The organism is Pseudoxanthomonas putridarboris (genome assembly GCF_038321125.1).
Taxonomy (GTDB): domain Bacteria; phylum Pseudomonadota; class Gammaproteobacteria; order Xanthomonadales; family Xanthomonadaceae; genus Pseudoxanthomonas_A; species Pseudoxanthomonas_A putridarboris.
In genome coordinates this window covers 168,960-225,278 of the sequence record NZ_JBBWWT010000002.1, presented here as the reverse complement: position 1 = coordinate 225,278, position 56,319 = coordinate 168,960, and the positions used below count along the sequence as shown (strand labels likewise).

52 protein-coding genes (2 of these 52 running past the window's edge) are annotated in these 56,319 nt (G+C 67.5%); 19 read left to right on the top strand and 33 right to left on the bottom strand.

Annotated elements, in window-relative coordinates:
- From AAD027_RS05120 to grxD, 4 genes are all read right to left on the bottom strand, one after another.
- Positions 1-929 carry the beginning of an outer membrane beta-barrel protein gene (locus tag AAD027_RS05120; RefSeq protein WP_341724945.1) on the bottom strand. It extends 2,338 nt beyond the left edge of the window, so 929 of the gene's 3,267 nt are visible here — the first part of the coding sequence; its start codon is at positions 927-929; the stop codon falls past the left edge of the window.
- A gap of 303 nt (positions 930-1,232) precedes the next feature.
- Positions 1,233-1,835 (bottom strand): YhgN family NAAT transporter, encoded by a 603-nt coding sequence (locus AAD027_RS05115; protein WP_341724944.1) that lies wholly within the window; start codon positions 1,833-1,835, stop codon positions 1,233-1,235.
- Positions 1,832-2,578 carry an SDR family NAD(P)-dependent oxidoreductase gene (locus AAD027_RS05110; protein WP_341724943.1) on the bottom strand — a complete coding sequence of 249 codons (747 nt, stop codon included), beginning with the start codon at positions 2,576-2,578 and terminating at the stop codon, positions 1,832-1,834. The genes AAD027_RS05115 and AAD027_RS05110 overlap by 4 nt, the downstream gene beginning before the upstream one ends.
- The gene (gene grxD, locus AAD027_RS05105) at positions 2,575-2,895 is read right to left on the bottom strand and encodes a Grx4 family monothiol glutaredoxin (protein WP_341724942.1); all 321 of its coding nucleotides are present in this window, start codon (positions 2,893-2,895) and stop codon (positions 2,575-2,577) included. Before grxD ends, AAD027_RS05110 begins: the two co-directional genes overlap by 4 nt.
- 160 nt (positions 2,896-3,055) lie before the next feature.
- On the opposite strand from grxD, the gene AAD027_RS05100 reads away from it, so the two are divergent.
- On the top strand, positions 3,056-3,634 hold the full coding sequence (locus tag AAD027_RS05100) for a superoxide dismutase (protein WP_341724941.1): 579 nt from the start codon (positions 3,056-3,058) through the stop codon (positions 3,632-3,634).
- A 248-nt stretch (positions 3,635-3,882) separates the two neighbouring features.
- Here the strand turns inward: AAD027_RS05100 and AAD027_RS05095 are convergent, their stop codons facing one another.
- On the bottom strand, positions 3,883-5,025 hold the full coding sequence (locus AAD027_RS05095; RefSeq protein ID WP_341724940.1) for a 5-(carboxyamino)imidazole ribonucleotide synthase: 1,143 nt from the start codon (positions 5,023-5,025) through the stop codon (positions 3,883-3,885).
- Complete coding sequence (gene purE / locus AAD027_RS05090) at positions 5,022-5,525, bottom strand: 5-(carboxyamino)imidazole ribonucleotide mutase (protein ID WP_341724939.1); 504 nt, start codon at positions 5,523-5,525, stop codon at positions 5,022-5,024. Before purE ends, AAD027_RS05095 begins: the two co-directional genes overlap by 4 nt.
- Before the next feature lie 128 nt (positions 5,526-5,653).
- Between purE and AAD027_RS05085 the strand changes: the two genes are divergently transcribed.
- From AAD027_RS05085 to AAD027_RS05075, 3 genes are read left to right on the top strand one after another with little or no spacing between them, the layout of a single operon-like run.
- Positions 5,654-5,923 carry a Trm112 family protein gene (locus AAD027_RS05085; protein ID WP_341724938.1) on the top strand — a complete coding sequence of 90 codons (270 nt, stop codon included), beginning with the start codon at positions 5,654-5,656 and terminating at the stop codon, positions 5,921-5,923.
- Complete coding sequence (gene nadC / locus AAD027_RS05080) at positions 5,920-6,786, top strand: carboxylating nicotinate-nucleotide diphosphorylase (RefSeq protein WP_341724937.1); 867 nt, start codon at positions 5,920-5,922, stop codon at positions 6,784-6,786. Before AAD027_RS05085 ends, nadC begins: the two co-directional genes overlap by 4 nt.
- Positions 6,787-6,796: 10 nt before the next feature.
- Positions 6,797-7,132, top strand: a complete 336-nt coding sequence (locus tag AAD027_RS05075) for a DUF3301 domain-containing protein (protein ID WP_341724936.1) — start codon at positions 6,797-6,799, stop codon at positions 7,130-7,132.
- 178 nt (positions 7,133-7,310) lie between these two features.
- Here AAD027_RS05075 and AAD027_RS05070 read toward each other — a convergent pair whose 3' ends face one another.
- The 6 genes from AAD027_RS05070 to AAD027_RS05045 all read right to left on the bottom strand — a co-directional run bounded on the left by AAD027_RS05070 (position 7,311) and on the right by AAD027_RS05045 (position 12,383).
- The gene (locus AAD027_RS05070) at positions 7,311-7,754 is read right to left on the bottom strand and encodes a ClpXP protease specificity-enhancing factor (RefSeq protein ID WP_341724935.1); all 444 of its coding nucleotides are present in this window, start codon (positions 7,752-7,754) and stop codon (positions 7,311-7,313) included.
- Between the two features lie 112 nt (positions 7,755-7,866).
- Complete coding sequence (locus AAD027_RS05065) at positions 7,867-8,502, bottom strand: glutathione S-transferase N-terminal domain-containing protein (protein ID WP_341724934.1); 636 nt, start codon at positions 8,500-8,502, stop codon at positions 7,867-7,869.
- A 183-nt stretch (positions 8,503-8,685) separates the two neighbouring features.
- Positions 8,686-9,432 carry a cytochrome c1 gene (locus AAD027_RS05060; protein WP_341724933.1) on the bottom strand — a complete coding sequence of 249 codons (747 nt, stop codon included), beginning with the start codon at positions 9,430-9,432 and terminating at the stop codon, positions 8,686-8,688.
- Complete coding sequence (locus tag AAD027_RS05055; protein ID WP_341724932.1) at positions 9,425-10,684, bottom strand: cytochrome b; 1,260 nt, start codon at positions 10,682-10,684, stop codon at positions 9,425-9,427. The genes AAD027_RS05060 and AAD027_RS05055 overlap by 8 nt, the downstream gene beginning before the upstream one ends.
- A 3-nt stretch (positions 10,685-10,687) precedes the next feature.
- Positions 10,688-11,299 (bottom strand): ubiquinol-cytochrome c reductase iron-sulfur subunit, encoded by a 612-nt coding sequence (petA, locus tag AAD027_RS05050; protein ID WP_341724931.1) that lies wholly within the window; start codon positions 11,297-11,299, stop codon positions 10,688-10,690.
- Positions 11,300-11,468: 169 nt separating this feature from the next.
- The gene (locus tag AAD027_RS05045) at positions 11,469-12,383 is read right to left on the bottom strand and encodes a lytic transglycosylase domain-containing protein (protein ID WP_341724930.1); all 915 of its coding nucleotides are present in this window, start codon (positions 12,381-12,383) and stop codon (positions 11,469-11,471) included.
- Positions 12,384-12,610: 227 nt separating this feature from the next.
- Here AAD027_RS05045 and miaB point away from each other — a divergent pair, with 227 nt between their 5' ends.
- Complete coding sequence (gene miaB / locus AAD027_RS05040; protein ID WP_341724929.1) at positions 12,611-14,050, top strand: tRNA (N6-isopentenyl adenosine(37)-C2)-methylthiotransferase MiaB; 1,440 nt, start codon at positions 12,611-12,613, stop codon at positions 14,048-14,050.
- A gap of 85 nt (positions 14,051-14,135) precedes the next feature.
- Here the strand turns inward: miaB and AAD027_RS05035 are convergent, their stop codons facing one another.
- From AAD027_RS05035 to AAD027_RS05020, 4 genes are all read right to left on the bottom strand, one after another.
- Positions 14,136-15,224 carry an ABC transporter permease gene (locus AAD027_RS05035; RefSeq protein WP_341724928.1) on the bottom strand — a complete coding sequence of 363 codons (1,089 nt, stop codon included), beginning with the start codon at positions 15,222-15,224 and terminating at the stop codon, positions 14,136-14,138.
- Positions 15,221-16,147: an ABC transporter ATP-binding protein gene (locus AAD027_RS05030; RefSeq protein WP_341725396.1), complete on the bottom strand. Its 927-nt coding sequence runs from the start codon at positions 16,145-16,147 to the stop codon at positions 15,221-15,223. Before AAD027_RS05030 ends, AAD027_RS05035 begins: the two co-directional genes overlap by 4 nt.
- A 103-nt stretch (positions 16,148-16,250) precedes the next feature.
- Complete coding sequence (locus AAD027_RS05025; protein ID WP_341724927.1) at positions 16,251-17,210, bottom strand: HlyD family secretion protein; 960 nt, start codon at positions 17,208-17,210, stop codon at positions 16,251-16,253.
- Positions 17,200-17,832 carry a TetR/AcrR family transcriptional regulator gene (locus AAD027_RS05020; protein ID WP_341724926.1) on the bottom strand — a complete coding sequence of 211 codons (633 nt, stop codon included), beginning with the start codon at positions 17,830-17,832 and terminating at the stop codon, positions 17,200-17,202. Before AAD027_RS05020 ends, AAD027_RS05025 begins: the two co-directional genes overlap by 11 nt.
- 251 nt (positions 17,833-18,083) lie before the next feature.
- On the opposite strand from AAD027_RS05020, the gene AAD027_RS05015 reads away from it, so the two are divergent.
- From AAD027_RS05015 to AAD027_RS04970, 10 genes are all read left to right on the top strand, one after another.
- Positions 18,084-18,377 (top strand): hypothetical protein, encoded by a 294-nt coding sequence (locus tag AAD027_RS05015; RefSeq protein ID WP_341724925.1) that lies wholly within the window; start codon positions 18,084-18,086, stop codon positions 18,375-18,377.
- Positions 18,378-18,459: 82 nt separating this feature from the next.
- Entirely contained in the window at positions 18,460-19,443 is a 984-nt protein-coding gene (locus AAD027_RS05010; RefSeq protein ID WP_341724924.1) for a PhoH family protein, read from the top strand.
- A gap of 204 nt (positions 19,444-19,647) precedes the next feature.
- A complete protein-coding gene (gene ybeY / locus AAD027_RS05005) occupies positions 19,648-20,136 on the top strand; it encodes an rRNA maturation RNase YbeY (protein WP_341724923.1) in 489 nt (162 codons plus the stop codon).
- A 4-nt stretch (positions 20,137-20,140) separates the two neighbouring features.
- Positions 20,141-20,737: a hypothetical protein gene (locus AAD027_RS05000; RefSeq protein WP_341724922.1), complete on the top strand. Its 597-nt coding sequence runs from the start codon at positions 20,141-20,143 to the stop codon at positions 20,735-20,737.
- Between the two features lie 104 nt (positions 20,738-20,841).
- On the top strand, positions 20,842-21,717 hold the full coding sequence (locus AAD027_RS04995) for a CorC family transporter (protein ID WP_341724921.1): 876 nt from the start codon (positions 20,842-20,844) through the stop codon (positions 21,715-21,717).
- Complete coding sequence (locus AAD027_RS04990; protein ID WP_341724920.1) at positions 21,710-22,891, top strand: lipoprotein N-acyltransferase Lnb domain-containing protein; 1,182 nt, start codon at positions 21,710-21,712, stop codon at positions 22,889-22,891. Before AAD027_RS04995 ends, AAD027_RS04990 begins: the two co-directional genes overlap by 8 nt.
- 45 nt (positions 22,892-22,936) lie before the next feature.
- On the top strand, positions 22,937-24,967 hold the full coding sequence (locus AAD027_RS04985) for a glycoside hydrolase family 97 protein (RefSeq protein WP_341724919.1): 2,031 nt from the start codon (positions 22,937-22,939) through the stop codon (positions 24,965-24,967).
- A 129-nt stretch (positions 24,968-25,096) separates the two neighbouring features.
- Positions 25,097-26,113, top strand: coding sequence for a magnesium/cobalt transporter CorA (corA, locus tag AAD027_RS04980; RefSeq protein ID WP_341724918.1), 1,017 nt, complete (start codon positions 25,097-25,099; stop codon positions 26,111-26,113).
- A 112-nt stretch (positions 26,114-26,225) separates the two neighbouring features.
- Complete coding sequence (locus AAD027_RS04975; RefSeq protein WP_341724917.1) at positions 26,226-28,313, top strand: carbon starvation CstA family protein; 2,088 nt, start codon at positions 26,226-26,228, stop codon at positions 28,311-28,313.
- Between the two features lie 12 nt (positions 28,314-28,325).
- Positions 28,326-28,550: a YbdD/YjiX family protein gene (locus AAD027_RS04970; RefSeq protein ID WP_341724916.1), complete on the top strand. Its 225-nt coding sequence runs from the start codon at positions 28,326-28,328 to the stop codon at positions 28,548-28,550.
- A 108-nt stretch (positions 28,551-28,658) separates the two neighbouring features.
- On the opposite strand, the gene AAD027_RS04965 is transcribed toward AAD027_RS04970, so the two are convergent.
- The 6 genes from AAD027_RS04965 to AAD027_RS04940 form a co-directional block, all read right to left on the bottom strand.
- On the bottom strand, positions 28,659-30,146 hold the full coding sequence (locus tag AAD027_RS04965) for a CehA/McbA family metallohydrolase (protein ID WP_341724915.1): 1,488 nt from the start codon (positions 30,144-30,146) through the stop codon (positions 28,659-28,661).
- 5 nt (positions 30,147-30,151) lie between these two features.
- Positions 30,152-31,312 (bottom strand): Ca2+-dependent phosphoinositide-specific phospholipase C, encoded by a 1,161-nt coding sequence (locus AAD027_RS04960; protein WP_341724914.1) that lies wholly within the window; start codon positions 31,310-31,312, stop codon positions 30,152-30,154.
- Positions 31,313-31,355: 43 nt separating this feature from the next.
- Positions 31,356-33,800, bottom strand: a complete 2,445-nt coding sequence (locus AAD027_RS04955) for a TonB-dependent receptor (protein ID WP_341724913.1) — start codon at positions 33,798-33,800, stop codon at positions 31,356-31,358.
- Positions 33,801-34,178: 378 nt separating this feature from the next.
- A complete protein-coding gene (locus AAD027_RS04950; RefSeq protein ID WP_341724912.1) occupies positions 34,179-35,441 on the bottom strand; it encodes a DUF819 family protein in 1,263 nt (420 codons plus the stop codon).
- Positions 35,442-35,505: 64 nt separating this feature from the next.
- Positions 35,506-37,587 carry a S9 family peptidase gene (locus AAD027_RS04945; protein ID WP_341724911.1) on the bottom strand — a complete coding sequence of 694 codons (2,082 nt, stop codon included), beginning with the start codon at positions 37,585-37,587 and terminating at the stop codon, positions 35,506-35,508.
- Between the two features lie 108 nt (positions 37,588-37,695).
- The gene (locus AAD027_RS04940; RefSeq protein ID WP_341724910.1) at positions 37,696-39,645 is read right to left on the bottom strand and encodes an OPT family oligopeptide transporter; all 1,950 of its coding nucleotides are present in this window, start codon (positions 39,643-39,645) and stop codon (positions 37,696-37,698) included.
- Between the two features lie 123 nt (positions 39,646-39,768).
- Here AAD027_RS04940 and AAD027_RS04935 point away from each other — a divergent pair, with 123 nt between their 5' ends.
- Positions 39,769-41,580 carry a peptide MFS transporter gene (locus tag AAD027_RS04935; protein WP_341724909.1) on the top strand — a complete coding sequence of 604 codons (1,812 nt, stop codon included), beginning with the start codon at positions 39,769-39,771 and terminating at the stop codon, positions 41,578-41,580.
- Positions 41,581-41,641: 61 nt separating this feature from the next.
- Here AAD027_RS04935 and AAD027_RS04930 read toward each other — a convergent pair whose 3' ends face one another.
- The 6 genes from AAD027_RS04930 to AAD027_RS04905 form a co-directional block, all read right to left on the bottom strand.
- Positions 41,642-43,600: an alpha/beta hydrolase family protein gene (locus AAD027_RS04930; protein ID WP_341724908.1), complete on the bottom strand. Its 1,959-nt coding sequence runs from the start codon at positions 43,598-43,600 to the stop codon at positions 41,642-41,644.
- Between the two features lie 111 nt (positions 43,601-43,711).
- The gene (rfbD, locus tag AAD027_RS04925) at positions 43,712-44,608 is read right to left on the bottom strand and encodes a dTDP-4-dehydrorhamnose reductase (protein ID WP_341724907.1); all 897 of its coding nucleotides are present in this window, start codon (positions 44,606-44,608) and stop codon (positions 43,712-43,714) included.
- The gene (rfbC, locus tag AAD027_RS04920; protein WP_341724906.1) at positions 44,605-45,162 is read right to left on the bottom strand and encodes a dTDP-4-dehydrorhamnose 3,5-epimerase; all 558 of its coding nucleotides are present in this window, start codon (positions 45,160-45,162) and stop codon (positions 44,605-44,607) included. Before rfbC ends, rfbD begins: the two co-directional genes overlap by 4 nt.
- Entirely contained in the window at positions 45,159-46,046 is an 888-nt protein-coding gene (rfbA, locus tag AAD027_RS04915; RefSeq protein ID WP_341724905.1) for a glucose-1-phosphate thymidylyltransferase RfbA, read from the bottom strand. Before rfbA ends, rfbC begins: the two co-directional genes overlap by 4 nt.
- Before the next feature lie 19 nt (positions 46,047-46,065).
- A complete protein-coding gene (rfbB, locus tag AAD027_RS04910) occupies positions 46,066-47,121 on the bottom strand; it encodes a dTDP-glucose 4,6-dehydratase (protein ID WP_341724904.1) in 1,056 nt (351 codons plus the stop codon).
- A 45-nt stretch (positions 47,122-47,166) separates the two neighbouring features.
- Positions 47,167-47,649, bottom strand: coding sequence for a single-stranded DNA-binding protein (locus AAD027_RS04905; protein ID WP_341724903.1), 483 nt, complete (start codon positions 47,647-47,649; stop codon positions 47,167-47,169).
- A 152-nt stretch (positions 47,650-47,801) separates the two neighbouring features.
- Here AAD027_RS04905 and AAD027_RS04900 point away from each other — a divergent pair, with 152 nt between their 5' ends.
- Entirely contained in the window at positions 47,802-48,800 is a 999-nt protein-coding gene (locus AAD027_RS04900) for a polyprenyl synthetase family protein (RefSeq protein ID WP_341724902.1), read from the top strand.
- A 184-nt stretch (positions 48,801-48,984) separates the two neighbouring features.
- On the opposite strand, the gene AAD027_RS04895 is transcribed toward AAD027_RS04900, so the two are convergent.
- The 5 genes from AAD027_RS04895 to AAD027_RS04875 form a co-directional block, all read right to left on the bottom strand.
- Positions 48,985-49,767: a dienelactone hydrolase family protein gene (locus tag AAD027_RS04895; protein WP_341724901.1), complete on the bottom strand. Its 783-nt coding sequence runs from the start codon at positions 49,765-49,767 to the stop codon at positions 48,985-48,987.
- A 174-nt stretch (positions 49,768-49,941) separates the two neighbouring features.
- Positions 49,942-51,345: a UDP-N-acetylmuramoyl-L-alanine--D-glutamate ligase gene (murD, locus tag AAD027_RS04890; protein ID WP_341724900.1), complete on the bottom strand. Its 1,404-nt coding sequence runs from the start codon at positions 51,343-51,345 to the stop codon at positions 49,942-49,944.
- Positions 51,326-52,756 carry a UDP-N-acetyl-alpha-D-muramoyl-L-alanyl-L-glutamate epimerase gene (gene murL / locus AAD027_RS04885; protein WP_341724899.1) on the bottom strand — a complete coding sequence of 477 codons (1,431 nt, stop codon included), beginning with the start codon at positions 52,754-52,756 and terminating at the stop codon, positions 51,326-51,328. The genes murD and murL overlap by 20 nt, the downstream gene beginning before the upstream one ends.
- Positions 52,753-53,250, bottom strand: coding sequence for a hypothetical protein (locus AAD027_RS04880; RefSeq protein WP_341724898.1), 498 nt, complete (start codon positions 53,248-53,250; stop codon positions 52,753-52,755). Before AAD027_RS04880 ends, murL begins: the two co-directional genes overlap by 4 nt.
- On the bottom strand, positions 53,234-55,864 hold the full coding sequence (locus AAD027_RS04875; protein WP_341724897.1) for a bifunctional aspartate kinase/diaminopimelate decarboxylase: 2,631 nt from the start codon (positions 55,862-55,864) through the stop codon (positions 53,234-53,236). The genes AAD027_RS04880 and AAD027_RS04875 overlap by 17 nt, the downstream gene beginning before the upstream one ends.
- Before the next feature lie 102 nt (positions 55,865-55,966).
- Between AAD027_RS04875 and AAD027_RS04870 the strand changes: the two genes are divergently transcribed.
- On the top strand, positions 55,967-56,167 hold the full coding sequence (locus AAD027_RS04870) for a PhzF family phenazine biosynthesis protein (protein ID WP_425605394.1): 201 nt from the start codon (positions 55,967-55,969) through the stop codon (positions 56,165-56,167).
- Between the two features lie 29 nt (positions 56,168-56,196).
- Positions 56,197-56,319, top strand: the beginning of a protein-coding gene (locus AAD027_RS04865) for a PhzF family phenazine biosynthesis protein (protein ID WP_341724896.1). The gene runs 756 nt beyond the window's last position; only the first 123 of its 879 coding nucleotides appear in the window; it begins with the start codon at positions 56,197-56,199; its stop codon lies beyond the right edge, outside the window.

Below are 56,319 nucleotides of genomic sequence, written 5' to 3'. Positions count from 1 at the left end.
TTCTCGTAGTTGGCGAAGAAGAACAGGCGGTCCTTCAGGATCGGACCACCGAAGGTCGCGCCGAAGGTTTCCTCGTCGATGAAGCCGTCGAACGGCGTGCCGTTGGCGTTGTCGCGGACCCAGTCCTGGTCGCGGTAGGCGTAATAGGCCGAACCCGAGAATTCGTTCGTACCCGACTTGGTCACCGCATTGACCACCGCGCCGGTAGCGCCGGAAATGGTGGTGTCGTAGTCGGCCAGCGCGACGTTGATTTCCTCGATGGCGTCGATGGAAACCGGCTGGCGCATCGTGGGCGAATTGTTGGATTCCAGGCCGAACGTGTCCGAAGCGGCCACGCCATCCACGCGGATCGCGTTGAAGCGCGAGTTCTGGCCGCCGGCCGAGATCTCGCCACGGCCCTTGCTGGTCTGCGCGATGCGCGGATCCAGACGGATGTAATCCTGGATATTGCGGCCCACCGACGGCAGCGCTTCGATCGACTCGCGGGTCACGTTGGTGCCGGTACCCATCTTGTTGGCGCTGAAAATCTCCGAACCACCCGCGAAACCAACTGCCGTGACCGTCTCCAGCGTGGTCAGGTCGCCCGTCAGCGCGGCATTCACCGTGTTGACCTGGTTCAGGTTCAGGTAGACGTTGTCCTCCGTTTTCGTGCCGGCACCGGACTTGGTCACGGTGATCTGGTACGGACCACCCACGCGCAGGCCGCGGGCGTTGTAGCGGCCGCTGCCGTCGGTGGTGGCGCGGCTGACGGTGCCGGATTCGACGTGGGTGATGGTCACTTCAGCGCCAGCGACGGGCTGGCCGCCATTGTCGGTGACCAGGCCGCCGACACCGGCGGAGGTGCTCTGCGCGAAGGCGGGGGCCGCGGCGAGCGCGACGACAAGGCCAAGGCTGAGCTTGGAGATCCGGAGACGACGGGATTGGTTCATTTGGACAAACCTCGGTACGGGAGTTGTGTGGCGAATCTGGCTGGCAAGACGAGGAAATGCGCGAAAGAGACCGGCAAGGGTCTCTTCTGAAGGGGCGTGCTGGGGTTCCCATCGCCCACGCGATGTCCGCGGAGGTTAACAACAGATTAACACGATAGGATCATTTTGTGACCGCGGCATGACAATTTTCCGCGCCGCAACATGACAGCCTCCGGCACCCTGGCAGCGATCCTGGCGACAGGGGAGGAGGAACCGGGGGGAGCCTTGGACAGCGCCTGGATGGACCGGCCTAACGGGCCTGGATCAGATGTTGGGCGGGGTCAGCTTCAGGTAGGTGCCGATGCCGTCCAGCACCATTTGCACGGAGATCGCCACCAGAAGCATGCCCATCAGGCGCTCGAGGGCGGTCAGGACGCGGCGGCCCAGCCACTTGTAAAGGACCGTGGCCGAGAACAGGATCGCGGCCGTGGCGCCCCAGGCCAGCATCAGGGCCAGGCTCCAATCGGCCAGCCGCGAAGGGTCGTTGCTGCCCATCAGCATCACCGCGGCCATGCCGGAGGGGCCGGCCACCAGCGGGATGGCCAGCGGCACGATGAAAGGCTCGCCGCCCGGGATCTCGCCCATCAGCCCCTCGGGCCGGGGGAAGATCATCCGGATGCCGATCAGGAACAGCACGATGCCGCCGGCGATGGCTACCGATTCCTGCCGCAGGTGCATCATGTCCAGCGCGTACTTGCCGGCCCACAGAAAGCCCATCAGCACGGCCAGCGCGATCAGCAGCTCGCGCGCCAGCACGATGCGCTGGCGTTGCGGGGTGAGCGGCTTCAGCACGCTCAGGAACACCGGGATGTTGCCCAGCGGGTCCAGGATCAGGAACAGCAGCAACGCCGCCGAGAGGATGGTCATGCCCGCACCTTCCACACCCGCCCCCTGTGCTCGGCGCCCGCGGATGACAGCAGGGTGACACAGGCCGCGGCGTAGTCGGCGGCGTCGCGAGCCTGCGCATCGCCGTCGTCGGCATAGGCGCGCGAGCGCAGGCCGGTGCGCATCGGGCCGGGTTGCAGGCCAGAGACGCGCACGCCGGTCGAAACCAGTTCGGCATGCAGCATGCCCACCAGCGCGGTCAGCCCATGCTGGGCCACGCCATAGGCGCCCCAATATGCCTGCGCCACGCGCTCGAGGTCGTCCAGCACGAACACCAGCGCGGCGTCATCGGACTGTTTCAGCAGCGGCAGGCAGGCCTGCGACAGCCACCACGGCGCGGTCAGGTTGACGTGCACGACCCGCGCGAACGCGGCCGGGTCGGTGTGCTCCAGAGGGGTCAGGCCCTTGAATTCGGCCGCGCAGTGCAGCACGCCGTCCAGCCGGCCCAGTTCCGCATGGATGCGATCCGCCAGTTCCGCATAGTCGTCGGGCGTGGCGCCTTCCAGGTCGAGCGGGTACAGCAGCGGTTCGGCCCCCGCCTGCGCCACGGCATCGTAGACGCGGTTCAACTTGGGCACCTTGCGTCCCAGCAGCACCAGCGTCGCACCCGCCGCCGCGCAGGCGCTGGCCGCGGCGGCGCCCAGCCCGCCGTGCGCGCCGGCGATCAGCACCACGCGTTGTTCGAGCGGGCGTTCGGCGCGGGTCGGCAATCCGATCAGGCTCACTGCGACAGCGCCTCGCTGACGATGCGCTGCAGCTCGCCGGATTCGTGCAGTTCCAGGGTGATGTCGCAACCGCCGATCAGTTCGCCCTGGATGAAGAGTTGCGGGAACGTCGGCCAGTTGGAGAAGCGCGGCAGGTTGGCGCGGATCTCCGGCTCTTCCAGCACGTTGATGGTGTACGGCTGTTCGGCGCCGGCGTCGCGCAGGGCCTGCACGGCACGGCTGGAGAAACCGCACATCGGGAACTGCGGCGTGCCCTTCATGAAAAGGACGATCGGGTGGCCTCCCACTTCGGCCTGGATGCGTTCCATCACCGGCATGCTGATTTCTCCTTCCTTGACGGTACGACAACCGCCGTCGGGTACACTTTCGGTCCGTTCCGCCGGCCCTGGCCCGCGGAGAGCCCATTGTAAGCCCTCGCGTCGCCCCGCCGACGCAAATTCCAACTGCTTTGACCCGCCTAGCGTAAGGAACCGAGCCATGGCCATCGAACTGCCCCCCCTGCCCTACGACCGCACCGCCCTGGAACCGCACATCTCCGGCGAGACCATCGACTACCACTACGGCAAGCACCACAAGACCTACGTGGACAACCTCAACAAGCTGATCGAGGGCACCGAGTTCGCCGATCTACCGCTGGAGGAGATCATCCGCAAGTCGCAGGGCGGCGTGTTCAACAACGCCGCGCAGATCTGGAACCACACCTTCTACTGGAACGGCCTGAAGCCCAATGGCGGCGGCGAGCCGACCGGCAAGCTGGCCGAACTGATCAACAAGGCGTTCGGCGACTTCGCCAAGTTCAAGGAAGAGTTCACCAAGACCGCCATCGGCACCTTCGGTTCCGGCTGGGGCTGGCTGGTGCAGCGCCCGGACGGTTCGCTGGCGCTGGCCAGCACGTCGAACGCCGCCACGCCGCTGACCGGCGAGGACACGCCTCTGCTGACCATCGACGTGTGGGAACACGCCTACTACATCGACTACCGCAACGCGCGCCCGAAGTACGTGGAATCGTTCTGGGCGCTGGTCAACTGGGACTTCGTGGCCGGCAACCTGCGCTGAGCCGCCACTATCCGCATGCAGCACATGCAAACGGCCGGGGAAACCCGGCCGTTTTCGTTTCCGCGTCCCGTAGGAGCGGCTTCAGCCGCGACCGGAAAACACAAAACGCCATTCGCCACGGATCACGCGGATTAATGCGGATCAAGGATGATGTAGTTTCATCCGCATTAATCCGCGTGATCCGTGGCCTGCGTTTGCTTTGTTCTTCCCATCGCGACTGACGTCGCTCCCACAGAGGAACAGTCGGGTCACCCGGACAAGCGTTCGATCACCGGCGCCACCTGCGCTTCGCGGCCCAGCGCCGAACCGGCGCGGCGCAGCGCTTCGGCCAGGGCCACGGCATTATCCGCACGCAGCGTCGCGTGCCCCACCTTGCGCCCGGCGCGCGGCTCCTTGCCGTAGTCGTGCCAATGGCCACCGGGTTCCCGCAGGATGGGTGCGGCGGCCGGCATCTCGCCGATCCAGTTCAGCATGCAGGCATGGCCCAGCACGCGCGTGTCGCCCAGCGGCAGGCCGAGCACGGCACGCAGGTGGTTCTGGAACTGCGAGGTCTCGGCGCCCTCGATGGTCCAGTGCCCGGAGTTGTGCACGCGCGGCGCCATCTCGTTGGCCAGCCATTGGCCATCGCGATGAAACAACTCCAGCGCGAACACGCCGACGTAGTCCAGCGCTTCGGCCAGCGTGCGCGCATGCGCATACGCCGCTTCGGCCAACGCCGCGTCGATGGCGGCGGGCGCCAGGCTGGCCGACAGCACGCCGTCGACGTGCCAGTTCTCGGTCAGCGGCCAGGTGCGGAACTCGCCGTCGCGGCCGCGCACCGCCACCACCGACAGCTCGCGTTCGAACGGGATGAAGGCCTCGACGATCAGCCCGACCGTCTTCGCCTGCGCGCCCAGCGCATCCCACGCGCCCTGCACGTCCGCGGGCGTCCTGATCCGGAACTGGCCCTTGCCGTCGTAGCCCAGCCGGCGCGTCTTGAGGATGCACGCCCCGCCGATGCGCGCGACCTCGGCCTCCAGTTCGCTGCGCGCGGCCACGGCGGCGAAATCGCCGACCGGGATGCCCAGCCGGCGGAACAGGTTCTTCTCCACCAGCCGGTCCTGCGCCACGGCCAGCGCGCGCGGACTGGGGAATACCGGGATGCGTTCGGCCAGCCACTCGGCGCTTTCCGCCGGCACGTTCTCGAAATCGAACGTGGCCACGTCCACCCTGGATGCGAACTCCGCCAGCGCGGCCTCGTCGCGATAATCGCCGGCCAGCAGCGGCGCGAACTGGCCCGCGCACGCATCGGTCGCCGCATCCATCACCAGGAAGCGCAGTCCCAGCGGCGCGCCGGAAAGCGCCAGCATGCGGGCCAACTGCCCGCCGCCCAATATACCGACCGTGGTCATCGGCGCGGGTCGTCGTGGGCCATCACGTCATCGGTCTGGCGTGCGCGGAATGCGTTGAGCGCCGAACCGATGGCGGGGTATTCCGGCGCCAGCAACGCGGCGGAGAACAAGGCCGCATTCGCCGCGCCCGCATTGCCGATCGCGAACGTGGCCACCGGGATGCCGGCCGGCATCTGCACGATGGACAGCAGCGAATCCATGCCGTTGAGCGCCTTGGACTGCACCGGCACGCCCAGCACCGGCACCGCGGTCTTGGCGGCCAGCATGCCCGGCAGGTGCGCGGCGCCGCCGGCACCGGCGATGATCGCGCGCAGCCCGCGTCCGCCCGCCGATTCGGCATAGGCGAACAGCACGTCGGGCGTGCGGTGCGCGGACACCACCTTCACTTCGTAGGGAACGCCCAGCGCGTCGAGTTTCTGCGCGGCATGCTGCATGGTCTCCCAGTCGGAGCGGGAACCCATCACGATGCCCACGACGGGGCTGGAAACGGTGGCGGTCATGGCCGTCCTCGGTCACTAAAGGCGCATTCTAGATGAACAGGATCGGGGATTGGCAATGCGGCCGGCCTTGCGGCCGAGGTGGTACGCTTTCCACGAATCCCCCATCACGAATCCCGAATCCTCGCTCCATGGACCGCAAACTGCTGGACCTCCTGTGCTGCCCCACCACCCGCCAGCCGCTGGCGCTGCTCGACGCGCGCGGCCTGGACGCCTTGAACCGCGCCATCGCCGCGGGCGGCGTGAAGCGTGCCGACGACAGCGTCCAGGCCGACGCCCTGCGCGAAGCGCTGCTGACGCGCGACGGCAAGACCGTCTACCGCGTCGAGGACGGCATCCCGGTGTTGCTGGCCGAGGAAGCCATCGCCACCGCCCAGGTCGGCGACTTCCCCGCACGATGAGCGCGCGCCCGGTTCCGCCGCCGGCGGAGGCCATCGCGCAGGATGTCGCCCGCGCGCTGGCCGAGGACGTCGGCAGCGGCGACGTCACCGCCGCCCTGCTGCCGGACATCGCCGACATCGCCTACCTGCTGTGCAAGGAGGACGCCGTGGTCGCGGGGCAGCCGTGGTTCGATGCCTGCCACCGCGCGCTGGACCCGGACGTGGAAATCGATTGGCGCGTGCGGGACGGCGACCGGGTCGCCGCCGGCACGGTGCTGGCGACGCTGTCGGGCCGCGCCCGCGCGCTGGTCACCGCCGAGCGTTCGGCGCTGAACTTCATGCAGACCCTTTCCGGCACCGCCACCACGACGGCCGGGTACGTGGACATCGTGCGCGACACCGGCTGCACCATCCTCGACACGCGCAAGACCCTGCCGGGCCTGCGCCTGGCGCAGAAGTACGCCGTGCGCTGCGGGGGCGGACAGAACCACCGCATCGGCCTGTTCGATGCGGTGATGCTGAAAGAGAACCACATCCATGCGGCGGGCTCGCTGCCGGCCGCCATTCGGGCCGCGCGCGCCGCACAGCCTTCGCTGCCGCTGATCGTGGAAGTCGAGACGCTCGAACAACTGGACGAAGCGCTGGCGGCGGGTTGCGAGCGCATCCTGATCGACGACTTCGATGCGGGCGCCCGGCGCGAAGCCGTGAAACGGGCCAGGGCGGCACCATTCAATGGACGCATCCCGCTGGAAGTCTCAGGTGGCGTGGACCTGTCCACGCTGCGCGGCATCGCCGAGGACGGCGTGGATTTCGTCTCCATCGGCGGCCTGACCAAGCACGTGCGCGCCATCGACCTGTCGATGAAACTGGGCCCGGCCCCATGAGGCGGTCCGCATGTCGCCCTTGACCGCCCTGCTGACGCTGATCGCCGCTGGCCTGGCCTTCGCCTACTGGAATACCGCGCGCGCGGCCGCCGAGCGCGCCGGCATGCTGGGCCGCGACGCCTGCCGGGCCGCGGGAGTGATCTGGCTGGACCAGAGCGTGCACGCCAACGGCCTGCGGCTGCGCCGCGGCGAGGATGGCTGGCTGGGTTTCGAGCGCAGCTTCCGCTTCGAGTACTCGTACGACGGCATTGATCGCCACATCGGCAAGATCGTGCTGAGGAAGGGCGAACTGGTGTCGTTCGTGGGCCCGGTGATGCCCTCGGCGACGCCCCTGGACCTGCATTGATCCGGCTTGCGGGCACGGGCCGCGCCCGCGATGCCATCGATTCCCGATTCCCGTGCATGGATGGGAAAGGCGTCACGCCCGTGGGGCGCTCCTACAGGACGATGGGTTTGTAGGAGCGGGCCATGCCCGCGATGCTCTTGCGCGGATCGGACCAGAAGCATCGCGCCCGAGGGCGCTCCTACTTCACCACGCGCAGGAACGGCGGGCGCTTGCCGGTGGCGGGCGCATCGTCGGACGGCGGCGTATCGGGCGATGGCGGTTCGTCGTCGCCGTCGGGTTCCGGTGCCGGCCCCACGTCGTCCGGCAGCGCCATGCCCTGTCCGGTTTCGCGCGAATAGATCGCCAGCACCGCGCTGATCGGTACGTGCACCGGGTAGCTGACGCCGCCGAAACGCGCGGTGAAACTCACCGCCTCGTTGTCGATCACCAACCTCACGACCGCGCGCTCGGCGATGTTCAGCACCACCTTGCCTTCCTTGACCGCGCTGGAGGGCACCTGCACGCCGGGCTGCGTGGCATCCACCAGCAGGTGCGGAGTCATGCCGTTGTCGGCGATCCACTCGTTCAGCGCCCGCAGCAGGTACGGGCGGTGGCTGGTCATCGGGGGTGTGGAGTCGGTCATGGAGCGGCGATTCGTAATCCGGAATGGGTGATTCGATGAAAGCGTATCACCGCGAACCGGGACCGGCGCCCGCTTCTGCGAATCCCGAATCCCGTATCCCGAATCATCGCACCTACGCCGGAATCTCGCGCAGCTTCTTCTCCGCATCCGTCAGGCTGCGCACGAAGCCCGGGTTGCGGAAGATGCGGTTGCCGTAATCCTCGATGGCCTTGCCGTCCTTGGGCAGCGGCACGTCCAGCGCGGGCAGACGCCAGATGATCGGCGCCATGGCGCAGTCGGCCAGGCTCATCTCGGGGTTGAGGAAGAACTTGCTGGCCTTGAACAGCGGCACCGAGGCGGTCAGCAGTTCCTTCAGGCGCTTGCGGCCGGCATCGGCCTGCGCCTTGTTGCCCAGCTGGATGGCCTGCACCTGCGGCACCCAGTCGTGCTCGATGCGCAGCATGGCCAGGCGCAGGCGCGCGCGCGACAGCGGGTCCACCGGCATCAACGGCGGATGCGGGTAGCGTTCGTCCAGGTATTCGCTGACCACCGAGGCGGCGTACAGCACCAGATCGCGTTCCACCAGCGTGGGAACGGAATGGTAGGGATTCAGGTCGATGAGGTCTTCGGGCGGGTTCTGCGGGTCCACCGGCACCAGGTCGTAGCTGACGCCCTTGGCGGCCAGCACCAGCCGCACGCGGTGGCAGAGCACGTCATCGGTGGAAGAAAACAAAGTCAGTGTATTGCGCATACGTGGACTCGCAGCCATCAACGGCTCTCCGACGACCGGAATCCGCCGATCGCACCGACGCCGCCAGCCCCTTGCCGACGGTCGCCACGGTCCCTGAGTGTGCAATCCCCGCCGGGAAAAGCCAAGCAACCCCCTGCCCGGCGATCCCGTCTACGGCGCGGCGTGCTGGCCTGCGCCGTGGCGGAAGACGCGCGCGACGCCTTAGTGGACGTCCTTCCAGTACTCCTGCTTCAGCAGGTAGGCCAGGAAGGTCAGCGCCGCCAGGAACAGGATCACCCACACGCCCATGCTCTGGCGCTTAAGGGCCGCCGGCTCGCCGACATACTCCAGGAAGTTGGTGATGTCGCGCGCGGTCTGGTCGAACTGCTGCGCGGTCTGGCGGCCCGGCTGGGTCACCTTCAGGCCCACCACGTGGCGCTCGCCGGTGGCTTCGTCGGCCTTGCCGTACTCCGCGTGCTGCAGGCCCTGCAGTTCCCACAGCGGATTGGGCATGGAAGCGTTGGGGAACAGCTTGTTGTTCCAGCCCAGCGGACGCGACTCGTCCAGATAGAACGACTTGAGGTAGGTGTAGATCCAGTCGCTGCCGCGCACCCGCGAGATGACGCTCAGGTCCGGCGGCATCTTGCCGAACCACTTCTCGCCGCTGGCGACGGGCATGGACACCTGGATCTGTTCGCCGAACTTGGCGCCGGTGAAGTTGAGGTTATTCATCACCTCGTCCTCGGTCAGCCCCAGGTCTTCGGCCATGCGCGAGTAGCGCATGTACTTGAGCGAGTGGCAGCCGGAGCAGTTGTTCATGTACAGCTGCGCGCCGCGCTGCAGCGAGGCGCGGTCGCCCAGGTCGTTGCCGGCCTGCAGCGTGGCGCCGCCGCCGGCCGCGGACACGGAGAACGAGATCAGCAACCCGCTGGCGAAAACAGCTAGGCGAGAGGCGAAAGTCTTAGTCATGCGTCGTCACCCGCTCGGGCACTGGCTTGGTCTTGTCGATCTTGGTCCAGATCGGCATGGTCAGGAAGAACAGGAAATAGAAGGCGGTCAGGAAGCGGCCGATGATGGTCTCGACCGGATCGGTGCCGGGACCGGCGCCGATCTTGCCCAGCCAGATGAAGCACAGCGCGAACACGCCCAGCAGCACCTTGGACAGCACGCCGCGGTAGCGGTAGGACTTGACCTTGGCACGGTCCAGCCACGGCACCAGGAACAGGATCGCGATGGCGCCGAACATCACCAGCACGCCGCTCAGCTTGTGCGGCACCACGCGCAACATGGCGTAGTACGGGGTGTAGTACCACACCGGCTTGATGTGCTCCGGCGTCACCAGGCGGTTGGCCTCGGTGAAGTTGTCGTGCTCCAGGAACCAGCCGCCCATGGCCGGCGCGAAGAAGATGATGAACGCGGCCAGGATCAGGAAGCCGCCGACGTAGAAGCCGTCCTTGACCGTGTAGTACGGGTGGAACGGCACGCCGTCGGCCGGCGCGGTCGGCGACCAGCGGTTGCCCTTCGGGCCCTTCTTGATCTCCACGCCATCGGGGTTGTTCGAACCGACCTCGTGCAGCGCGAAGATGTGCAGCACCACCAGCAGCAGCAGCACCAGCGGCAGCGCGATCACGTGCAGGGCGAAGAAGCGGTTGAGCGTGGCGTCGCCGGGCAGGTAGTCGCCCATGATCCACTCGGTCAGGCCGTTGCCGATCACCGGGATGGCGCCGAACAGCGAGATGATGACCTTGGCGCCCCAGAACGACATCTGGCCCCACGGCAGCACGTAGCCCAGGAACGCCTCGGCCATCAGCACCAGGTAGATCAGCATGCCCAGGATCCACACCAGCTCGCGCGGCTTCTGGTAGCTGCCGTACATCAGGCCGCGGAACATGTGGATGTAGATCACGATGAAGAACAGCGAGGCGCCGGTGCTGTGCATGTAGCGGATCAGCCAGCCCCACTCCACGTCGCGCATGATGTACTCGACCGACGCGAAGGCCTCCGCGGCGCTCGGCTTGAAGTGCATCGTCAGGAAGATGCCGGTCAGGATCTGGTTGACCAGCACCACGATCGACAGCACGCCGAAGATGTACCAGATGTTGAAGTTCTTCGGCGCGTAGTACTCGGTCATGTGCTTGCGGTACGCGGGCATCATGCCCGGCGCGCGCGCGTTGACCCAGTCCATCACGCCGGTGGCGGTACGGGTGAAGATGTTCGCCATGGCTTACGCGCCCCCCTGCGGATCGACACCGATGATGATGGTGTTGTCGTCCTGGTAGTAATGCGGCGGCACCACCAGGTTGGTGGGAGCCGGGACGCCCTGGAACACACGGCCGGCCATGTCGAAGCGCGACTTGTGGCAGGGACAGAAGTAGCCGCCCTTCCAGTTGGGGTCGTACGGCTCGGGCTTGATCTCGGCGGCCATTTCCGGCGAGCAGCCCAGGTGCGTGCACAGGCCCACCAGCACGGAGATCTCCGGCTTCAGCGAGCGCAGTTCGCCCGTGATGTAGGACGGCTGCTGCTCGGTGTTCTTCGACTCCGGGTCGCGCAGGTTGGCGTCCAGCGTGGGCAGCGCGTCCAGCACGGCCTTGGAACGCTTGACGATCCAGATCGGCTGGCCGCGCCACTCCAGGATCAGCCGCTGGCCTTCCTGCAGGCCGGTGATGTCGGCGGTCACCGGGGCGCCGGCCAGCTTGGCCCGCGCGCTCGGATTCCACGACTTGATAAACGGTACAGCTGCAATGCCCGCTCCTACCGCGCCCACTACAGCCGTGGTCGCAGTCAGGAACCGGCGTCGGCCCGTATTCACAGGCCCATTGACCCCATCGATGGCCATCCGGCACTCCGCAAAACAATTAGGTAGCTGAAAAGGCTGCCAAGGCCGCACCCTTGGTACCGGTGCGGACCGCAAAAGACGGCAAAGTGTAACGGATGGCTTAATCGACCGACAACGGGCGCCGTGAAATCAAGGGCTTGCGTCGCTCGGCGCGCAGCGCCAGGGTGCCTCAGCGCGTGGAGACGGCCTGGCGGTAACGGTCGGCCAGCACGGCCACGCGTTCGACGTAGCGCTGGGTTTCCCTGTAGGGCGGCACACCGCCGTGGCGATCCACCGCACCCTCGCCGGCGTTGTAGCCGGCGGCGGCCAGGGTCAGGTTGCCGTTGAAGCGCTTCAGCAGCCAGGCCAGGTACTGCGCGCCGCCGCGGATGTTCTGGCTGGCATCGTACGAATCGGTGACCCCGAACCGGCGCGCGGTGGCCGGCATCAGCTGCATCAGCCCCTGGGCGCCGGCATGGGAAAGCGCCATCGGGTTGTAGGACGACTCGGCGTGCATGATGGCGCGCAAGATGGCTTCCTCCACCCCGAACTCGCGCGAGGCCGCCGCGATCTCGGCCTGGTAGGCGGACGTGTTCAGCCGCAGCCGACCGAAATCGACGCCCGGGTTGCCGCAGGCGAAGCAGGTCTCGATGTAGCTGTACTTGATGGTGCGCAGGCTGGCCACCTGCGTGCCCCCCTGCGGGCGGGTGCTGGTGTAGTGGCGCACGCCGTCCTTGATGTACGAATACACCTGCCCGCTGACCACGCGGCGGGTGTTGGCGGCCGGTGCGGCCGGTACGGTGGTGGCGGGCACCACCGCGCTGGCCGAATCGGTCAACGACGGCGCCGACACGGCACCCGTCGCCGCGGGAACGGCGGAAGGCGCGGCCGAGGTCACGGCGGGGCGGGAAACCGAGGACACCTGCGCCGGACGGCTGCGGTCGGGCGTGTAGCGGCTGACCACCTGGCAGGTGGCCCCGTTGACGCGCTTGCTGACGTAGTTGGGCACGCCGTCCTCGCCGGTGCACTTGTACAGCGTGCCCGCGCTGGCCGGCAGTACGGTCAACGCAACCAGTGCGGCCAGAAGCGTCAGAGTCCCCCTCATGGCGCGCAGTGTCCCCAATTCGCCGATGGTTGCCAAGTCCTTGTCCAACAAAGGTTTCCTCCAATCTGTGCGGCCGGTCGGAGTTCCAGGAACCCGGCCGCCCGACGCCCACCCCCGGGTGAGCCGGGCTGTCATCAGGCTATCAACGCCAAGCGGGGCGGCTACCGGCCGCAATCCCAGCGCGTAAACTACGCGCCCTGCCCGCCCACCCGACTGGAATAAGCGCCATGACCGGGACGCAAGCCACTGCGACCGCCCTTCCGGGTTCCGAACCCGTTGCCGAAATCCGCCCCGCCGGCCTGCCCGCGCGCGGGCAGCCGAGCGATGGCTCGCCTTCGCGGGGAAAGCTCTATATCAAGACCCACGGTTGCCAGATGAACGAGTACGACTCGGCCAAGATGGCCGACGTGCTGGCCGAGGCCGAGGGCCTGGAGCTGACCGACGACCCCGAGGAAGCCGACGTGGTGCTGGTCAACACCTGCTCCATCCGCGAGAAGGCGCAGGAGAAGGTCTTCAGCCAGCTCGGCCGCTGGAAGTCGCTGAAAAAGGACGGCAAGCCCGTGCTGATCGGCGTGGGCGGCTGCGTCGCCTCCCAGGAAGGCGAGGCCATCGTCAAGCGCGCGCCGTACGTGGACCTCGTGTTCGGCCCGCAGACCCTGCACCGCCTGCCGGAACTGATCCGCGAGCGCCGCCAGTCCGGCCTGCCGCAGGTGGACATCAGCTTCCCCGAAATCGAGAAGTTCGACCGCCTGCCCGAGCCGCGCGCCGACGGCCCCAGCGCGTTCGTCTCGATCATGGAAGGCTGCTCCAAGTACTGCTCGTTCTGCGTGGTGCCCTACACCCGCGGCACCGAGGTCAGCCGCCCGTTCGAGGACGTGCTGGTGGAAGTGGCGCAGCTCGCCGCGCAGGGCGTGCGCGAGATCAACCTGCTGGGCCAGAACGTCAATGCCTACCGCGGCCCGTACGGCGACGGCGAGTTCGCCGACCTGGGCCTGCTGATCCGCGCCATCGCCGGAATCGACGGCGTCGGCCGCATCCGCTTCACCACCTCGCACCCGCTGGAGTTCTCCGACTCGCTGGTGGACGCCTACCGCGACGTGCCGCAGCTGGCCAACTTCCTGCACCTGCCGGTGCAGGCCGGCAGCGACCGCATCCTGTCGGCGATGAAGCGCGGCTACACCGCGCTGGAATTCAAGCAGAAGATCCGCAAGCTGCGCGCGGTGCGCCCGGACATCTCGATCAGCTCGGATTTCATCGTCGGCTTCCCCGGCGAGACCGACGCCGATTTCGAGAAAACCATGAAGCTGATCGAGGACGTAGGTTTCGACCAGTCGTTCTCCTTCATCTACTCGCGCCGCCCGGGCACGCCGGCCGCGGACCTGGAAGACGACACGCCGGACAGCGTCAAGCACGCACGGCTGGAACGGCTGCAGGCGCGCATCAACGCCCATGCCGCGACCATCTCGCAGGCGATGGTCGGCAGCGTGCAGACCGTGCTGGTGGAAGGCCCGTCGAAGAAGAACCCGAACGAGCTGACCGGCAAGACCGAGAACATGCGCTCGGTGAACTTCCCCGGCCACCCGCGCCTGGTCGGCCAGTTCGTCGACGTGACGATCACCGAGGCGTTGACCAACTCGCTGCGCGGGCGGATCGCCGGCCACCTGTAGGAGCGGCCCATGGCCGCGATGCTTTTGCGGTTTGCTTCTCGTGACGAAGAGCATCGCGCCCATGGGGCGCTCCTACGAGCGTTGGTCAATCCAGCCGCTTGCGGAAACGCAGGATCGCCGCCGCCATCATCACCGTGGTGAAGGCCAGCAGCGCCAGCACGTCGGGCCACAGTTCCCACAGGCTGGCGCCGCGCAGCATCACGCCGCGGATCAGGCGCAGGAAGTGCGTCAGCGGCAGCACCTCGGCGATCCACTGCACGGCCTTGGGCATGCCGGCGAACGGGAACATGAATCCCGACAGCAGGATCGACGGCAGGAACACGAAGAACGTCATCTGCATGGCCTGGAACTGCGACTGCGCACGCGTCGAGATCAGCAGACCCAGGGTCAGATTGGCGACGATCAGCAGGCACGCGGCCAGGTAGACGTGCAGCAGGCTGCCGCCCAGCGGCACGTCGAACAGCCACAGGCCCAGCGCCAGCACCACCGTGGTCTGCACCAGGCCGATGACCACGTAGGGCAGCACCTTGCCGATCATCAGCTCCGCGCTGCTCACCGGCGTGGCGATCAGCAGTTCCATGTTGCCGCGCTCGCGTTCGCGCACGATGGCCACGCCGGTGAACAGCACCATCGTCATGGTCAGGATCACGCCGATCAGGCCGGGCACGATGTTTACCGCCGAGCGGCGCTGCGGATTGTAGAAACTCACCACGCTGATCGGCCGGCTGGCCATCGGGTTGATCGACGACCCGTCCACCGGCATCTGCGCCAACTGCGCGGCCGCGCTCTGCACGGCGTTGTCGCTGCCGTCCACCAGGATCTGCACCGCCTCGCGGCCCTCGCCGCGGCGGCGCTCGAAATCCGGCGGGATCACCACGCCGATGCTGATCTCGCCACGACGCATGGCTTCCACCAGTTCCTGCGGCGTCCGCACCTCGCGCACGGGCTTGACCACGCCGGTGGCGACGATGTCCATCGCCAGCGCGCGCGAGGCCGACGTGCGCGCCTGGTCGGCGAAGCCGGCCGACAGGTCGCGCAGGTTGGTGTTGATGGCGTAGCCGAACAGCAGCAACTGCATCACCGGGATGCCGACGATCATCGCCAGGGTGATCCGGTCGCGGCGCATCTGCCGCAGTTCCTTGACCATCACGGCCATCAGGCGGCGCCCTTTCATGCGGCTTCTTCCCGGCTGGGTCGCCCGCGCGTGGCGGAAACGAACACATCCTCGAGGCTCGCCGTGGAGGCGGAAACGGCCGCATCGATGCCGGCGTTCTTCAGGCCGCCGGCGACGCGATCCGCCGCGCTGTCGTTCCCGGCCATCAGCACGCGCAGGCTGTTGCCGATCTGCGCCACGCTGATCACGCCCGGCATCGCCACCAGCACCTTCTGCGCCTGACGCGGCTGGGCCGCCTCGACCACCAGCGTGCGGCCCGCCAGTTCGCCGGTCAGCACGTCGGGCGTGCCGTCGGCCACCAGCACGCCACGGTCGAGGATGGCGATGCGATGGCAGCGCTCGGCTTCGTCCATGTAGTGCGTGGACACCAGCAGCGTGGTGCCGGCATCGGCCAGTTCGAACAGCTTCTCCCAGAAATCGCGGCGCGACTCCGGGTCCACCGCGCTGGTCGGCTCGTCGAGGAACAGCAGTTCCGGCGCGTGGATCACCGCACCGGCCAGCGCCAACCGCTGCTTCTGTCCGCCGCTCAGGGTGCCGGCCAGTTGCTTCTGCCGGTCCTGGAAGCGGTACTGCTCGACCAGCTCGTCGATGCGTTGCCTGGCCGCGCGGCGCGGGATGTCCTGCACCGCGGCCAGGAATTCCAGGTTCTCGCGCACGGTCAGGTCCTCGAACAGCGAGAACTTCTGGGTCATGTAGCCGATGCGCTTACGCAGTTGCTCGGCCTGTTCGGGAATGCGCAGGCCCAGCACGTCGATGTCGCCGGCATCGGGCGTCAGCAGCCCGCACAGCATGCGGATGGTAGTGGACTTGCCGGAACCGTTCGGGCCGAGGAAGCCGTAGACGTTCCTGCGCGGCACGTCCAGGTCGACGTTGTCGACGGCGACCAGCGCGCCGAAGCGCTTGGTCAGTCCGCGCACGCGGATGGCGAGATCGTCCTGTAGGAGGGGCTGACCAGCCATTCGGCTGTCGAAAACCAGCCCCGACGATCCAGGAGTCGGGGCTGAAGCCCCTCCTACAATGCCGCGATCAGTGGGCGTCATCGAACTGCACCTGCAACGGCGCGCCGACGGGAAGCGCTGCCGCTTCCTTGCCCAGGCTGACTTCCGCCAGATAGCTCAGGCGCGCCGCGTCCTGCCCGGTCAATGCGAAGTAAGGCGTAAAGCTGGGCTCACTACGGATCATGCGGATGCGCCCGGGATAAGTTGTCTCCTGCCCTTCCAGCCGCACCCGTGCGGCATCGCCCACCCGCACCCGCGCACGCATCGCCTGCGGCACGTAGACGCGCGCATACGGCGCCTCGCCCACCAGCAGCACCGCGAGCGATGCGCCCACCGGCGCCTGGTCGCCGAGTTTGTACGGCAGGCTGTCCACGCGGCCGGCGCGCGGGGCGACCACGTTCAACTTCTCCAGCGACACGGACTGCACGGTGGCCTGCGCCTCGGCCGCGGCCAGTGCGGCTTCGCCCTGCGCGATCTGCTCGGCGCGCGTGCCGCGCTCCAGTTCCAGCAATGCGGCCTGCGCCACGCGCACCTGCGCGATGGCGTTTTCGGAAGCGGCGCGGGCGCGATCCACGTCCGACGCGGCCACCAGTCGCTGCCGTCCCAGCGGCTGCAGGCGCGCGTAGTACGCCTGCGCGTCGCGGGCCTGCGCCTGCGCGGCGGCCAGGCTGGCGCGTGCCTGGGCGATGTCCTCCTGGCGCGGACCCGTGCGCAGTTCGTCCAGGGCGTCGCGGCTCTGCCGGGCCTGCGCCTGCAATGCGGCCAATTGCGATTGCGTCCGCGTCAATTCCAACTGCATCAGCGGTGCGCCGGCGGCGACCTGCTGGCCCTCGCGCACGTCGATGCGGACGATCTTCTCGGCCACCGGCGAAGGCAGCGTCACCCGGTCCCACTCCAGCGTGCCCAGCGCGCGCGGGGCGTCCTGCGTGCAGGCGGGCAGCACGATGACGGCGATGACCAGCGCCGCCCATGTCCGCTTATTCCGCATGTTCCAGCTCCAGTCCGCGGTCCAGCAGCACCAGGGTGTGCCGGCGCAGTTCGTCGAAATCGATGTCGTCGGCGCCGAACAACAGGCGCCAGATCGGCGCACTGGCCAGCGGGAACAGCGTCAGCCCCACCAGCGACACCATCAGCAGGCGCGGGTCCAGGTCCGGATTGAGCTTGCCCTGCTGCTGTGCGGCGGCGAAGCGGCCCGCCATCATCTTCGGCAGCAGCGGCCCCACTTGGCCGATCATCGCGTCGCGCAATGCGCCGCCCTCGCAGAGGATCTCGCGCACCCACAGCGTCGGCAGCCACGGATGTCGCGCCACCACGTTGCCCACGCCATGGACGAAGCCCGCCACCAGCGCCGCGACATCGTCGCCGGCCTGCGCCACCGGTTCGCGCATCTGCGCCACCACCGGCATCAGCCGCTCAGCCACCACGGCCTGCTGCAGTTGCGCCTTGTCGCCGAAGTAGTAGTGCACCAGCGCGGGCGTGACGCCGGCTTCGCTGGCGATGTCGCGCAGCGACGTGGCCGCGATGCCCTGGCGCACGAAACATGCCAGCGCGGCGTCCAGCAATTGAGTGCGCAGATCCGCGCCATCGGCGGTGGAGCGGCGTCCAGGCATGCGCTTGCGCGATGTCTTGGGCACCGGGGCCGGAGGTGGGGCCTTGGCGTTCGCGGCGGCTTTCGGGCGGCCTGCGCGGGAGGGATGCCGGGTCGTCATGGTCTTATTTAATTATTCGATTAATTAAATTTCAAGACGCTCCCGACGAACGGCCGCGGCTGGCCCCGGCCGGGGCGTCGCGCTACCCTGCATGGCCTTCCCCCGGCACCGCCAAGGACCCCGCCATCTCCCAGGACAACCCTCGCCTGTGGGTGTTCGTGCTCGACGCCCGGCCGCTGCCCGGCACGCCGGAGTTCGAGCAGTTCGGGGGAGCGTATGTCCTGTGCTACCAGATGCCCGGCCTGGCCGCGGACCCGATCCGCCGCGCGAGCGAATTCCTGCGCGAGAACGGCTGGCAGGTCACCGGGGTGGAGGAAGAGCCCGAACAACTCGGCCGCGAGGACGCGCCGGACGAAGAACCCTTCGACCAGGCGCTGATCGACGACGAGGCCTATGTCTTCCACCAGTGGCCGGTGGAAGACATGGACCACGAAACGCGGCACTAGGGCCTGCTGACGCTATTGGGACAGGTCACGCCCCAATAGCGTCAACAGGCCCTAGACCGCCCCGACACCGAAGCCCTGCCCCATGACCGCCCCAAGCAAGCGCGAATTCACCCTGCAACCCGAGAACACCGAATGGCTGGCCAACCTGGCCGGCCCGTTCGACGCCCACCTGCGCCAGATCGAGCTGCGCCTGGGCGTGGAGATCGCCAACCGCGGTGCGGTCTTCCGCATCACCGGCCCGGAGAAGCCGGTCGTCGCCGCCGAGAAACTGTTGCGCGCGCTGTACGCCGAGGCCGGCGGCGAAGCCTTCGACAGCGAAGCCATCCACCTGCGACTGAACGCCGCCAACGTCGATCGCCTGGCCGACGACGGCTACCAGCCGCAGGACGTGGCGATCAAGGTCAAGCGCGGCACCGTGCGCGGCCGCGGCGCCAACCAGGCGCAGTACCTGCACGCCATCGCCACCCACGACATCAATTTCGGCATCGGCCCGGCCGGCACCGGCAAGACCTTCCTGGCCGTGGCCAGCGCGGTGGAAGCGCTGAACGAATCGCGCGTGCAGCGGCTGGTGCTGGTGCGCCCGGCGGTGGAAGCCGGCGAGAAGCTGGGCTTCCTGCCCGGCGACCTGACCCAGAAGGTCGATCCCTACCTGCGCCCCCTGTACGACGCGCTGTACGAGATGCTGGGCGTGGAAAAAGTGGTCAAGCTGCTGGAGAAGAACGTCATCGAGATCGCGCCGCTGGCGTACATGCGCGGACGCACGCTTAACGACGCGTTTGTCATCCTCGATGAAGCACAGAACACCTCGATCGAACAGATGAAGATGTTCCTGACCCGCATCGGTTACGGCAGCACCGCCGTCGTCACCGGCGACCTGACCCAGATCGACCTGCCCAAGCACCAGAAGTCCGGTTTGAAGGACGCGCTGGACGTGCTCCGCAGCGTGGACGGCATATCCTTCACCTTCTTCACCAGCCGCGACGTGGTGCGCCATCCGCTGGTCGCGCGCATCGTGCAGGCTTACGATGCACGGGACGGCAAGGATGCGGAGACGGGGCCGGCGTGAAGCCTCCCGATTCCCTGCCCGATTCTCTGCAGGAGGGGCTTTAGCCCGCGCCGCGATGGCTTTGCCGCCGACATTGATGATGAACGCGCCGCAGCGCGGCCACCTGGAGAACGGCCGGGCTTTGGCGTGCCTCACCAGGAACCTGGTCGGGGCTGAAGCCCCTCCTGCAGAATCCCCTCCTACAAAGGTTTCCGTGATCGCACCATGACCCAAGGCCCCGTCCGTCTCGAAGTCTCCGTCAGCTACGCCCTGCCCCGCGCCGGCCTGCCGTCGTCGGTGAGCTTCCGGCGCTGGGTCGCCGCCGCGCTGAAGGGCCGCATCCGCGAGGCCGACCTGGCCATCCGCATCGTCGACAACAAGGAAGGCCGCGCGCTCAACCGCCATTATCGCGGCAAGGACTACGCCACCAACGTGCTCAGCTTCCCGGCCGAAATGGCCGAAGGCGTCAAGCTGCCGAAGGGCGTGAAGATGCCGCTGCTGGGCGACCTGGTGATCTGCGCTCCGGTGGTGGCGCGCGAAGCGAAGGAACAGAAGAAGACGCTGGCCGCGCACTACGCGCACCTGACCGTGCACGGCACCCTGCACCTGCTGGGCTGGGACCACGAGGACGACACCGAAGCCGAGTGCATGGAGCAACTCGAACGCGAGATACTGGCCGAACTCGGCATCGCCGACCCCTACGCGGAAGACTGACTGCATGTTGCGAATCCTGCTGATCGCGCCTCTGCTGGCGCTGGTCCCGGTACCGTCCCTGCATGCCCAGGGAAACACCTCGCCGGCGAAGCCCGACCTGCCCGCGCTGATCGAGTGCCGCGGGCAGTTGCCGGAATTCGTGGCGCTGGCGCCCGCGTTGCAGGATCCCCTGCAGGCCGTGGCGCTGGGCTGGCAGCCGCTGCCGCAGGCCAACATGTTCATGACCGAGTTCAGGCTGGCCGCGCCCATCCGCGTGTTCGGCCACGACACCGACCACATCGCGTTCGCGGGCGAGAGCGTGATGGCGGTGCTGGACCTGCCCGATCCGCGCCCGCTGGCCAGGCAGCTGGAACTGGAAACCGCCATCGACACGCCGGACAAGGCGATGTTCGGCAAGGAAGTGCACAGCGAGGAGACGCACGACGCCGAATCCGGCCTGACGCTGATCGAGTCCATCGTGCTCAACGTCAGCAACGTGTCCTCGCACCCGGGCAAGACGCTGGTCGGTTGCAGCTACAGCCTGGACATGCCGGAAGACGAGGACGAGACGCCGGAAAGCCTCCCCGAGCTCCCGGTGACCCCGTCCGCCGCCCCGGACTGAGCGCGGCCGGGCCACCCGACTGCGAACCCGGCCCTACTTCCGGCCCGCCCAACCGGGTTAGACTGGAGTCCACGCCCGCGCCCGCGGGCGCCTGCTTCCAAGAGATGTCTGAAGACGACAGTACGCTTGCGCCGGAGACCTCCGAGAAGACCCCGGAGAAACGGCGCTCCTGGCTGGACCGCCTGAGCTCGGCGTTCTCCGGCGAACCCAGCACACGCGACGACCTGGTCGCCATCCTGCGCGACGCGCAGTCCGACGGACTGATCGCCAGCGACACCCTGCGGATGATGGAAGGCGCCATCGCGGTGGCCGACCTGACCGTGGGCGACGTGATGGTGCCGCGCGCGCAGATGGTGTCCCTGCCCGCCGAGGCGCGCTTCCTCGACCTGATGAAGGACGTCGTGGAATCCGGCCACTCGCGCTTCCCGGTGCACGGCGACAACAAGGACGAGATCCTCGGCGTGCTGTTGGCCAAGGACCTGCTGCGCGGCGTGGTGGCCGACAACGGCCCCGGCAGCATCCACGAACTGCTGCGCCCGGCGGTGCTGATCCCCGAGTCCAAGAAGCTCAATCTGCTGCTGAAGGAATTCCGCCTGTCGCGCAACCACATGGCGATCGTGGTGGACGAATACGGCGGCGTGGCCGGCCTGGTCACCATCGAGGATGTGCTGGAACAGATCGTCGGCGAGATCGACGACGAGCACGACGACGCCGAGGACGGCTCCAGGCTGATCGCCGCGCAGGCCGACGGCCAGTACGTGGTGGATGCGCTGACCCCCATCGCCGACTTCAACGACCGCTTCGGCGCGGAATTCCCCGACGACGAATACGACACCGTCGGCGGCCTGGTCACCGCGGCCATCGGCCATCTGCCGGAAACCGGCGAGGAACTGACGCTGGGCCGCTTCGCCTTCCGCGTGGCCAACGCGGACGCGCGCCGCGTGCATGCCTTCCATGTCGGGGTGCTTTCCGATGGCTAAGCCATGGGCGCGCCTGGCGCTGCTGGGCGTGTTGTGGCTGCTGTCGCTCAGCGCATGGGCGACACCCCGCATCGGCGTGGCGACGATGCAGCCGGGCGAAGTGTTCTTCGAACGCTTCGGCCACAACGCCATCGTCGTGGTGGACCCGGCCACCGGCCAGGCCACCTCGTACAACTTCGGCTTCTTCGACCCGGGCGAGTCCGACTTCGTCGGCAATTTCGCCAAGGGCTACATGCAGTACTACCTGGTGGCGCTGCCGTTCGAGCAGGACCTGGTGCACTACCGCGACACCGGCCGCGGCGTGTCGCTGCAATGGCTGGACCTGACGCCGGAACAGGCGCAGTCGCTGGCCGATACGCTGGCCGAACGGGCGAAGCCGGAGAACGCGCGCTACCGCTACGACTACTTCACCTCCAACTGCTCCACCCAGGTGCGCGATGCGCTGGATGCGGCCCTGGGCGGCGCGCTGAAATCGCAACTGGCCGGCCGCTCGCGCGGCAACACCTTCCGCAGCGAAGCGGTGCGGCTGGCCTCGCCGGCCACGTGGATGTGGCTGGGCTTCGACATCGGCCTGGGGCCGTCCGCCGACAAGCCGATGTCGCGCTGGGAAGAGGCCTACGTGCCGATGCGCCTGGCCGACAGCCTGCGCGAAGCGAAGAACAGCGCGGGCCGGCCGCTGGTGCAATCGCAGATGGAATTGCTGCCGCACCGCATCGCGGCCGAACCGGCCGAAGCGCCGCGCCGCTGGCTGCCCTGGCTGGGCGCGGGCATCGCCGTGGCGCTGGTCATCGCGCTGGCCGGCCGCCGCTGGCCGCGCGGTGCCGCGCTGGTGGCGCTGCCGTTCTGGCTGCTGTGCTTCGTGGCTGGCGCGTTGCTGGCCTACCTGTGGGGCTTCACCGAGCACTGGGCGGCCTGGGCCAACCGCAACCTGCTGCTGTTCAACCCGCTGTGCCTGCTGCTGATTCCCGGCGCAATCGCCGTGCTGCGCCGCCGCACGCCGCCCGCCTGGTTCGGCTGGCTGGCGATGGCGATCGCGGTGGGCGCATCGATCGCATGGTTCCTGCACTGGCTGCCGTTGCGGCTGCAATACAACCAGTCGTGGATCGCGCTGCTGCTGCCCGTGCACCTGGCGTTCGCATACGTATTCATGCCCCGTCGCTTGTCGCACCGGTAGCGCTGCCGCAGGATGCGGGCCTCTCCATTCCACGCGAAGGCCCGCATGTCCCGCACCGTACTTTCGCTGATCGCCCTGCTGTCCTCCCTGCTCGCCGCCGCGGCGCATGCGGCTCCCGCCGCGCGCGTCGCCTCGCCCGACGGCAGCATCGTGGTGGAACTGTCCACCGACAACGACGGCCGCCCGGCCTACGCGGTCTCGCGCAAGGGCCGGCCGGTCATCGCGCCCTCGCGGCTCGGTTTCCTGCTGCTGGACGCGCCCAAGTTCGAACGCAACATCGAGATCGTCCAGCCGCGCACACGCGGGTTCGATGAAACCTGGGAACAACCCTGGGGCGAGCGCCGCTTCGTCCGCAACCATTACAACGAACTGCAGGTGACGCTGAAGGAAAAGGCGAAGCCGTTCCGCAGCTTCGACGTCGTCTTCCGCGTGTTCGACGACGGGTTGGGTTTCCGCTACGTCTTCCCCGACCAGCCGGAACTGAAGGAAGTACGCATCGGCGAGGAGCTCACCGAGTTCACCCTGGCCAGCAACGCCACCGCGTGGTGGATCCCCGCCGGCGAGTGGAACCGCGAGGAATACCTGTACCACCGAACGCCGGTGCAGCAGGTGGGCGACGCACAGACGCCAATCACCTTCAAGCTGGCCGATGGCACCCACCTGTCGATCCACGAGGCCGCGCTGGTCGACTACAGCGGCATGAACCTGACCCGCGTGGAGGACCGCAGGCTGAAGGCCGACCTGACGCCCGGCATCGGCGAAGGCAAGGTGATCCGCGCCGCCCCGTTCGCCACGCCGTGGCGAACGCTCCAACTCAGCGACGATGCCGCAGGGCTGGCGATGTCCAACCTGATCCTCAACCTCAACGAGCCCAACGCGCTGGGCGACGTGTCGTGGGTCAAGCCGATGAAATACGTCGGCGTCTGGTGGGAAATGCACCTGGATCTGAAGAGCTGGGCCTCCGGTCCCAAGCACGGCGCCACCAACGAGAACGTGCGCAAGCACATCGATTTCGCCGCGAAACACGGCTTCGGCGGCGTGCTGGTCGAAGGCTGGAACGTCGGCTGGGACGGCGACTGGTTCGGCAACGGCGAAGACTTCAGCTTCACCCAGTCGTATCCGGACTTCGACCTGGAAGCGCTCAGCGACTACGCCCGCTCCAAGGGCGTGGTGCTGATCGGCCACCACGAGACCTCCGGCAATGCCGCCCACTACGAGGCGCAGATGGGCGATGCGTTCGACCTGTACCAGCGCGTCGGGGTGCCGGCGGTGAAGACCGGCTACGTGGCCGATGCCAGCCAGGCCAAGGTCACCGGCATCGACGGCAAGCGGCACTATGCTTGGCACGAAGGCCAGGACATGGCGCGCCATCATTTGAAAGTCGTCACCGAGGCGGCCAAGCGCCACATCTCGGTGAATCCGCACGAGCCGATCAAGGACAGCGGCCTGCGCCGCACCTATCCCAACTGGATCACCCGCGAAGGCGCGCGCGGCATGGAGTTCAGCGCCTGGGGCCAGCCGGGCAACCCGCCCGAGCACGAGGCCAACCTGGTGTTCACCCGCCTGCTGGCCGGCCCGATGGACTACACGCCCGGCATCTTCGGCATGAAGACACGCTCCACCGACGGCATCGCCACCACCTGGGCCAAGCAACTGGCGCTGTACGTGGTGATCTACAGCCCGCTGCAGATGGCCGCCGACCTGCTGGAGAACTACGAGAAGAACCCGGCGCCGTTCCAGTTCATCAAGGACGTGCCGGTGGACTGGGAGGACACCCGCGTGCTGAACGGCGAAGTCGGCGACTACGTGACCATCGCGCGCAAGGAACGCGGCGGCGATAACTGGTACCTGGGCGCGCTGACGGACGAAGACGGCCGCACGTTGACCGTGCCGCTGTCGTTCCTGGACGAGGGCCGCCGCTACACCGCGCAGGTTTACCGCGACGGCGACAAGGCGAACTGGAAGACCGCCCCGCAGGACATCGTGATCGAGGAACGCGAGCTGACCCGTGCGGACACGCTGACGCTGAAGCTGGCGCCAGGCGGCGGCCAGGCCATCCGCTTCGTCGCCCACTGACTCTGCTCTTGTAGGAGCGCCCCATGGGCGCGATGCTTTTCCCGGAATGGCCAACAGCATCGCGCCCATGGGGCGCTCCTACGGGATGACGGCTTGTCCGGCGCTGCCTTCTGGCGCAGGATGCGCGCCATGGACGATATCGCGCCGGTCCGATCCGACAAAACCACAGTGCCCAGCTGCGTGATCAACTGCGTGGTGTACGACCACGCCGGCATGCGCCGCGACATCGCCCTGGACGACATCAGCGACGTGCTGGCGGTGGACGACGGCAGTTTCATCTGGGTGGGCCTGTACGAACCGGACGACGAGATCCTGGAGAAGCTGCAGGAGGAATTCTGCCTGCACGACCTGGCCGTGGAGGACGCGCAAAACGCGCACCAGCGCCCCAAGCTGGAAGCCTACGGCAACTCCTACTTCCTGGCCGTGCACACCGCGCAGGTGGTGGACGACCACATCCGCTACGGCGAGACCCATGCCTTCCTGGGCCCGCGCTACCTGGTCACCGTGCGCCACGGCGCATCGCTGTCGTACGCCCCTGTGCGCGAGCGCGTGCAACGCGAACCCGACCTGCTGCCGCTGGGGCCGGCCTACGCGCTGTACGCGGTGCTCGACTTCATCGTGGACAACTACCGCCCGATCGTGGACGAATTCCGGCGGACGCTGGAGGCGCTGGAGAAGGACATCTTCTCCGACGCCTACCGCCGCGTCACCGTGGTCAAGCTGTACGAACTCAAGCGCGAGCTGACCCAGATGCGGCTGGCGGTGGCGCCGCTGCAGGACGTGCTGGCGCAGCTCAGCCGCTCGCAGAGCGCGCTGATCCCGGAAGAAGTGCGCCTGTACTTCCGCGACGTGCACGACCACTCGCTGCGCGTCAACGAATCCACCGACACCCTGCGCGAGATGCTGACCACCGCGCTGAGCGTGAACCTGTCGCTGGTGACGCTGGCGCAGGGCGAGACGGTGAAGCGGCTCGGCGCATGGGCCGCCCTGCTGGCCGCGCCGACACTGATCACCAGTTGGTACGGCATGAACTTCGACCACATGCCGGAACTGCATGGCAGGTACGCCTACCCGATCCTGATCGGCGTGGTGGCGCTGGCCTGCTTCGGCCTGTACCGGCTGTTCAAGCGCGTCCGCTGGCTCTGACGGGCGCCATGCGCCCCACTTCGACCAAAGTCGAAGACCGAACCGGGGGTTACGCATTGACCCCACCGATCCATGGGAGGAACCTTGCGGGCATCCTCCGGAGGGTTCCCGAATGAAAGGATTTTCCAAGATCGCCTGGGCGGCGCTGGCGTTGCTGGGCGCGTTCTGCCTGGGCACGGTGGCCTTGCGCCAGGGCGAGCAGATCAGCGCGCTGTGGATCGTGGTCGCCGCGGTATCGATCTACCTGGTGGCCTACCGCTACTACAGCCTGTACATCGCCAAGAACGTGATGGGGCTGGACCCGCGCCGGGCCACGCCCGCGCACATCCACAACGATGGCCTGGACTACGTACCGACCAACAAGCACGTCCTGTTCGGCCACCACTTCGCCGCCATCGCCGGCGCCGGCCCCCTGGTCGGCCCGGTGCTGGCCGCGCAGATGGGCTACCTGCCCGGCATGCTGTGGCTGATCGCCGGCGTGGTGCTGGCCGGTGCGGTGCAGGACTTCATGGTCCTGTTCATCTCCAGCCGCCGCGACGGCCGCTCGCTGGGCGACCTGGTCCGCGAGGAAATGGGCCAGGTGGCCGGCACCATCGCGCTGTTCGGCGCCTTCCTGATCATGATCATCATCCTGGCGGTGCTGGCGATGATCGTGGTGAAGGCGCTGGCGGAAAGCCCCTGGGGCATGTTCACCGTGATCGCCACGATGCCCATCGCGATCCTGATGGGCATCTACATGCGCTACATCCGCCCCGGCAAGATCGGCGAGATCTCGGTGGTCGGCATCGCCCTGCTGCTGCTGGCCATCTGGTTCGGCGGCAAGGTCGGCGCGCATCCCACCTGGGGCCCGGCCTTCACCTTCACCGGCACCCAGATCACCTGGATGCTGATCGGCTACGGCTTCGTCGCCGCGGTGCTGCCGGTGTGGCTGCTGCTGGCGCCGCGCGACTACCTGTCGACGTTCCTGAAGATCGGCGTGATCGTGGCGCTGGCGATCGGCATCGTCATCGCCAGCCCGGAGGTCACCTCGCTGAAGATGCCGGCGCTGACCCAGTTCGCCAGCACCGGCGACGGCCCGGTCTGGAAGGGCGGCCTGTTCCCCTTCCTCTTCATCACCATCGCCTGCGGCGCGGTCTCCGGCTTCCACGCCCTGATCTCCTCGGGCACCACGCCGAAACTGCTGGCCAACGAGACCCACGCCCGCTACATCGGCTACGGCGGCATGCTGATGGAATCCTTCGTCGCCATCATGGCGCTGGTGGCCGCCTCGATCATCGAGCCGGGCGTGTACTTCGCGATGAACAGCCCGGCCGCCGCGATCGGCACCGGCGCGGTGGAAGTCGCCGAGAAGGTCAGCAGCTGGGGCTTCGTGATCACCCCGGACGTCCTGGAACAGACCGCCCGCAACATCGGCGAAGGCACCATCATCTCGCGCGCCGGCGGCGCGCCGACGCTGGCGGTGGGCATCGCGGTGATCCTGCACGACGCCCTGCCGGGCGGCGACGCGATGATGGCGTTCTGGTACCACTTCGCCATCCTGTTCGAGGCGTTGTTCATCCTGACCGCGGTGGACGCGGGCACGCGCGCGGGCCGCTTCATGCTGCAGGACCTGCTGGGCAACTTCATCCCGCCGCTGCGCAGGACCGACTCGTGGGGCGCCAACGTGATCGGCACCGCCGGCTGCGTGGCGCTGTGGGGCTACTTCCTGTACCAGGGCGTGGTCGATCCGCTGGGCGGCATCAACACCCTGTGGCCGCTGTTCGGCATCGCCAACCAGATGCTCGCGGGCATCGCGCTGATGCTGTGCACGGTGGTGCTGTTCAAGATGAAGCGCGACCGCTACGCCTGGGTCACCATCGTGCCCACCGTCTGGCTGCTGATCTGCACCACGTACGCCGGCCTGATCAAGATCTTCGACAGCAATCCGGCCGTCGGCTTCGTCGCGCAGGCCAAGAGGTACCAGCAGGCCATCGCCGACGGCCAACTGCTGGGGGCGGCCAAGAACATGGGCCAGATGCAGCAGGTGGTGGTCAACAGCTACGTCAACACCGGGTTGACCGTGCTGTTCCTGTTCGTGGTGTGCACCGTGCTGGTCTATGCGGTCCGCGCGATCCTGAAGGCACGCGGCATCAGCGAACGCACCGACCGCGAGACGCCGTTCGTCGCCCTCAGCGAAGAACAGCAGAAGGCCTGGCTGTAATCGGCCGCGACGATGGGTACCGAACTCGTCCCGCTGGAGCACTTCGCCACACACAAGCGTGTGTGGCGAAGGCTGGTGCAGACCGCGCGGCTTTGCTGCGGCATCCCCGACTACGACAACTACGTCCGCCATGTGCTGGAGAAGCACCCGGGCCGCGAGCCGATGGACTACAAGACGTTCTTCCGCGAACGCCAGGAAGCGCGCTTCGGCGGCAGGAGCGGGTTCCGCTGCTGTTGAGGCGGACCGATGCCGATGTGGACGCGCCCAGGGGGCGTTTCCACAAAGGCCGGATCTTTCGGGAGCGCCCCGCCGGGGCGATCGGCGGGGCGACGGATCCTACGATGCTCAGCGTTCCTGGAAATTGACGTAGACCGGATTGCCGACCAGCAGCAGGCGTCCGTCCCCGGCGCGCACGTCGGCGCGCAGCCAGTGGCGACCGCCGTCGCTGCGCCAGCGCCAGGAGAAGGCCTGCTCCTGCATGGCCACCTTCGCGTCGGCCAGCAGGGGTTCGACGCGGCCATCGACGATCAACTCGACGCGCGCGCCGAGCGCGCCGGAAACCCGCAGTTCGAATTCGGCCTCGGCATCGGTCGGCAGCGCGAGATTCTCCCCCATCGCGACGATCGCTTCCCCGTGACGGGCGGACAGATCGAGCGTCGCCCCGCTGCCGTCGAGGTCGACGAACACGCGCCCGGCGCGGATGCCGTCCAGGATCGCCGGCTGCGACAGCGACTGCGCGTGCACCACGGTGGTCGGCGCGCCGACCCGGCTGCGGCCGAACTGCGAATCGCGCAGCGTCGCGTCGTGGTTGTCGCTGCCGCCGACCCCCGTCAACCGGTATCCCTCGTTCAGGCGCGCATGCCAGAACGGGATGCCCGACACCGGCGTGCCGGCATCCTGTCCGTTGACCGCTTCCACGGCGACGACCTTCGACCAGTCGGTGCCGCCGGTCGGCCGCCAGCCGCAGCCCATGCAGCGTTCGTCGCTGGGCAACGCCGGATGGTTGACGGAAAGCGGCAGCCCGCGGCGCACGGCTTCGGCGATCAGCGCATTCCAGTCGCGCACCGTGTCGCCGACGCGGAAATCCAGCCCCGCCTGCAGGCCGAAGACGTTGGCGTGCCCCTGGAACGTGGTCACCTCCATGCCCGGGAGCAGCAGCAGGCGATCGAAGTACGGCTGCAGCCCGCGCAGTTCCTGCAGGTGCGACGCGGTGTTGTGCTCGGTGACGGCGACGAAGTCGAGCCTGCGCTCCTCCGCCGCCTGCAGGGTCAGGAACAGCGGGCAAGGCACCTTGGCGCCCTGCTGGCTCGGGCAGCTGGCGTCGCTGTGCGCGGTGTGCATGTGCAGATCGCCGCGGTACCACCCTGCCCCTTCGCGCAGCATCGGCAACAGCGCCGCCGGCAGCCGTTCAGGCAGGTCGGCAGGCGTGAAATCGATGCGCGCGGTGTAGTCGGACACCGCGCCCTGGCGGATGTTGGGCACGCCGAGCAGCAGGTGCCAGCGTCCTGCCGGCAGCGGACCGGCGCGGTACGACGGCGTGGCGTCGTCCAGGGCGACGGTGAACATGCGCTTGTTGCCGCCGCTCCAGCCGCGGAAGCCCTGCGGATCGATCAGGCCGAGATCGATCGTGGTCTTCTCCTCGCGACCGCCGTAGTCGAACTCCACCGTGATGCGCCCGGTGCCGGCCGGCACCTCGAACGGCAGTTCGATGTAGCTCTCGTGCGCGGCGCCGTCGATGCGGCCCGACAGGACCAGGTCGGCGCTGTCGTCCGCGGCCGTTGCGTGCGCGGCCGCGATCGACAGGCAGAGCGCTACAAGCAGTTTCTTCTTCATACGCATCACTCCTCGATGGGCAAACCGCCGCAGCGCGCGGCGGCGCGCACCGGGTTGCAGCGGGCGACGACGCCGGGCGGGAAACCCACCCGGTAGTCGGGGAAACGCGCGTCCGGATCGACATAGTCGGTGGACACGACCTGCGCACCGCCCGCGAACGCGGCGTCGCGGCGTGCGCTGTCTCCCGTGCGCGCCTCGCGCGTATCCGCGTCCGCGCGCGTGCGCACGAAATAACCGCGCTCGACGGCGGAGGCGATCCGGTCCCGCTGCGCGAGCGGTTCGTTCAATGTCAGCCATGCCGCCGCCGTCGACGCCTCGTCCGTATTGACGAACAGGACGCGGCCCTCGAGCACGCTCCGTCCGCCGCGATAACGCGCGATCTTCGCCTCGCCCTCGTCCAGCGCGAACAGCACCCTGCCCCTCGCTTCGCCGAGAAGCGGCCAGTTGCCGGCGAGGACGGCTTCTCGCAGCGTCGGACGGCTCCCCTGCACCTTGTCGGGCAGGATCAGCCGGTCGTCGCCGAAGACGCCGCGGATCTCCGCATCGAGCGCATCGAAGGCGTCCGCGTCGAAAGCCAGCGGCTGCACCTGCCCCGGCGCCGCGGGCTCGTCCTTGGTGTTGAGCTGGATGACGATGGGCACGTGCCGCGGATGCCGCTCCGACCAGTCGCGGATGATGCGCAGGCACTGCACGAACGGCTGGCAGCTGCTGCGATAGTCGATGTCGGACAGGTGCATGACCTTGAACCCGGGCCCGGCCATCGCCTTGCGCTGTTCCGGCGGCAGATCGTCGTGCCGGTAGCGCCCGCCGTCGGGGTCGTAGTAGACATCGATCTCCAGCGCGCGCACGCCGCGATCGAGCTGTTCGTCGAGCGGCCGGTGGCCGTAGTCGATGCCTTCCGCGCCCTGCGGATCGCGCGCGCGGTGCATCTCCAGGAGATCCGGCGGCGGCGGCAGCTTGTAGCTGTTGTGGGTGCCGAGCAACTGCAGGTCGTTGACGCGCAGGTTCGCGTCCATCCATGGCTGTCCACAGCCTGCCCCGGCCTCGTCGGCAACGACGGCTTGCAGGTCGCAAGCCGCCGCCGCCGGGACGGCCATGCAGCCGAGCAGCAGCGCCGACGCCGCATGCCGGCCCGCCATCGCCCGGAACTTCCGGGCGATGGACATCGTCGCGCTGCGTTCGCAGCCCGGTGTCATGGCGCCGGCCGGCTCAGAACCGGTACATCAGCGCCAGGCGGTAATTGCGGCCCAGCAGCGGACGGGCGATGAAGGTGTTGGCGCCGGCATCGCCGCTCTCGAATTCGCCCTGTCGCGGGTTGCCTTCGGTCAAGCCCAGCGAGTTGTCGAGGTTGTCGACGTAGCCGTAGAGCGAGAGCCGATCGCTGAGCTCGTAGCGCGCGCTGAAGTTGAACACGTCGTACGACGGCAGCCGCACCGAGTTGGCGGTATCCACGTAGCGTTCGCCCTGCCGTTCGTAGGCCAGCTGCAGGCGCAGGCGCTGGTCGAGCAGGTTGACGCCGGGAACGATGCGCAGGCTGTTCTTCGGCACCCGGATCAGCTGGTTGCCGTCGTAGTCGTGCAGTTCGCCTGCGTTGTCGGTGTAGCGCAAGCCCTTGTACTGCGGATCCTGCACGGTGGCGGTGGCCGAGACGTCGAACCAGTCCACCGGACGATACGCCGCTTCCAGCTCCAGGCCGAGCGTCTGCGTGTCGGCGTAGCGCGCCTCGTTGACGATGATGCCGTCCAGGCCGACGCGGTAGTTGCTGAAACCGACGTTGTCGTACTTGGTCCAGAACGCCGTGGCGTAGAAATCGAAGGGATTGCTGCCGTACTTGTAGCCGACTTCCGCCAGGTCCATGGTCTGGATGTCCGGCGTGGCCGCGGCGTTGGTGATGTAGTTGCCCAGGCTGGGCAGGCGGTTGGTCGAGGTATAGCGCGCGAACAGGCCGGAATGATCGTCGAACTGCCAGTTCGCGCCGGCGGTCCAGCCGAGCTTGCTGAAGCTGTCGTCGTAGTGCGCGAACTGTCCGGTACCGGTCCAGATCTGCGAAGTGGGGAGCGTGCCGAGGTTCACCTGCTCCCTCAGCTCGACGCGGCCGCGCGCGGTCATCTTCTCCCAGCGCAGGCCGGCGTCCAGGCGCAGGCGGTCGGTGACCTGCCACTCGTCGGCGACGTAGAACGCGTGCGTGGTCTGTTCGCCGGAGGCGTTCTCCCATTCGTAGCCGTAGCGCCAGATGCCGTTGTCGGTCAACGAGGCCAGCACATTGCCGGCCGCGTCGACGGCGACGAGGTCGAGCAGGCGCGCGTTGTCGCGCACGTCGAGCAGCGCATTGGAGGAGTAACGGCTGAAGTCCTCCTCGATGTGCGCGTAGTAGTAGCCGAAGGTCAGGTCGTGCCGCTGGCCGCCGACGTCGAACCCGCGCGACAGCTGCAGGTCGTTCATGACCTCGGTGACCGGCATGGTGATCCCGCGCAGGCCGCCGACGATGATCAGCCCGTTGCCGTTCTGGTTGGCGACGTCGTAGACCTGGTCCGGCGAGGTCGTGTAGCGCAGTTGCAGCGCGGCGGCCCCGGGAACGGCGGCGAGCAGGCCGCCGGTCTGCTCGAGGAAGCTGCTCGCGCTCTGCAGGAGGTTCGGGTACACGCCGTTGCGCTGGGTCTTCGTGTCGTTGTAGCGCAATGTGTCGCGCAGTCGCCAGTCGCCGCCCAGGTCGAACTCGAAACGGCCGGTCAGTTGCGTCCGCTCGACCTCGGTGCCGCGGGTGTTGTCGAAGATGTAGTCCTCGCCGTCGGCCGTGACCATGCGGACCAGCGACGTCTCCGGGCCGGCCACGGTGCCGTGGTGGCCGTCGAAGCCGGGCACGGCGCGGATCTTGCCATCGGCGTAGGTGCGCATCGGGATGCCGGTGTAGAACGCGACGGTGTCGTCCAGGCGCTTGAGGTCGAACTCGACCTTGCCGCCCTCGAACTCGCGCCCCAGGTTCACCCGCAGCTGGCCGCCCTGGTTTCCGGTGAAGCCGATATCGCGCACGCCATCCTCGCTGCGATAGAAGCCGCCGATGCCCAGCTTCCAGCCGTCCCCGATCGGCGCCCCGTACCAGAAGTCGGTCCGGAACAGCCCGGCATCGCCCACGGTCAGCTTGACCAGTCCTTCGGCTTCGTCGCCGACCTTGCGCGGGACGAAGTTGATCGCGCCGGCCGGCGCGTTGGAATAGAACGCCGAGGACGGGCCGCCGCGCACCACTTCGATGCGCTCGATGGTCTCGTCCAGGCGGAACACCTGGTCGCCATTGAGATAGCCCAGCGCCGGATCGTGCTGGATCGGTATGCCGTCCTCCAGCAACTGCACGGAGCCGAAGCCGTCCACCGGCACGCCGCGCGCGCGGATGTTGCCACTGGCCTCGCCGCCCGAAGCCTCGACCCAGAAGCCGGGCACCGACTTCATCGCCTCGGTGACGCTGGTCGGCGCCTGCATGCGCAGGGTCTCTTCCTCGATGTTGGTCACGGAATAGCTGGTTTCGGCCTTGGTGCGGATGCCGCTGCCGGCACGGCCGGTGACGATCACCGTATCCAGGTCGCGCGCCTCGACGCGCCGTTCGCCACCGTCCTGCGGGGCCTGCTGCGCCATCGCCGGCGCATGTGCGGCAAGCGCCATGCCTCCCATGACCAAGGCATGGCGAATGGCGCCGGCGAGGCGGTGTGGGGAAAACGTCATCTACAGAATCTCCGGGGGATGGGCAGGTGAACCATCGCGTCGACAAGGGACACGACGGAAGACCGCGCATGCTCGACCGGTTACGTTTAACGGGAGTGACGTGCACATGACGCGCGTTTGACACTGCCACCTGCGTCACACGCGATCGGGCGGAATCCATCCGCATGATGTGCACGATCTGTCGTTTCCCATTCGCCACCACGTCCCGCACGCATCTCCGTCGCGGCGATGCGTCGCGCGCCGTTGCGCCGCCACGCAACGAAGAAGGGCGAGGCCACCGGCCCCGCCCTTCGCTTTCCGCCACGATGCTTCGGTTGCCTACTGGCCGGCCATCATCCGCAGTATCTGGCCCAGGAAATAGGCGATCACGGTGCCCGTCGCATACCCGACGGTACCCAGCAGCACGCCGACCGGCGCCAACGTGGGGTGGAACGCGGCCGCGATCACCGGGGCCGAAGCCGCCGCCCCGATGTTGCCCATCGAGCCGACGCCGAAGTAGAACAGCGGTGCCTTGACCAGTTTCGCGGCGTACCAGATCACCAGCACGTGCACGCTCATCCAGATCACGCCGATCAACAGGAGTTCCGGGCGATCGGCGAGCTTGAGGAAATCCATCTGCATGCCGATGCAGGCGATGAGGAAATAGAGGAACACCGTGCCGATCCTGGAGGCGCCCGCGTTCTCCAGCCTGCGCACGCGCGTGAAGCTCAGCAGCAGGCCGCCCAGCGTCGACAGCACGACGATCCAGACGAACGGCGCATCGAGGCTGAACTGCGACGACCACGGCGCGTTCGCCTTGAACCAGGCCGAGGCCGGGTTGGCGATGGCGTGCGCCGCGGCGACGATGCCGAACGCCCAGCCGACGATGACCATCAGGTCGGTGAGCGTGGGGATGCGCGCGTTGGCCGCTTCGTACTCGGAGATGCGCTGCTTCATCTCGTCGATGGCGCGGGTATCGGCGCCCGAACGCTGGTCGATCTGCTGCGCCCGGTTGGCCAGGAACAACAACGTGGCCATCAACGTGCTGGCCAGCGCCACGTCCACCACCGCGAACTGCCCGAACAGCGTGGCGTCGACCTGGTAGATCTCGCGGATCGCGACCATGTTCGCGCCGCCGCCGATCCAGCTGCCCGACAGCGCCGCCATGCCCTTCCAGGTGTCGCCCGCCACGGCCGCCGGCCAGAACCACTCCATCAGCTGGAACGAGACGACGGCGCCCAGCACCACGCCCAGCGTGCCCATGACGAAGACGAACAGCAGCTTCGGCCCCAGCTTCAGGATGCCGTTGAGGTCGATCGACAGCGTCAGCAGCACCAGCGCCGCCGGCAGCAGGATGCGGCTGGCGATGGGATTGTAGAGCGCGCTGTTCTCTCCATCGATCAATCCGACCGTGTTGTACAACGCAGGCACGAAGTAGCACAGCAGCAGCGCCGGCACCCAGGCGAACACTTTCTTCCAGACCGGCGTCGGCCCGCTGGCCAGCCAGAAGATCAGCGCGAGCGTCGCGGCGATCAGGCCGAACACGACGATGTCGTTGGTGATCAGCGCTGGGGGCGCGGGCAGGGTGGATTCGATCGCCATCGGCGGTTTGCTCCGTTTCTTGAAAGGAGGAGGGCCGGTCGAAGCCGGCCCTTCCGCGATGGGATCAACGACCGATGTGCTGCTTGAGCCAGGCGTTGACGGTGTCGTGCCACAGGATGCTGTTCTGCGGCTTCAGCACCCAGTGGTTCTCGTCGGGGAAGTACAGCAGCCTGGATTCGATGCCCTTGCGCTGCAGCGCGGTGAAGGTGGACAGGCCCTGGTCCACCGGCACGCGGTAGTCCTTCTCGCCCTGCACCACCAGCATCGGCACGCGCCACATGGCGACGTGGTTGACCGGGTTGAACTTCTCGTAGTTCTTCGGCACGTCGTACGGCGTGCCACCGTTCTCCCATTCGGTGAACCACAGTTCCTCGGTCACGTAGCCCATCGAGCGGGTGTCGAACACGCCGTCGTGGTTCACCAGGCACTTCCACGGCGAGTTGCCGCCCTTGTCGAACCAGTTGCCAGCGATCCAGTTGACCATGTAGCCGCCGTAGCTGGCGCCCAGCGCGCAGGCCTTGTCGCCGTCGAGGAAGGCGTACTTCTGCTGCGCCGCGGCCCAGCCCTTCTGCAGGTCCTCGAGGGGCTTGCCGCCCCAGTCGCCGCTGATCGAATCGGTGAACTCCTGCCCGTAGCCGGTGGAACCGTGGAAGTCGATCATCACCACGGCGTAGCCCTGGCCCGCATAGGTCTGCGGATTCCAGCGGTAGCTCCAGCCATCGCCGAAGCTGCCCTGCGGGCCGCCGTGGATCAGGAACGCGACGGGATACTTCCCGCCTTCCACGTAATCGTGCGGCTTGACCACGTAGCCGTGCACGGTCTCGTTGTTCCAGCCCTTGAAGGCGAACTGCTCGTAGTCGCCGAACCGCACGTCCTCGAGCATTTCCTGGGCGCTGGGCGTGAGGGCGCGCAGCGGCGCGCCCGACGTGCTGGTGACGAACAGCTGGTCGCCGCTCTTCAGCGTATTGCGGGTGAAGGCCAGCGTGTCGCCGGCGATCTCGAAGGAGGAGACGCTGCCCTCGCCCACCACCTGCCTCACCTCGCCGCTGGCGGCGTCCACGGCGAACAGCGGATGCTGCCCCACGTCCTGCGCGGTGGTGTAGATCGTGCCGCCGTCCTGCGACAACACGATGCCTTCCGCCGAGCGGTCCCACTGCGGCGCGATCTCGCGCACCTGCTTCGTGGCCAGGTCCAGCGCCATCAGGCCGAAGCGGTCGGCCTCGAAGCCCGGGCGCTTCATCGCGCGGTAGTACAGCGTGTTGCCATCGGCGCTGAACACCGGGCCGGTGTCCCAGGCCGGATTGGCCGCGGTCAGGTTGACCGGCGCGGCACTGCCGTCGGCGGCGAGCTGGTACAGGTCGAAGTTGGTGGACCACGCCTCGCCCTTGCCGGCCACGCGGATCGCGGCCACGACGGACGCGCCATCCGGCGACCACGTGTATTCGTCGGCGCCGCCGAACGGCTTGGACGGCACGTCGCCATCCAGCGCCTCGGTCAGCGAGGTGGCGGCCGCGACCGGCCTGGCCTTGCCTTCGGGCAACGCGGCCACGAACAGCCGGCTGCGGCGGCCATCGGCCCACGTGTCCCAATGGCGCACGAACAGGCCCTCGTACACCACGCCCGTGCTCTTCTTCGCGGCGGTGTCGTCGAGCTTCTTCCTGGTGCAGGCGAAGTCCGCCTTGCACTCGGCGAACGTGTCGGTGCTGAACAGCACGCGCTTGCCGTCGGGCGAGAGCTTGTAGCTGGCCACGTCCAGCGCGAAGGCGGTCAACTGCTTCGGCGCGCCGCCAGCCACGGGCAACGCGTACAGCTGCTGCGTGCCGGACTTGGCGCTGAGGAAATAGACGGTGCTTCCATCCGGTGAGAACGAAGGCGAGTTGACGTTCCAGCCTTCGGGCGTCAGCCGCTTCGGCGGAGCCATGTCGCGCGTCAGCAGGTTGCGCACCCACAGGCTGGTGGTGGCCTTGGTCACCCCGGCATCCATCTGCCGCTTGGCGAAGACGACGGCACGGCCGTCGGGGGCCAGCACGGGCGAGGACACGCGGTCCAGCGTGGCCAGGTCGCGGACGTCGAAGCCGCGGGCGGCGGCCAGGGCCGGCAGCGCGGCCAGCAGGCAGAGGGGCAACAGGGCGGACTTCAGCTTCATCCGGGGCTCCGGCAACGGGAAAGCCCCGATGTTAGGCGCTAATCGCGCCGCGGCGCAAAGGCCATGCGGCATGTGCCGGTGCTGCGTGTGCAGCACCGGCGAGAGGCATCAGGTGGCGGACGTCTCGGGATTGCCTTTCTTGCCCGTGCGGTAGATGTACCCGCCCACCAGCGCCAGCACGACCAGACCCACCCACTGATTGAAATGCCAGCTTTCCGGCAACGCGAGGACCTCGCGATTCTCCGTCGCCCAGATCGGCACCGCGATCGCGATGCCCATCAGTGCCTCGCCGGTGATCAGCCCGGCGGCGAACAATACGCCGGGGCGGTGCACGCGCTCCTTCGTCTCGTCGTCCGCGTTCACCACCTTGTGCCAGCGCTCGACCAGATGCGCCAGCAGGCCGCCCACGAAGATCGGGACCATCAATTCCAGGGGAAGGTAGATGCCGATGGCCGCCGCCAGCACGGGCACGCGGAATTTCGCGCCCCGCGCCTTCAGCCATTCGTCGATGGCGATGATCGCCGCACCGACGACGGCACCCAGTCCGATCATGCCCCACGGCAACTTGCCGCCGAACATGCCCTGCGCCACCGACGCCATCAGCGTGGCCTGCGGCGCGGACAACGGGTTGGGGTGAGCGGCCGTCGGCGGGCCGATGCCGTAGGCCTGCGCCAGCAGGTTCAGCACCGGCGCCATGATCAGCGCGCACGAGAACGCGCCGATGCCCAGCATCAGCTGTTGCTTCCAGGGCGTGGCGCCGACGATGTAGCCCGCCTTGAGGTCCTGCAGGTTGTCGCCGCCGACCGCCGCCGCGCAGCACACCACGGCGCCGATCATGATCGCCGCCACCGCGCCGATGGGCGAATCGCGGCCCAGCAGGAACATCAGCACCACCGAGGCGAACAGGATGGTGGCGATGGTGATGCCGGACACCGGGTTGTTGGACGAACCCACCAGGCCTGCGAGATAGGCCGACACCGATACGAACAGGAAGCCGGCCACGATCATGATGATCGTCATCGGCACGCTGACGTGCCACTGGCCGACGATCGTCTGGTACAGCCCCAGGAGCGGGATCACGAACAGCACCAGAGCGATCAGCATCCACTTCATCGGCAGGTCGCGCTCGGTGTCCGCCACCACGTGGTCGGAGCCCTTGCGCGCCGCGGCAATGCCGCTGCGTATGCCCGAGACCAGCGACTTGCGCAGCGAGAACAGCGTCCAGACGCCGCCGATCAGCATCGCACCGACGCCGAGGTAACGGATCTTCGCCGACCAGATGGCGAACGCGGTGCCCTCCGCGCCGGCCCCCACGACCTGTGCGGCGAGCGCCGGGTCGCTGTCGAGGAAGAACGCGTTGTACAGCGGGATCGCGATGTGCCACGACAGCACCGCACCCGACAGCACCACGATGCCGATGTTGAGGCCGACGATGTAGCCGACGCCGAGCAGCGCCGGCGACAGGTTGGTGCCGAGGTAGGCCAACCCCTTGCCGTTGGCGAAGAAGCCCGCCTGCGCCCAGGTATCCGGGATCAGGCGCAATCCGCTGTCGGACGCCAGCTTCACCAGACCGCCGATCGCCGCGGAGATGCCGAGGATCTTCAGGCCCCGGCCGGGATTGTCGCCGGCCTTGAGCACCTCGGCCGCCGCCTTGCCTTCGGGGAACGGCAGCGGGTCCTCGACGATCATCGTGCGGCGCAGCGGCACCGAGAACAGCACGCCCAGCAGGCCGCCCAGGCCGGCGATGGCGAGCACCCACGAATAGCGGAAGTCCTGCCAGTAGCCCAGGATGATCAACGCCGGGATGGTGAAGATGACGCCCGCGGCGATCGAGGAACCGGCCGAAGCGCCGGTCTGCACGATGTTGTTCTCCAGGATCGTGCCGCCCCCCAGCAGGCGCAGCACGCCCATGGAGACGACCGCCGCCGGGATGGCGGTGGCCACGGTCAGGCCGGCGAACAGGCCCAGGTAGGCATTGGCGGCCGACAGCACCATCGCCAGGATGATGGCCAGCACGACGGCGCGGAAAGTGAGCTGCGGAGTCCCCTGCGAGGTCATTGGGCGTTCCCGGAAGGCGTAAAGCGGACAAGCTAGCGTCTGGACCCGGGCAAGTCCAGCCGTGGCGCGGCGGCCGGCGGGTCCACCGCTATACTCGGGCCGCTTTTCCCGCCGGAGCCGCCCTTGTCCCACCCCGCCCTTGCCGCCACCGGTGGCGACGACTTCCTGGGCCACCCCAAGGGCGTCTATGTCTGCTTCTTCACCGAGATGTGGGAGCGCTTCTCCTTCTACGGGATGAAGGCGCTGCTGCTGCTTTACCTGACCAAGTACCACCTGTTCGGCGACGACGCCGGCTACGACCTGCTGGGCGCATACGGCGGCCTGGTCTATTGTGTCCCGGTGATCGGCGGCATGCTGGCGGACCGCTGGCTGGGCATGCGCAAGGCGGTCGTGTTCGGCGGCGTGCTGCTGGTGCTGGGCCACGCCGGGATGGCCTTCGAAGGCACGGCGGCGGTTTCCGAGGGCGGCATCGTCGTGCGCGACGAGGGCGCGCTGCGCGCCACCTATCTGTCGCTGGCGCTGATCATCATCGGCGTGGGCTTCCTGAAGCCCAACATCTCCACCCTCGTCGGCCGCCTGTATCCGCCCGACGACCCGCGCCGGGATGGCGGCTTCAGCCTGTTCTACGCCGGCATCAACCTGGGCGCGCTGTTCGCATCGCTGGTCTGCGGCTACCTGGGCGAGACGCTGGGGTGGAAATACGGCTTCGGCGCGGCGGGCATCGGCATGCTGCTGGGCCTGGCGATGTTCCTGTGGGGACAGAAATACCTGCACGGCCATGCCGAACCGAATGCGCCGGAATCGCTGCGCGAGCGCGTGCTGGGCCTGCCGCGCGAAGGATGGATCTACCTGGCCGCTCTTGCCGGCGTACCGCCGCTGGCGTGGCTGATGTGGGCGGCCGCCAACGGTGCGTTCGCGCTCGGCGGCGAAGTATCGCTGGCGCTGGTGCTGATGCTGGCGGTGTTGCTGGCAGTGCTGGCATGGCTCGGCTGGTTCCTCGCCACGCAGTGCACGCCGGTACAACGGCGGCAGATGCTGGCGCTGATGGCGATGATCTTCATGTGCCTGGCATTCTTCACCCTGTACGAGCAGACCTACGGCTCGTGGGTGATGTTCACCGACCGCCTGCTGACCAAGGACCTGTTCCCCACCCTGGTCCAGCCACCATCGGTGGTGGTGTGGTCCGACAGCCTGCCGGCGAACGCCCGGCTGTTCCTGTCGCAGGCGCCTTGGTCGATGTGGTCGCTGCTGCTGGCACCGTTGTCGTTCGTGGTCGCGGCACGCATGTCCGACCGCGATCCGCACTCGGGCATGCCGCGCGCCCTCTTCGTTGCGGTCGCGTTGTTGATGCTGGTTCTTATGGTGCGGGACTCGGTGGTGCTGCCGCAGACCGCGGGTTCGCTGACCTACCTCGGCCCGTTGTTCCTGGTGGTGCTGGCTCCTGTCTTCGCCTGGCTGTGGGCCAGCCTGGGACGCCGCGGCCGCGATCCGTCCAAACCCTTCAAGTCCGCGCTGGGGCTCGCCTTTGCCGGCCTCTCGTTCGTACCGCTGGCCATCGCGGCCCAATACGCCGGCGAAACCGGCCAGATGGCGAGCGTATGGTGGCTGGTGCTGGCGTACCTGATCCTGGAAATCGGCGAGATGTGCCTGGCGCCCGTGGGACTGTCCGCCGTCACCCAACTGTCGGTACCGCGCGTGGTCGGCCTGATGATGGGCACCTGGTTCCTGGCCACCGCGTTCTCCGAAGCGCTGGCGGCGTTGTTCGGCAAACTCGCCGCCATCGAAATCCCGGAAGGCCAGATGCTGGACATGGCGGATGCCGCCAGCAAGTATGCCGACCTGTTCTGGCTGATGATGTGGATCGGGCTGGGCTGCGCTTTGCTGGCGCTGCTCGCGACGCCGTTGCTGAAACGGATGATGCATGGCGTGAGGTGATCGCCTCGCGTCCGCATCACAAGAGAACGGCGCCTATCGGCGCCGTTCTGATTCCGGCAAGTTACTTTGCCGTGGCACCGCCGAGATGGCGATTCAAGAACGCCAGCAGCCTGGTGTAGTACTCACGCTCATGTTCTTCCTTGTAGAAACCGTGGCCTTCGGTCTTGTAATAGAGCGTTTCCACCGGGACGCCCGCGGCCTTGAGCCTGCGCTCCATCAACTCGCTGTGGGCGATGGGCGCACGCTCATCCTCGCCGCCTGCCGCCAGGAAAACCGGTACGTTGATGCGGTCGGCCATATTGGTGGGGGAAACGGCTGAAATCTCATTGCGTTCACCGATCCAATCGCGGACGTATGTGCGACTGGAACCTTTACGCAGATCGCCTGCGGTATGAAGCATAGGCAGGTCATATACGCCGATATAACCGATCGCGCACTTGTAGAGATCCCGCTCCTTCGCTACTCCCATCAACGCCGCGTAGGCGCCATAGCTGGCGCCATAAATGCAAATTCGATCTTTTGCCGCGATCCCCTGCTCGATGGCCCAACGCGTGGAGTCGGTCAAGTCGTCCTGCATCTTGCCGCCCCACTCGCGAGCGCCAGCCTGCTTGAAGGCTCGACCGTATCCGGGCGAGCCGCGGAAATTCACCTGCAGCACCGCGTAGCCGGCTGCGGCCAGCATCTGCGGCTCGACGTGGAACCCCCAAGTGTCACGGATCTGGTAGGGGCCACCATGTGGCAGCACGATCATGGGCAGGTTCTTGCCGCTGCTTGCCTTCGGGGTCGTCAGGAAACCGTGCAGCGTCATGCCGTCGCGCGCTTTCAGCTGGATGGGCTTCATCGGCGCCATGTTGTCGGGGTCCAGCCAGTCCCTCCGGCTCAACAGGTAATCAACCTTCTTTGCCTGGGTATCGAACAGGTAGAAGTCACCGGGATTCCTGTCCGATGCAGCCTGTACCAGCGCCAGCTTTCCATCTTGGGTAGTGGAAGTCACGAACACGGCATCGTCGGGGAAGGCCGCTTCCAAGCTTCTATAGAGGCGCGCTTCCGGGCTTTCTGCATCCATGAACTGGGTACGGGGCCTGCCATCCCAGAAGATGGCGCCCACGAGATCCACGCTCTCCCCCTGCGAGTAGAGAAACCTGCCCGGGTTTACGTTCTCGTTGCGAAGAGCTTCTTTCCGCTCCCCGTTGGCAAGACTCCACGCGACAACCGAATCCGGACCTTGGGACTGTTGGATCTGAAGATAGGCAACAGTCTGATCGTGATTGAATCCCAACGGATACTCAACCCGATCCGTGACTGCTTCATCATTGATGAGTTGCCACTCCTTACCATCGCCCTCGCGGTAGAACAGCTTGTTGACATTATCGCTGCCCGCGCCATGTGCGAATCGGACTACCCCCTTGTTGTCGGCAATGAAGCTGGCGTTGCGCACGGGGGCCCGGGCCAATTGCGTACGACGCCCCGTATACACGTCCATGCGCTCCGCACGCGTATAGGTGTCCACCCCCCAGGGCTGAATGGAGACCACGACATTCCTGTCGTCGTCAGGCAGCGTATCCACCAATTCGGCCCAGATCCGCTCCGATTTCTTCTGCTGGATGTTGGTGCCCACCGACTGTGTGTCGACGCGGTATCCCACCAGAATCGTGGCCTGTCCGCCATCCGCATTCACTGCGTACAGTTCGCCCGTCAAGAGCGGTTGATCCAGCTGGCCGAACTTTTCCGCCACGGCGATGAGGACACGCTCCGGATTTACCCACCAGAAATCGTCCACATGCGAATTCTTGCTCAGTGCGAACGTTCCGGTCAGCTTGTTGTCCGAGCGCCGCATGATCGCCAGCACCGTGCGATCCTCCAGCGGCACCGTGGCCGCCAGATAATCGCCCTTGGGCGAAATCTTGATGGTTTCGAACTTGTCCTTGCGAATGAACGCAGAAACATCGACCTGCGCCATCGCTCCCGTCGGCAGGATCGCCAGACAGGCGATCAGCACCCAAGCCCCCAGCTTGCTCATTTCCATCCCCTTGACTTGCCGCCACCCTGCGGCTCATGGCAAATGATGAACGGGATTGGAGAGCTGACGCAAGCTGGGTGCCCGCATCTCCGCGAGAAGCCTTCTCCCCGATCAGTGCGGCATGCCGTCGAGCACACGTTCCAAGCCTGTCTGCCAGTCTGGAATCGGCCAAGGGAGAAGCTTCCGCAAGCGCTCGACGTCCAGCATGGAATAGGCTGGACGCGCGGCGCGCGTAGGATATTCCAGCGTCGTGATGGGCATCACGCGCGGTGCGCGATGCAGCAGCCCATGTGCGACCGCTCCCGCGAATATGGATTCGGCGAAGCCATGCCAGCTGGTTTCCCCCAGCGCCGTGAGATGAAACGTGCCCTCCGGCCGATCCTCTCTCGCCAGCAACGCGGCCGTCGCATCCGCGATCAGGTACGCCGGAGTGGGAGTGCCGACCTGATCGGCCACCACCCGCAATTCGTCGCGTTCGGCGCCCAGCCGCAGCATCGTGCGCAGGAAGTTATGGCCGTGCGCGCCGTACACCCAGGCCGTGCGCAGGATCAGGTGATCGCCTCCCGCCGCACGGATGGCGTCTTCCCCCGCCAGCTTGCTGGCGCCGTACACACCCAGCGGCGCGGTGGGATCGTCCTCGCGATAAGGACGCGTACCCCGACCATCGAAGACGTAGTCGGTGGAGTAATGCACCAACGGAATGCCGTGTGCGACGCATGCCGCGGCCAACACGCCAGGCGCCGTCGCATTGGCGCGGAACGCGGCGTCCGCATCGTCCTCGGCCTTGTCGACCGCGGTATAGGCGGCCGCATTGACCACGATGGCGGGACCGATGCGATCGACCAGCGCACCCAGCGTATCCGGTCGGTCGAAATCGGCGACCTCGCAAACACTGCCGTCCGGCAGTCCACCGGAACGCATGGTCGCGACGACCTCGCCCAACGACGCAAGACTGCGACGGAGTTCATGGCCCACCTGGCCATTGGCGCCCAGCAGGAGGATCTTCATGCCGTGAAGATCGGCAACCGGTCGGACGCGATGTCCGCCAATCGCGGAGCGGCTTCGTCTTTCGGCGACAGAAGAGGCGCGCTGACCGGCCAGTCGATGCCGATGGCCGGATCGTCCCAGCGCACGCTCGCATCGGCCGTCTTGTCGTAGACGGCAGTGCAGAGATAGCTGAACACCGCGCGCTCGGACAGCACGGCGAAGCCGTGGGCAAAGCCTTCCGGAATCCACAACTGGCGCTTGTTCCCGGCGCTCAGCACAACGGCGGCCCATTGACCGAAACGGGGCGAACCCTGGCGGATATCGACGGCGACGTCGTACACCTCGCCTTCCAGTACGCTGACCAGCTTGCCCTGCGGATTGGGCCACTGGTAATGCAGTCCACGCAGCACGCCGCGTGCCGACGACGACACGTTGCTCTGCACGAACCGGGTAGGCAAGCCATGCCGCCCATGGCGTTCGGCATTCCATGCCTCGAAGAAGAAACCCCGGTCATCGCCGAACACCGTGGGCTCGATGACCCTGCACCCCGGCAGGCTGGTTTCGATGACCTTCATCGCACGACGCCACGTGCCGCCAACGAGAGCAGGTATTGCCCGTAGCCGTTCCTGGCCAGCGGCGCGGCCAGCTTCTCGAGCTGGGCGGCATCGATCCAGCCATTGCCGAAGGCGACCTCCTCCGGGCAACAGATACGCAGGCCCTGCCGGGCCTCGATCGTGCCGATGAAATTGGAAGCCTCCAGCAACGACTGGTATGTGCCCGTGTCCAGCCAGGCGTGGCCGCGGCCCAGCGCCTCGATGTGCAGGGACCCGGAATCGAGATAGCGGCGATTGAGATCCGTTATCTCCAGCTCGCCGCGTGCGGAAGGCTTGATTTCGGCGGCATAGTCGCTCGCGTTGCCATCGTAGAAATAAAGCCCTGTCACGGCGTAGTTCGATCGCGGCTTGGCCGGTTTTTCCTCGATGCCGAGGACTTGGCCGCCCGCGTCGAACTCGACCACCCCATACCGTCCAGGATCGCTTACCCAATAGCCGAATACCGTCGCGCCTTCCGTGCGCGAATCGGCACGATGCAGCATCTCGCTGAATCCGTGCCCATGGAAGATGTTGTCTCCCAGCACCAGGCAACTCGGTTTGCCCGCGATGAATTCGCGGCCGATCAGGTAAGCCTGCGCAAGACCATCAGGACTGGGTTGCACGGCGTATTCGATCCGCATGCCCCACTGCGAACCGTCCCCCAGCAGCGTCTTGAACAGGGCCTGTTCGTGGGGCGTATTGATCACCAGCACTTCGCGTATTCCCGCCAGCATCAGTACGCTGAGCGGGTAATAGATCATCGGCTTGTCGTAGACCGGCAGCAGCTGCTTGCTGATGGCCTGCGTGATGGGATACAGGCGGGTACCGGAACCGCCGGCCAGGATGATGCCCTTGCGTGTCGTCATCTGTGGTCAGTCCTTTGCATCAGGCGGACATGCCCATGCGTTCCAGGCGGTAGCTGCCGTCCAGCACCCGCTTCACCCAGCCCTGATTGGCCAAGTACCAATCGACGGTCTCGGCGATGCCCCGCTCGAAAGTGTACTCCGGCTCCCAGCCCAGTTCGTCCCGAAGCTTGGAGGCATCGATGGCGTAGCGGCGATCATGGCCGGGCCGATCCGCGACGAAGGTGATCTGGCTGGCGCGCGGCTTGCCGTCCTCGCGCGGACGGCGCTGGTCCAGCAACGCGCAGATCGCGTGCACGACTTCCAGGTTCTGCTTCTCGGCGTTGCCGCCGATGTTGTAGGTTTCGCCAACGCGTCCCTTCTGCAGCACCGTGCGGATCGCCTGGCAATGATCGCCGACGAACAGCCAGTCGCGCACGTTCTTGCCGTCGCCATAGACCGGTAGCGGCTCACCGGACAGCGCCCGCGCGATGACCAGCGGGATGAGCTTTTCCGGGAAATGGTACGGGCCGTAGTTGTTGGAGCAATGGGTGGTCAGCACCGGCAGGCCGTAGGTGTGGTGAAATGCCCGCACCAGGTGGTCCGAGGCCGCCTTGGAAGCGGAATAGGGCGAGTTCGGCGCGTAAGGCGTGGCTTCGGTGAACTTGCCGGTATCGCCCAGCGAGCCGTAGACCTCGTCGGTCGAGACATGCAGGAAGCGGAAGGCCTCGCGACGCTCGCCCTCCAGTGTCTTCCAGTAGTCGCGCACCGATTCGAGCAACCCCAGCGTGCCGACGACATTCGTCTTGATGAAGGCCGCGGGACCGTCGATGGAACGGTCCACATGGCTCTCGGCCGCGAAGTTCACCACCGCTTCCGGCCGGTGCTCGGCCAGCAGGCGCGCCACCAACACGCGGTCGCCGATATCGCCGTGCACGAACACGTGCAGCGAATTTTCCCGGATGGACGCCAGCGTATCCAGGTTGCCCGCGTACGTCAGGGCGTCCAGGTTGATGACGCGAATGCCCTGCGCGACGGCGCGCAGCACGAAATTGCCCCCAATGAAACCGGCGCCGCCAGTGATGAGCCAGGTCGGCACATTGAGCTCCATGTCCAGGCGATTTCTTCAGGTTTGGCGCAACGATCAGAACGGAATGTCGTCGTCCGCGAAATCGTCCACTGGCGCCTGCTGCGGGGCCGGGGCCTGGCGACGCGGGGCGTTGCCGGAAGACGCGCCGTAGTCCTGGCGCGGCGGGCGCGCCGCGCGCTCGCCACCACCGCCACCGCCCTCGCCACGGCCGCCCAGCATCTGCATCTCGTCGGCGATGATGTCGGTGGAGTACTTCTCCACGCCGTCTTGGCCGGTGTACTTGTCGTAGCGCAGCGAGCCTTCCACGTAGACCGAGCTGCCCTTGCGCAGATATTCGCCGGCGATCTCGCCCAATTTGCCGAAGAACACCACGCGGTGCCACTCGGTGCGCTCCTGCTGGTTGCCGTCCTTGTCCTTGCGCACGCTGGTGGTGGCCAGGCTGATCCGGGTGATCGCCATGCCGCCCTGCGTGTAGCGGGTTTCCGGGTCGTTGCCGAGGTTGCCGACCAGGATGACTTTGTTGATGCCACGGGCCATATCGTTATTCCATTCAGAAACACCCGCCACGCGCGGGCATAGACCAGTGGAGTATACCTTCGCGCCGGCGGCCATCGGCGCGAACCCCGGCCCGATGTCAGAAAACACCGCCCGAACCCCTATAATTTCGCGACCCTACTGCCGCGATCCGCATGTCCGCCGTCGAATCCCCCCGCCCCGCCCTCGCCCTGGCCGGCATCCAGTCGCTCGCCCGGGCCGACATGGCCGCCGTGGACGCCCTGATCCGCGCCCGGCTGGCCTCCGATGTGGTGCTGATCAACCAGATCGCCGACCACATCGTCTCCGCCGGCGGCAAGCGCCTGCGGCCGATGCTGGTGGTGCTGGCGGGACAGGCCTGCGGTCCGGTCCGCGCCGACCACCACCAACTGGCGGCGATCGTCGAGTTCATCCATACCTCCACCCTGCTGCACGACGACGTGGTGGACGAATCCGACCTGCGCCGTGGCCGCAGCACCGCCAATGCGCTATGGGGCAACGCGCCCAGCGTGCTGGTCGGCGATTTCCTGTATTCGCGCAGTTTCCAGCTGATGGTGGAACTGGACCGCATGGACGTGATGCGCCTGCTGGCCGACACCACCAACCGCATCGCCGAAGGCGAAGTGCTGCAGTTGCTGCACGTGCACAACCCGGACACGGACGAAGCGGCCTACCTGCGCGTCATCGAACGCAAGACCGCGGTGCTGTTCGCCGCCGGTACCCAGTTGGGTGCGCTGGCGTCGGGCGCGGACGCGGCCACGCAGCGGAAGCTCTACGACTACGGCATGCACCTGGGCTACGCCTTCCAGATCGCCGACGATGTGCTGGATTACACCGCCGACGCCGCCGACCTGGGCAAGAACCTGGGCGACGACCTGGCCGAAGGCAAGGCCACCCTGCCGCTGATCCATGCGATCCGCCATTCGGACGCCGCCACCACCGCCCGCCTGCGCGAGATCGTCCAGCAGGGCGATGGCGCCGCCATGCCGGAAGTGCTGTCCGCGATCCAGGCCACCGGCGGCCTGGCCTACAGCCAGCGCCGCGCCCACGAATACGCCGCCGCCGCCGAACGCGCCCTGGACGGCCTGCCCGAGAGCGATGCCCTGGCGGCCCTGCGCGGGTTGGCCCGCTACGCGGTGGAACGCAAGCATTGATCGCAGGCGGCGGGCACGGCACCGCAGGATGCGGGCCATACCCGCGATGCTGCGCGGCGGCATGAGGGAACAAGAGCATCGCGCCCATGGGGCGCTCCCACAAGGTTTGTGTCTGTAGGAGCGCCCCATGGGCGCGATGCTTTTCGTGCCGGCGCGGAGAAGACCGCCGCGCCGAAGATTCCGTCTACGGTGCGAACCGCTCGCGGAAGAAGTCCGCCATCATCCGGTAGGCACGCTTGGCCGAGCGCTCGTGGTAGACGCAGCCCGGCGGATTGTTGGCGTCGGATTCGGCGAAGCAGTGCACGGCGCCGCTGAAATTGACGAACTGCCAGTCGGCGCCGGCGCCCTTCATCTCGTCCTCGAAAGCCGCGATTTCCGCCGCGCTGACGTAGCTGTCGTCGGCGCCGTTGAGCACCAGCACCGGCGACTCCACCGCGCCCTCGGCGGGCAGGTCGGTGGCCAGGCCGCCATGCAGGCTGACGATGCCGGCCAGCGCATCGCCCCCGCGCGCCAGCTCAAGCACCGTGCTGCCACCGAAACAGAAACCGAAGGCGCCGATCCGCGACGCATCGACCAGAGAAGGCGGTTGCTGCTTCAGTACTTCGACCGCCTTCCGGATACGCGCGCGCAACGTGGGGCGGTCCTCGCGCAAAGCGGTCGCGACCGGCCCGGCTTCGGCGTCGTTCTTCGGACGGATCATCTTGCCGTACACGTCCGCCACCAGCACCACATAGTCGTCGCCCGCCACCTGGCGTGCCTTCGCCAGCGCTGATTCATTGACCCCCTGCCAGTTCGGCACCATCACCAGGCCGGGACGCGGTTGCTTCGCCGCATCGTCGTAGACCAGGTAGCCGGCGAACGTGTCCTGCCCGATCGTCCATTCGATGGGCTCGGCCTTGGGGGCGGCCAGGGCGGAGGGCGCCCATAGCGCCGCCAACAGCAACGACAAACACGAGGTCCTGCGCATGCGGGGTTCTCCTCTTCGGTGAAAAGACACTGCCAAGTGTACGCCGCCGCCTGCGGACCCATTGGTAACGGCGTGCTTTCAGGCAAGCGATCCGATCCAGAGGAATGCGGCGCCCGGCCGCTTCACGCGGTCGCTACCAAGCCACGTGCCCCCGCCGCCGCCATGCGATGGCGCTCAGGCGATCCCGAGCCCCGCGATCGCGGAAATGCTGTCCGGATCGAATCCTGCCAACTCGGCGAAATGACGGCCCCGGGCGACGTAGTCGCGGTACTGGCCGAAACTGGGCGCGCCGGGCGACAACAGCACCACGCCCTGTCCGTCCAGCAATGCCTGTGCCTGCGCCAATGCCTGCGGCAACGTATCCGCGGCCGCCAATGCGACTCCCGCGTCTTGCGCGACCGCCTCCAGCAACGCGTGGATGCGCGGGCCGTTGGCGCCCATCGTGACGATCGCGGCAGGCGCCGACGTCCGCATCCGTTCGGCGAACCCGACCCAGTCCACCCCGCGGTCGTGTCCACCCACCAGCAAGGCGATGCGCTGCCCCGCGAAGCACTCCAGCGCGGCCAGCGTGGCATGCGGCGTGGTGCTGATCGAGTCGTTGACGTAGGTGATGCCGTCGCGCGTTCCCAGCGCCTGCAGCCGGTTCGGCAACGGACGGAATGTGCGGGCGGCCGACGCCAGCGGCAGCGCCTCGATGCCGGCCGCTTCCAGCGCCGCCAGCACCGCGCACAGGTTGCCGCGGTTGTGCCGGCCCGGCAGGGGCAGCGGACGCGTATCCATCACGAACGTGTCGCCGCGGTACAGATCGTCGTTGCGCAGGTGCCAACCATCGGCGCGGTTGAACCAGCGCACCTCGCTGTCCGGCAGGTCCAGCGCCGCCAGCCGCGGATCGGCGGCGTTCAACACCGCGATGCGCGGGCGAGCCCGCGTGACCAGCGCCAGCTTGTCCTCGATGTAGCGCGCCTCGCTGCCGTGCCAGTCCAGGTGCTCCGGAAACAGGTTCAGCACCACGGCGATGGCCGGCCGCGCGCCGCTGGTGGCGACATCGCCGGTCTGGTAGCTGGATAGCTCGATGGCCCAGTAATCCGGCGCGGGCACGGGGTCCAACACCTCCAGCAGCGGCAGGCCGATATTGCCCGCCAGCGCGGTGCGATGGCCGGCCGCGCGCAGCAGGTGGGCCAGCAGGGAGGTCGTCGTGCTCTTGCCCTTGGTGCCGGTCACGCAGATCGCATGCGGCACGACCCCGTCCGCGCCGGCATGCTCGGCGAACCACAGCGAGGTGCCGCCGATGAAGCGCGTGCCCCGCGCGGCGGCGGCCAGGGCCTCCGACTTGTTCGGACTGATGCCCGGCGATTTGACGACGACCTCGAAGGCGGCGAGACGTTCGGCCGTGGGCTGCGTTTCCACCTCCAGCGCCGCATCGCCCAAGGCCAATGCCTCGGCGGCCTCCTCGGGATTGCAGAACAGCGTCAGCGCGAGCCGCGGCAGCCGCGCGCGGATCGCCTGATAGGCCGTCCGTCCTTCGCGGCCCCAGCCCCACAGCGCCGCGCGACGACCGTCAAGCTGCGAAATTCGCACGCAGGCGCTCCCACAGCGCGGCCGGGATGCGGTGCTCGCCACCGATGTCCAGCAGCGGCGCCACAGCCAGTTCGGCGGCTTCCAGCTGCGGGCGGATCTCGCGATTGAAGCGAGCCACGATCGCGTCCTCGCGCCACTCCGGCCGGTCGCCCAGCGCGGCCATCGCCGCACGCGACTCCTGGCCTTCGCCCACGCATTCGAACGGCTTGTGGTCCTGATATTCCAGCAGCGCGTCGAACCCGCCCACCTGGCCGGCATCGTCCAGCAGGTTGCGGCCGAAGATGCCCACCAGCCGCGGCTTGGGCATGAACGGCGCCAGCGCCAGGAACACGAAATGGCATTTCGGGCACACGCCGCACCAGCGGTTGGTGGGACGCTCGCCCAGCAAGTGGAAATTGCGGTTGCAACTGGAGAAATGCGCGTCGTAATGGTCGGTGCGCGCGAACTGCCGCGCCACCGCCAGCTCCGATAGCGGGCGCAGCAGCGAGTAGTACTTCAGGTCCGCGGCGACATGCGACTGCACGTACTCGCCGAAGGCCTGCTCGAACGCCCAGCCCTTCGACCACTGGTGGTTCACCTCGCCGGTGCCCGGGATCATGCTGCCGTAGCTGGCCGAGCGCTCGTTGGAGAACACCACCTGGTCCACGCCCTGCAACAACGCGGCCAGCACCATGATCGCCGAATTGATCGCGGTGACCGGGATGTGCCCGTTCCATGCGCCCTGGCGGTTGTACTCGAACAGCTCCGGCGCCAGCGCGCGGCCGATGTTGAGCGTGGGCAGGCCGGTACGCGCGGCGCAGGCGGCGATCAACTGCGAACCGCCGATCCAGGTCACGGTCTGTTCGATGCCCGCATTGCGGAGCGCCTCGATGCTGACCAGCGAATCCTTGCCGCCGCCGATGGCGACCAGCGCGTGTTCGCGCAGGCCCACCGCAATCGCTCCTGTAGGAGGGGTTGACCAGCCATTCGGCTGTTGAAAACCAGCCCCGACACTTTTGTCTTCGTCTGCCAGGCCGGTCGGGGCTGAAGCCCCTCCTGCAGGGAAGCGCACGCGGCCATGCAGGCTCAGTCCGTTGCGGTAGGCGAACTCGCCCAGGCCGTGCACGTACACCTGCTCCATCAACACCGCCGTGGCCGAATCGATGGCGTAGCCGTCGATGCGGATCTCGCTGGGCACGGCCGCCTTGTAGTAGCTGACGCCGGTGATCAGGTGCAGCAGGCGCAGCGCACGCTCCACCGCTTCCGCGCGGGCGGCGTCCAATGCGAACGGCGCCCCGGGGATAGTGACGGTCTCGGTCAGTTCGGGGCCGTCGTCGAAGGCATACACCAGTCGCGCAACGCCGCTTTCCGCATCGAACGAACAGCGGACGAAGCGGAAGGAACGGATGGTGGTTTTGTCGAAAAGGCTCATGGTTGACCCGTGGTGGTGCCCGCCTGCCGGCGCAGGTAGCGGCGGCAGGCGAAATATTCGAGGAGGAAGGCAGGTACCGCGCCGTACACGACGGCGAAAGCGGAACCGTAGAAGACGATCACCGGCAACCAGGCCAGCGCATCCCGCCAGGGCTCGGGCTGTGCCGTCATCCACTGATCGGCCGCCGTGGCCGCCAGCACCCAGCCCGCCAGCAGCAACGGAAACAGCAGGAAGGCGATCAGCAGCGTGCGCAGTGCAAGACCGCCCGCCTTCCAGCGGCGCCCGGCGCGCTGCGCCCGGCGATGCCATGCCGACGCCAGCCACGCCGCCAACCCGGCGGCCAGGGCCGACACGGGTGCGAACTTCAGTGCATTGCCCAGTCCGTCGCCCTGCGGCAATCGCTGCCAGCCGCTGACGACGGTGACGAACGCCACCACCAGCAGCAGCGCCGCCAGCAACGCGCTGACCAGCACGAATTCAGCGCGCGGCGCCATCGTTCCCATCCCCGCCGATGACGTCCTCTGCCGGCAGTTCGCGCAGGTTGTAGGTATTGGCCATCGAATAGCCGTAGGCGCCCGCATCGGCGAGCAGCAGCACGTCGCCTTCGGCGGTCGCAGCGGGCAGGCGCCGGCGCTTGCCGAACACGTCGCTGGATTCGCAGATCGGGCCGACCACGTCGAAGACGTCTTCGGCCGTATCGTCCAGTCGCGTCAGGTTGGCGACGTCGTGCCAGGCGTCGTACAGCGCCGGCCGCATCAGCGCGTTCATGCCGGCATCGGCGCCGACGCGGCGGATGCCCTGCTTTTCCACCACCTGCGTCACGTGGGTGAGCAGCACGCCGGATTCGGCCACCAGGTAACGGCCGGGTTCGATTACCAACTGGTAGCCGGGGTATGCGGCCTTGATCTCGGCCAGGCCGGCGGACCATGCCTCCAGGTCGAACGGCTCGTCGTCCTCGGTGTACGGAATCGGCAGGCCGCCGCCGATGTCGATGCTCTGGATGGTGCCGATCTGCTCGGCGATGCCGCCCAGCTCGTCGAACACCTGGCGCCAGTGCTGTGCGGTTTCCACGCCGCTGCCCAGGTGCGCGTGCAGGCCGACGATGCGGATGTCCAGCGCGCGCGCTTCGGCCAGGAACTCCTCCACGCGCGACAACGGCAGGCCGAACTTGGACGTCTTGCCGCCGGTCTTGACCTTGTCGTGGTGGCCGTCGCCGCGCCCCAGGTCAACGCGCAGCCACAGTTCGCGGCCGCGGAACAGTTCGGGCCAGTGCTTCAGCGCCTCGACGTTGTCCAGGGTGACGGTGACGCCCTTATCCAGCGCGAACGCATACTCGCCGCGCGGCGCGAAGCTGGGGGTGAACAGCACGTTCTGCACCGGCAGCGCCGGCACGGCGGCGAACACGCGCTCCAGTTCGCCCTGCGACACGCACTCCAACCCGAAGCCTTCCGCCACGATGGCGTTCAACAGCGCGGGGTGCGAGTTGGCCTTGATCGCGTAGAAGCGGCGGTCGATGGCCGGGATCGCGGCCAGCGCGCGCGCGCGCGCCTGCACAGTGGCCAGGTGGTAGACATAACGCGGCGTCCCCGCCCGCGCCAGCGACAGCAGGGCATCGCGTTCGCCCCGCGCCCGCCACCACGGCGTGCCGCGGCGGCGCACGCCGCCGACGATCTCGCGCCAGCGCGGGCCGAACACGCTGGTCTCCTCCACCGGCATCGCGTCGCTTTCGATCAGCGCGGCGTGCAGCACCGGCAGCAGGCCATCGGCATCGGCCTCGTCGATGACGAAGGTCAGGTTGAGGTCGTTGGACGATTGCGAGATCAGGTGCACGCGCTCGCGGCCGAACATCGCCCATACGTCCGACAGCTTGTGCAGCAGCGAACGCATGCCGCGGCCGACCAGGGTGATGGCGGTGCACGGCGCGATCACCTTGACCCGGCAGATTTCCGCCAGGTCGGCCGACAGCGCGGCCAGCACGTCGGTGTTGACCAGGTTCTCGCTGGGGTCCAGCGACACGGTGACGTTGGTCTCCGACGAACCGATCAGGTCCACCGACAGGCCGTGCTTCTTGAAGCGCGCGAACACGTCGGCCAGGAAGCCCACCTGCTGCCACATGCCGATGCCTTCCATCGACACCAGCACGATGCCGTTGCGGCGGCTGATCGCCTTCACGCCCGGCACCGTCCGCGCGTTGCCATCGATGCTGGTGCCCGGCAGGTCGGGACGCTCGGTGTCCAGGATCGCCATCGCCACGCCGGCATCGCGGCACGGCTTGATGGAACGGGGATGCAGCACCTTGGCGCCGGTGGTGGCGATTTCCTGCGCTTCGTAATAGTCCAGCCGCGTCAGCAGGCGCGCGTCCGGCACTTCGCGCGGGTTGGCGCTGAACATGCCCGGCACGTCGGTCCAGATTTCCACCCGCTGCGCGCCCAGCAGCGCACCGAAGTACGCCGCGGAGGTATCCGAGCCGCCGCGACCGAGGATGGCGGTGCCGCCGTCGGCGTGGCGCGAGATGAAGCCCTGCGTCAGCAGCAGGCCGTTGGGCTGCTCGGCGAACGCGCGGCGCCAGTCCTGGTCCGGCGCGGTGTTGCACGAAACCGACAGCCGCTGCGCCCAGGCGTTCTGGTTGGGCAGGATACTGGCCTGCAGCCAGTGCCGCGCGTCCACCCAGCCGAAATCCAGGCCCTGCGCGCGCAGGTAGGCCGCGCCCAGCGTGGACGACAGCAGTTCGCCCTGGCCCAGCACCTCCGCCTGCCAGTCCAGTGCGCGGCTCGCCACGCGTGGATCGACCAGCAGGTTGCGCAGCACGGCCAGGCGTTCGCCCAGCACCGCGTCGGCATCCAGTTCCAGTTCGGCGAGGAACTCGCGGTGGCGTTGCTCCAGTTTCGCCACGCGCTCGGCGCTATCGGCGGCGCCGTCGGCGATCGCGGTCAACTCGTTGGTGACGCCGGACAGCGCCGACACCACCACCAGCACGCGCGCGCCGTTCTCGTCCGCCCGTTGTTTCGCCAACCGGCCGATCGTGTCCCAACGGTGGCGACGCGACACCGAGGTGCCGCCGAACTTGAGGACGATCCAACGATCAGATGCGGGGGAGGCGGAAGGCATGGATAGAATGGGCAGGATGCCCGAACCCTTCGGGCGTGAACCCTCGATTCTAGCCGAAGCCCTTCCCCGGAATGGCCTCCGCGCCTGCCCCGGAGGCCTTGCATGACCCCTCGCCGCTACCTGCAAGTGGATGTCTTCGCCGACCGCCCCGGCGCCGGCAATGCGCTGGGCGTGGTGCTGGACGCCGAGGGTCTGGATGGCGCGGCCATGCAGGCCATCGCGGGCTGGACCAACCTGTCCGAGGGCGAAGTGTGGATCGGCGGGCAGGTGCAACCGGTCATCCGCGGCAGCCTGACTTGGTAAGCTGCGCGGCCCCCACCCGAATCCCCGCCATGACTTCCAGACGCTACGTCCAACTGGACGTGTTCGCCGACCGGCCCGGTGCCGGCAACCCACTCGCCGTGGTGCTGGACGCCGACGGCCTGGACGATGCCGCCATGCAGGCCATCGCCCGC

Excerpts from the sequence above, each read along its gene's own strand:
- AAD027_RS05115 (WP_341724944.1), bottom strand. The coding sequence starts at position 1,835 with ATGACCATCCTCTCGGCGGCGTTGCTGCTGTTCCTGATCCTGGACCCG.
- grxD (WP_341724942.1), bottom strand. The coding sequence starts at position 2,895 with ATGCCGGTGATGGAACGCATCCAGGCCGAAGTGGGAGGCCACCCGATC.
- AAD027_RS05100 (WP_341724941.1), top strand. The coding sequence starts at position 3,056 with ATGGCCATCGAACTGCCCCCCCTGCCCTACGACCGCACCGCCCTGGAA.
- AAD027_RS05095 (WP_341724940.1), bottom strand. The coding sequence starts at position 5,025 with ATGACCACGGTCGGTATATTGGGCGGCGGGCAGTTGGCCCGCATGCTG.
- purE (WP_341724939.1), bottom strand. The coding sequence starts at position 5,525 with ATGACCGCCACCGTTTCCAGCCCCGTCGTGGGCATCGTGATGGGTTCC.
- AAD027_RS05085 (WP_341724938.1), top strand. The coding sequence starts at position 5,654 with ATGGACCGCAAACTGCTGGACCTCCTGTGCTGCCCCACCACCCGCCAG.
- nadC (WP_341724937.1), top strand. The coding sequence starts at position 5,920 with ATGAGCGCGCGCCCGGTTCCGCCGCCGGCGGAGGCCATCGCGCAGGAT.
- AAD027_RS05075 (WP_341724936.1), top strand. The coding sequence starts at position 6,797 with ATGTCGCCCTTGACCGCCCTGCTGACGCTGATCGCCGCTGGCCTGGCC.
- AAD027_RS05070 (WP_341724935.1), bottom strand. The coding sequence starts at position 7,754 with ATGACCGACTCCACACCCCCGATGACCAGCCACCGCCCGTACCTGCTG.
- AAD027_RS05065 (WP_341724934.1), bottom strand. The coding sequence starts at position 8,502 with ATGGCTGCGAGTCCACGTATGCGCAATACACTGACTTTGTTTTCTTCC.
- AAD027_RS05060 (WP_341724933.1), bottom strand. The coding sequence starts at position 9,432 with ATGACTAAGACTTTCGCCTCTCGCCTAGCTGTTTTCGCCAGCGGGTTG.
- AAD027_RS05055 (WP_341724932.1), bottom strand. The coding sequence starts at position 10,684 with ATGGCGAACATCTTCACCCGTACCGCCACCGGCGTGATGGACTGGGTC.
- petA (WP_341724931.1), bottom strand. The coding sequence starts at position 11,299 with ATGGCCATCGATGGGGTCAATGGGCCTGTGAATACGGGCCGACGCCGG.
- AAD027_RS05045 (WP_341724930.1), bottom strand. The coding sequence starts at position 12,383 with ATGAGGGGGACTCTGACGCTTCTGGCCGCACTGGTTGCGTTGACCGTA.
- miaB (WP_341724929.1), top strand. The coding sequence starts at position 12,611 with ATGACCGGGACGCAAGCCACTGCGACCGCCCTTCCGGGTTCCGAACCC.
- AAD027_RS05035 (WP_341724928.1), bottom strand. The coding sequence starts at position 15,224 with ATGAAAGGGCGCCGCCTGATGGCCGTGATGGTCAAGGAACTGCGGCAG.
- AAD027_RS05025 (WP_341724927.1), bottom strand. The coding sequence starts at position 17,210 with ATGCGGAATAAGCGGACATGGGCGGCGCTGGTCATCGCCGTCATCGTG.
- AAD027_RS05020 (WP_341724926.1), bottom strand. The coding sequence starts at position 17,832 with ATGCCTGGACGCCGCTCCACCGCCGATGGCGCGGATCTGCGCACTCAA.
- AAD027_RS05010 (WP_341724924.1), top strand. The coding sequence starts at position 18,460 with ATGACCGCCCCAAGCAAGCGCGAATTCACCCTGCAACCCGAGAACACC.
- ybeY (WP_341724923.1), top strand. The coding sequence starts at position 19,648 with ATGACCCAAGGCCCCGTCCGTCTCGAAGTCTCCGTCAGCTACGCCCTG.
- AAD027_RS05000 (WP_341724922.1), top strand. The coding sequence starts at position 20,141 with ATGTTGCGAATCCTGCTGATCGCGCCTCTGCTGGCGCTGGTCCCGGTA.
- AAD027_RS04995 (WP_341724921.1), top strand. The coding sequence starts at position 20,842 with ATGTCTGAAGACGACAGTACGCTTGCGCCGGAGACCTCCGAGAAGACC.
- AAD027_RS04990 (WP_341724920.1), top strand. The coding sequence starts at position 21,710 with ATGGCTAAGCCATGGGCGCGCCTGGCGCTGCTGGGCGTGTTGTGGCTG.
- AAD027_RS04985 (WP_341724919.1), top strand. The coding sequence starts at position 22,937 with ATGTCCCGCACCGTACTTTCGCTGATCGCCCTGCTGTCCTCCCTGCTC.
- corA (WP_341724918.1), top strand. The coding sequence starts at position 25,097 with ATGGACGATATCGCGCCGGTCCGATCCGACAAAACCACAGTGCCCAGC.
- AAD027_RS04975 (WP_341724917.1), top strand. The coding sequence starts at position 26,226 with ATGAAAGGATTTTCCAAGATCGCCTGGGCGGCGCTGGCGTTGCTGGGC.
- AAD027_RS04970 (WP_341724916.1), top strand. The coding sequence starts at position 28,326 with ATGGGTACCGAACTCGTCCCGCTGGAGCACTTCGCCACACACAAGCGT.
- AAD027_RS04965 (WP_341724915.1), bottom strand. The coding sequence starts at position 30,146 with ATGAAGAAGAAACTGCTTGTAGCGCTCTGCCTGTCGATCGCGGCCGCG.
- AAD027_RS04960 (WP_341724914.1), bottom strand. The coding sequence starts at position 31,312 with ATGTCCATCGCCCGGAAGTTCCGGGCGATGGCGGGCCGGCATGCGGCG.
- AAD027_RS04955 (WP_341724913.1), bottom strand. The coding sequence starts at position 33,800 with ATGGCGCTTGCCGCACATGCGCCGGCGATGGCGCAGCAGGCCCCGCAG.
- AAD027_RS04950 (WP_341724912.1), bottom strand. The coding sequence starts at position 35,441 with ATGGCGATCGAATCCACCCTGCCCGCGCCCCCAGCGCTGATCACCAAC.
- AAD027_RS04945 (WP_341724911.1), bottom strand. The coding sequence starts at position 37,587 with ATGAAGCTGAAGTCCGCCCTGTTGCCCCTCTGCCTGCTGGCCGCGCTG.
- AAD027_RS04940 (WP_341724910.1), bottom strand. The coding sequence starts at position 39,645 with ATGACCTCGCAGGGGACTCCGCAGCTCACTTTCCGCGCCGTCGTGCTG.
- AAD027_RS04930 (WP_341724908.1), bottom strand. The coding sequence starts at position 43,600 with ATGAGCAAGCTGGGGGCTTGGGTGCTGATCGCCTGTCTGGCGATCCTG.
- rfbD (WP_341724907.1), bottom strand. The coding sequence starts at position 44,608 with ATGAAGATCCTCCTGCTGGGCGCCAATGGCCAGGTGGGCCATGAACTC.
- rfbC (WP_341724906.1), bottom strand. The coding sequence starts at position 45,162 with ATGAAGGTCATCGAAACCAGCCTGCCGGGGTGCAGGGTCATCGAGCCC.
- rfbA (WP_341724905.1), bottom strand. The coding sequence starts at position 46,046 with ATGACGACACGCAAGGGCATCATCCTGGCCGGCGGTTCCGGTACCCGC.
- AAD027_RS04905 (WP_341724903.1), bottom strand. The coding sequence starts at position 47,649 with ATGGCCCGTGGCATCAACAAAGTCATCCTGGTCGGCAACCTCGGCAAC.
- AAD027_RS04900 (WP_341724902.1), top strand. The coding sequence starts at position 47,802 with ATGTCCGCCGTCGAATCCCCCCGCCCCGCCCTCGCCCTGGCCGGCATC.
- AAD027_RS04895 (WP_341724901.1), bottom strand. The coding sequence starts at position 49,767 with ATGCGCAGGACCTCGTGTTTGTCGTTGCTGTTGGCGGCGCTATGGGCG.
- murL (WP_341724899.1), bottom strand. The coding sequence starts at position 52,756 with ATGAGCCTTTTCGACAAAACCACCATCCGTTCCTTCCGCTTCGTCCGC.
- AAD027_RS04880 (WP_341724898.1), bottom strand. The coding sequence starts at position 53,250 with ATGGCGCCGCGCGCTGAATTCGTGCTGGTCAGCGCGTTGCTGGCGGCG.
- AAD027_RS04875 (WP_341724897.1), bottom strand. The coding sequence starts at position 55,864 with ATGCCTTCCGCCTCCCCCGCATCTGATCGTTGGATCGTCCTCAAGTTC.
- AAD027_RS04870 (WP_425605394.1), top strand. The coding sequence starts at position 55,967 with ATGACCCCTCGCCGCTACCTGCAAGTGGATGTCTTCGCCGACCGCCCC.